Annotated in this window: 54 protein-coding genes and 2 riboswitches (1 of these 56 running past the window's edge); of the genes, 30 read left to right on the forward strand and 24 right to left on the reverse strand. The window is 76.4% G+C overall.

Features of this window, described 5'->3' with window-relative positions:
* From ACRYR8_RS07555 to mgrA, 6 genes are all read left to right on the forward strand, one after another.
* Positions 1-376 (forward strand): cupredoxin domain-containing protein (locus tag ACRYR8_RS07555; RefSeq protein WP_432483727.1); only part of this gene is annotated, 376 nt, incomplete at its 5' end.
* Positions 377-454: 78 nt separating this feature from the next.
* The gene (locus ACRYR8_RS07560; RefSeq protein ID WP_432483793.1) at positions 455-868 is read left to right on the forward strand and encodes an NUDIX hydrolase; all 414 of its coding nucleotides are present in this window, start codon (positions 455-457) and stop codon (positions 866-868) included.
* 127 nt (positions 869-995) lie between these two features.
* Positions 996-1,427 (forward strand): GNAT family N-acetyltransferase, encoded by a 432-nt coding sequence (locus ACRYR8_RS07565; RefSeq protein WP_432483729.1) that lies wholly within the window; start codon positions 996-998, stop codon positions 1,425-1,427.
* Positions 1,424-2,518, forward strand: a complete 1,095-nt coding sequence (locus ACRYR8_RS07570) for a DUF4037 domain-containing protein (RefSeq protein ID WP_432483730.1) — start codon at positions 1,424-1,426, stop codon at positions 2,516-2,518. The genes ACRYR8_RS07565 and ACRYR8_RS07570 overlap by 4 nt, the downstream gene beginning before the upstream one ends.
* Positions 2,519-2,584: 66 nt before the next feature.
* Positions 2,585-2,664: riboswitch (cyclic di-GMP riboswitch) on the forward strand.
* Positions 2,665-2,677: 13 nt separating this feature from the next.
* A complete protein-coding gene (locus ACRYR8_RS07575) occupies positions 2,678-3,316 on the forward strand; it encodes a hypothetical protein (RefSeq protein WP_432483732.1) in 639 nt (212 codons plus the stop codon).
* A gap of 27 nt (positions 3,317-3,343) precedes the next feature.
* Complete coding sequence (gene mgrA, locus ACRYR8_RS07580; protein WP_432483734.1) at positions 3,344-4,384, forward strand: L-glyceraldehyde 3-phosphate reductase; 1,041 nt, start codon at positions 3,344-3,346, stop codon at positions 4,382-4,384.
* Positions 4,385-4,450: 66 nt separating this feature from the next.
* On the opposite strand, the gene ACRYR8_RS07585 is transcribed toward mgrA, so the two are convergent.
* The 4 genes from ACRYR8_RS07585 to ACRYR8_RS07600 all read right to left on the reverse strand — a co-directional run bounded on the left by ACRYR8_RS07585 (position 4,451) and on the right by ACRYR8_RS07600 (position 10,793).
* Positions 4,451-4,897: a DUF4383 domain-containing protein gene (locus tag ACRYR8_RS07585; protein WP_432483736.1), complete on the reverse strand. Its 447-nt coding sequence runs from the start codon at positions 4,895-4,897 to the stop codon at positions 4,451-4,453.
* A gap of 46 nt (positions 4,898-4,943) precedes the next feature.
* Complete coding sequence (locus ACRYR8_RS07590; protein ID WP_432483738.1) at positions 4,944-7,421, reverse strand: sensor histidine kinase; 2,478 nt, start codon at positions 7,419-7,421, stop codon at positions 4,944-4,946.
* Between the two features lie 118 nt (positions 7,422-7,539).
* Positions 7,540-10,410 (reverse strand): hybrid sensor histidine kinase/response regulator, encoded by a 2,871-nt coding sequence (locus tag ACRYR8_RS07595; protein ID WP_432483740.1) that lies wholly within the window; start codon positions 10,408-10,410, stop codon positions 7,540-7,542.
* Positions 10,407-10,793, reverse strand: a complete 387-nt coding sequence (locus tag ACRYR8_RS07600; protein ID WP_432483741.1) for a response regulator — start codon at positions 10,791-10,793, stop codon at positions 10,407-10,409. Before ACRYR8_RS07600 ends, ACRYR8_RS07595 begins: the two co-directional genes overlap by 4 nt.
* A 342-nt stretch (positions 10,794-11,135) precedes the next feature.
* On the opposite strand from ACRYR8_RS07600, the gene ACRYR8_RS07605 reads away from it, so the two are divergent.
* From ACRYR8_RS07605 to ACRYR8_RS07650, 10 genes are all read left to right on the forward strand, one after another.
* Positions 11,136-13,124 (forward strand): GGDEF domain-containing protein, encoded by a 1,989-nt coding sequence (locus ACRYR8_RS07605; protein ID WP_432483742.1) that lies wholly within the window; start codon positions 11,136-11,138, stop codon positions 13,122-13,124.
* 71 nt (positions 13,125-13,195) lie between these two features.
* Positions 13,196-13,289: riboswitch (TPP riboswitch) on the forward strand.
* Positions 13,282-14,109, forward strand: a complete 828-nt coding sequence (thiM, locus tag ACRYR8_RS07610; RefSeq protein ID WP_432483743.1) for a hydroxyethylthiazole kinase — start codon at positions 13,282-13,284, stop codon at positions 14,107-14,109. (Overlaps the previous riboswitch by 8 nt.)
* On the forward strand, positions 14,106-14,771 hold the full coding sequence (thiE, locus tag ACRYR8_RS07615) for a thiamine phosphate synthase (protein WP_432483744.1): 666 nt from the start codon (positions 14,106-14,108) through the stop codon (positions 14,769-14,771). Before thiM ends, thiE begins: the two co-directional genes overlap by 4 nt.
* On the forward strand, positions 14,768-15,592 hold the full coding sequence (gene thiD / locus ACRYR8_RS07620) for a bifunctional hydroxymethylpyrimidine kinase/phosphomethylpyrimidine kinase (protein WP_432483745.1): 825 nt from the start codon (positions 14,768-14,770) through the stop codon (positions 15,590-15,592). The genes thiE and thiD overlap by 4 nt, the downstream gene beginning before the upstream one ends.
* On the forward strand, positions 15,589-16,284 hold the full coding sequence (locus ACRYR8_RS07625) for a TenA family protein (protein WP_432483746.1): 696 nt from the start codon (positions 15,589-15,591) through the stop codon (positions 16,282-16,284). The genes thiD and ACRYR8_RS07625 overlap by 4 nt, the downstream gene beginning before the upstream one ends.
* 80 nt (positions 16,285-16,364) lie before the next feature.
* Entirely contained in the window at positions 16,365-18,680 is a 2,316-nt protein-coding gene (locus ACRYR8_RS07630; RefSeq protein ID WP_432483794.1) for a serine hydrolase, read from the forward strand.
* Positions 18,681-18,807: 127 nt separating this feature from the next.
* Complete coding sequence (locus ACRYR8_RS07635) at positions 18,808-20,037, forward strand: acetate/propionate family kinase (protein ID WP_432483747.1); 1,230 nt, start codon at positions 18,808-18,810, stop codon at positions 20,035-20,037.
* 35 nt (positions 20,038-20,072) lie between these two features.
* Positions 20,073-22,172 carry a phosphate acetyltransferase gene (gene pta / locus ACRYR8_RS07640; protein ID WP_432483748.1) on the forward strand — a complete coding sequence of 700 codons (2,100 nt, stop codon included), beginning with the start codon at positions 20,073-20,075 and terminating at the stop codon, positions 22,170-22,172.
* Between the two features lie 192 nt (positions 22,173-22,364).
* A complete protein-coding gene (locus ACRYR8_RS07645) occupies positions 22,365-24,008 on the forward strand; it encodes a DEAD/DEAH box helicase (RefSeq protein ID WP_432483749.1) in 1,644 nt (547 codons plus the stop codon).
* Positions 24,009-24,269: 261 nt separating this feature from the next.
* On the forward strand, positions 24,270-24,707 hold the full coding sequence (locus ACRYR8_RS07650) for an OsmC family peroxiredoxin (protein ID WP_432483750.1): 438 nt from the start codon (positions 24,270-24,272) through the stop codon (positions 24,705-24,707).
* Between the two features lie 63 nt (positions 24,708-24,770).
* Here ACRYR8_RS07650 and ACRYR8_RS07655 read toward each other — a convergent pair whose 3' ends face one another.
* From ACRYR8_RS07655 to ACRYR8_RS07680, 6 genes are all read right to left on the reverse strand, one after another.
* On the reverse strand, positions 24,771-25,844 hold the full coding sequence (locus tag ACRYR8_RS07655) for a sugar ABC transporter substrate-binding protein (RefSeq protein ID WP_432483751.1): 1,074 nt from the start codon (positions 25,842-25,844) through the stop codon (positions 24,771-24,773).
* 103 nt (positions 25,845-25,947) lie between these two features.
* A complete protein-coding gene (locus ACRYR8_RS07660; RefSeq protein WP_432483752.1) occupies positions 25,948-27,585 on the reverse strand; it encodes a methyl-accepting chemotaxis protein in 1,638 nt (545 codons plus the stop codon).
* Positions 27,586-27,688: 103 nt separating this feature from the next.
* Positions 27,689-28,561 (reverse strand): oxygenase MpaB family protein, encoded by an 873-nt coding sequence (locus ACRYR8_RS07665; protein ID WP_432483753.1) that lies wholly within the window; start codon positions 28,559-28,561, stop codon positions 27,689-27,691.
* Between the two features lie 65 nt (positions 28,562-28,626).
* Positions 28,627-30,285, reverse strand: a complete 1,659-nt coding sequence (locus ACRYR8_RS07670; protein WP_432483754.1) for a catalase — start codon at positions 30,283-30,285, stop codon at positions 28,627-28,629.
* The gene (locus tag ACRYR8_RS07675; RefSeq protein ID WP_432483755.1) at positions 30,282-30,803 is read right to left on the reverse strand and encodes a Fur family transcriptional regulator; all 522 of its coding nucleotides are present in this window, start codon (positions 30,801-30,803) and stop codon (positions 30,282-30,284) included. The genes ACRYR8_RS07670 and ACRYR8_RS07675 overlap by 4 nt, the downstream gene beginning before the upstream one ends.
* A gap of 127 nt (positions 30,804-30,930) precedes the next feature.
* A complete protein-coding gene (locus ACRYR8_RS07680; RefSeq protein ID WP_432483756.1) occupies positions 30,931-31,809 on the reverse strand; it encodes an SDR family oxidoreductase in 879 nt (292 codons plus the stop codon).
* Between the two features lie 80 nt (positions 31,810-31,889).
* Between ACRYR8_RS07680 and ACRYR8_RS07685 the strand changes: the two genes are divergently transcribed.
* The 4 genes from ACRYR8_RS07685 (at position 31,890) to ACRYR8_RS07700 (ending at position 35,553) form a co-directional block, all read left to right on the forward strand.
* Positions 31,890-33,569 (forward strand): metallophosphoesterase family protein, encoded by a 1,680-nt coding sequence (locus ACRYR8_RS07685; RefSeq protein WP_432483757.1) that lies wholly within the window; start codon positions 31,890-31,892, stop codon positions 33,567-33,569.
* Positions 33,570-33,618: 49 nt separating this feature from the next.
* Positions 33,619-33,861, forward strand: coding sequence for a hypothetical protein (locus ACRYR8_RS07690; protein ID WP_432483758.1), 243 nt, complete (start codon positions 33,619-33,621; stop codon positions 33,859-33,861).
* Between the two features lie 62 nt (positions 33,862-33,923).
* Positions 33,924-34,544, forward strand: a complete 621-nt coding sequence (locus ACRYR8_RS07695) for a DUF47 domain-containing protein (protein ID WP_432483759.1) — start codon at positions 33,924-33,926, stop codon at positions 34,542-34,544.
* Between the two features lie 4 nt (positions 34,545-34,548).
* The gene (locus tag ACRYR8_RS07700) at positions 34,549-35,553 is read left to right on the forward strand and encodes an inorganic phosphate transporter (RefSeq protein WP_432483760.1); all 1,005 of its coding nucleotides are present in this window, start codon (positions 34,549-34,551) and stop codon (positions 35,551-35,553) included.
* Positions 35,554-35,629: 76 nt separating this feature from the next.
* Here ACRYR8_RS07700 and pstB read toward each other — a convergent pair whose 3' ends face one another.
* From pstB to ACRYR8_RS07740, 8 genes are all read right to left on the reverse strand, one after another.
* Positions 35,630-36,409: a phosphate ABC transporter ATP-binding protein PstB gene (gene pstB / locus ACRYR8_RS07705; RefSeq protein WP_432483761.1), complete on the reverse strand. Its 780-nt coding sequence runs from the start codon at positions 36,407-36,409 to the stop codon at positions 35,630-35,632.
* 47 nt (positions 36,410-36,456) lie between these two features.
* Complete coding sequence (pstA, locus tag ACRYR8_RS07710; RefSeq protein WP_432483763.1) at positions 36,457-37,539, reverse strand: phosphate ABC transporter permease PstA; 1,083 nt, start codon at positions 37,537-37,539, stop codon at positions 36,457-36,459.
* Positions 37,536-38,501: a phosphate ABC transporter permease subunit PstC gene (pstC, locus tag ACRYR8_RS07715; protein ID WP_432483764.1), complete on the reverse strand. Its 966-nt coding sequence runs from the start codon at positions 38,499-38,501 to the stop codon at positions 37,536-37,538. Before pstC ends, pstA begins: the two co-directional genes overlap by 4 nt.
* Before the next feature lie 109 nt (positions 38,502-38,610).
* Positions 38,611-39,717 (reverse strand): phosphate ABC transporter substrate-binding protein PstS, encoded by a 1,107-nt coding sequence (gene pstS / locus ACRYR8_RS07720; RefSeq protein ID WP_432483765.1) that lies wholly within the window; start codon positions 39,715-39,717, stop codon positions 38,611-38,613.
* 274 nt (positions 39,718-39,991) lie between these two features.
* A complete protein-coding gene (locus tag ACRYR8_RS07725; protein ID WP_432483767.1) occupies positions 39,992-40,960 on the reverse strand; it encodes an NUDIX hydrolase in 969 nt (322 codons plus the stop codon).
* The gene (locus tag ACRYR8_RS07730; protein WP_432483768.1) at positions 40,957-43,125 is read right to left on the reverse strand and encodes an RNA degradosome polyphosphate kinase; all 2,169 of its coding nucleotides are present in this window, start codon (positions 43,123-43,125) and stop codon (positions 40,957-40,959) included. The genes ACRYR8_RS07725 and ACRYR8_RS07730 overlap by 4 nt, the downstream gene beginning before the upstream one ends.
* Before the next feature lie 120 nt (positions 43,126-43,245).
* Positions 43,246-44,139, reverse strand: a complete 894-nt coding sequence (mshD, locus tag ACRYR8_RS07735) for a mycothiol synthase (RefSeq protein ID WP_432483769.1) — start codon at positions 44,137-44,139, stop codon at positions 43,246-43,248.
* A 5-nt stretch (positions 44,140-44,144) separates the two neighbouring features.
* Entirely contained in the window at positions 44,145-44,972 is an 828-nt protein-coding gene (locus ACRYR8_RS07740; protein ID WP_432483770.1) for a winged helix-turn-helix transcriptional regulator, read from the reverse strand.
* Positions 44,973-45,108: 136 nt separating this feature from the next.
* On the opposite strand from ACRYR8_RS07740, the gene ACRYR8_RS07745 reads away from it, so the two are divergent.
* From ACRYR8_RS07745 to ACRYR8_RS07765, 5 genes are all read left to right on the forward strand, one after another.
* Entirely contained in the window at positions 45,109-45,894 is a 786-nt protein-coding gene (locus tag ACRYR8_RS07745; protein WP_432483771.1) for a hypothetical protein, read from the forward strand.
* 183 nt (positions 45,895-46,077) lie between these two features.
* Entirely contained in the window at positions 46,078-46,626 is a 549-nt protein-coding gene (locus ACRYR8_RS07750) for a heme-binding beta-barrel domain-containing protein (protein WP_432483772.1), read from the forward strand.
* A 29-nt stretch (positions 46,627-46,655) separates the two neighbouring features.
* Positions 46,656-47,084 (forward strand): Fur family transcriptional regulator, encoded by a 429-nt coding sequence (locus ACRYR8_RS07755; protein WP_432483773.1) that lies wholly within the window; start codon positions 46,656-46,658, stop codon positions 47,082-47,084.
* Positions 47,081-48,208 carry a CAF17-like 4Fe-4S cluster assembly/insertion protein YgfZ gene (gene ygfZ, locus ACRYR8_RS07760; RefSeq protein WP_432483774.1) on the forward strand — a complete coding sequence of 376 codons (1,128 nt, stop codon included), beginning with the start codon at positions 47,081-47,083 and terminating at the stop codon, positions 48,206-48,208. The genes ACRYR8_RS07755 and ygfZ overlap by 4 nt, the downstream gene beginning before the upstream one ends.
* A gap of 92 nt (positions 48,209-48,300) precedes the next feature.
* A complete protein-coding gene (locus ACRYR8_RS07765) occupies positions 48,301-48,894 on the forward strand; it encodes an RsiG family protein (RefSeq protein ID WP_432483775.1) in 594 nt (197 codons plus the stop codon).
* 41 nt (positions 48,895-48,935) lie between these two features.
* Here the strand turns inward: ACRYR8_RS07765 and ACRYR8_RS07770 are convergent, their stop codons facing one another.
* On the reverse strand, positions 48,936-49,439 hold the full coding sequence (locus ACRYR8_RS07770; RefSeq protein WP_432483776.1) for a MarR family winged helix-turn-helix transcriptional regulator: 504 nt from the start codon (positions 49,437-49,439) through the stop codon (positions 48,936-48,938).
* Positions 49,440-49,501: 62 nt separating this feature from the next.
* Between ACRYR8_RS07770 and ACRYR8_RS07775 the strand changes: the two genes are divergently transcribed.
* On the forward strand, positions 49,502-51,136 hold the full coding sequence (locus tag ACRYR8_RS07775; protein ID WP_432483777.1) for an FUSC family protein: 1,635 nt from the start codon (positions 49,502-49,504) through the stop codon (positions 51,134-51,136).
* Positions 51,137-51,187: 51 nt separating this feature from the next.
* The gene (locus tag ACRYR8_RS07780; RefSeq protein ID WP_432483778.1) at positions 51,188-51,544 is read left to right on the forward strand and encodes a DUF2516 family protein; all 357 of its coding nucleotides are present in this window, start codon (positions 51,188-51,190) and stop codon (positions 51,542-51,544) included.
* On the opposite strand, the gene ACRYR8_RS07785 is transcribed toward ACRYR8_RS07780, so the two are convergent.
* Positions 51,529-51,882, reverse strand: coding sequence for a hypothetical protein (locus tag ACRYR8_RS07785; protein WP_432483779.1), 354 nt, complete (start codon positions 51,880-51,882; stop codon positions 51,529-51,531). The genes ACRYR8_RS07780 and ACRYR8_RS07785 overlap by 16 nt on opposite strands.
* Positions 51,883-51,976: 94 nt before the next feature.
* Between ACRYR8_RS07785 and dtd the strand changes: the two genes are divergently transcribed.
* Positions 51,977-52,402, forward strand: coding sequence for a D-aminoacyl-tRNA deacylase (dtd, locus tag ACRYR8_RS07790; RefSeq protein WP_432483780.1), 426 nt, complete (start codon positions 51,977-51,979; stop codon positions 52,400-52,402).
* Here dtd and ACRYR8_RS07795 read toward each other — a convergent pair.
* Together ACRYR8_RS07795 and ACRYR8_RS07800 are read right to left on the reverse strand one after the other, a co-directional pair.
* Positions 52,365-53,453 carry a LacI family DNA-binding transcriptional regulator gene (locus ACRYR8_RS07795; RefSeq protein WP_432483782.1) on the reverse strand — a complete coding sequence of 363 codons (1,089 nt, stop codon included), beginning with the start codon at positions 53,451-53,453 and terminating at the stop codon, positions 52,365-52,367. The genes dtd and ACRYR8_RS07795 overlap by 38 nt on opposite strands.
* A gap of 2 nt (positions 53,454-53,455) precedes the next feature.
* Positions 53,456-54,349 (reverse strand): class I SAM-dependent methyltransferase, encoded by an 894-nt coding sequence (locus ACRYR8_RS07800; protein WP_432483783.1) that lies wholly within the window; start codon positions 54,347-54,349, stop codon positions 53,456-53,458.
* Positions 54,350-54,506: 157 nt separating this feature from the next.
* Here ACRYR8_RS07800 and mshA point away from each other — a divergent pair, with 157 nt between their 5' ends.
* Positions 54,507-55,733 (forward strand): D-inositol-3-phosphate glycosyltransferase, encoded by a 1,227-nt coding sequence (gene mshA / locus ACRYR8_RS07805; protein ID WP_432483795.1) that lies wholly within the window; start codon positions 54,507-54,509, stop codon positions 55,731-55,733.
* A gap of 68 nt (positions 55,734-55,801) precedes the next feature.
* Positions 55,802-56,554 (forward strand): phosphoglyceromutase, encoded by a 753-nt coding sequence (locus tag ACRYR8_RS07810; RefSeq protein ID WP_432483784.1) that lies wholly within the window; start codon positions 55,802-55,804, stop codon positions 56,552-56,554.
* Positions 56,555-56,566: 12 nt separating this feature from the next.
* Here the strand turns inward: ACRYR8_RS07810 and ACRYR8_RS07815 are convergent, their stop codons facing one another.
* The gene (locus ACRYR8_RS07815; RefSeq protein ID WP_432483785.1) at positions 56,567-57,256 is read right to left on the reverse strand and encodes a hypothetical protein; all 690 of its coding nucleotides are present in this window, start codon (positions 57,254-57,256) and stop codon (positions 56,567-56,569) included.
* Positions 57,257-57,339: 83 nt separating this feature from the next.
* A protein-coding gene (gene phoU, locus ACRYR8_RS07820; RefSeq protein ID WP_432483786.1) for a phosphate signaling complex protein PhoU crosses the window boundary here: on the reverse strand, positions 57,340-57,671 show its 3' portion. The gene runs 343 nt beyond the window's last position; only the last 332 of its 675 coding nucleotides appear in the window; the start codon falls outside the window, past its right edge; its stop codon occupies positions 57,340-57,342.

A 57,671-nucleotide genomic window follows, 5' to 3' on the forward strand; every position in this document is an offset into this window, starting at 1 on the left:
ACATGAGCGGCAGGGACACCGGGGTGGTGTGAGGCGCGGGCGGCTCGTGGTACGGCTGCTGCGGGGCCGGGGTGCGCCGGCCGCCGCGTCCGCCGGGCGGGGCAGCGCGGCGGCGCCGGCGCCGCCGGCGGTCAGCGTCGTGGTGCGGAACATCGCCTTCGACCCCGCCGAGGTCGAGGTCCGCCGCGGCGACGCGGTCGAGTGGGTCTTCGACGACGGGGGGATCCTGCACCAGGTGCGGGGCGACGGCTTCGACAGCGGCGTCGTCGGGGCCGGCACCTTCCGCCACACCTTCACCGCGGCCGGTGAGCACCCCTACGTCTGCAGCGTGCACCCGCACATGACCGGGGTGGTGCGCGTCGTCGACGGGGGGTGACGCACGCCGGGAGCGGGCGGGAGCGGTGCACGCGCGGCGGGGGCCCTCCGTCGAGCCGACTACGCTCCCGTCGTGATCATGCGAGTGGTGGCGGCTGCGGTGGTCGTCGACGGGCACCTCCTGACGGTGAGCAAGCAGGCCGCGCCGGACGTCTTCTACCTGCCCGGTGGCAAGCCCGACGGCGACGAGCCGGAGATCGACACCCTCCTGCGCGAGCTGACCGAGGAGCTGCAGGTGCAGCCGGTGGGCGCCGAGCCGTACCTGGTGGTGGAGGCGCCGGCGGCGCTGGAGGCGGTGCCGATGCGGATGTCGGTGTACCGCTGCGACCTCTCCGCGCCCCCGCAGCGGGCCGCGGAGATCGCGGCGGTGCACTGGTGCACCGGTGAGGAACCGGCCGGGGGGCGCCTGGCGCCGGCTGTGCGCGACGCGGTGGTGCCGCGGCTGCGCGAGGACGGGTTGCTCGTGGGGGCGACCACGAGCGCCGTCCCCTGACGGGGAGCCCGCGGCGGCGCCGTGATCACCGGCCCCCTCTCCCGTCGACGCCCCCGCTCACCCGCGGGATCGGTGGAACCGGGAAACCCGCTTGCCGCCACGGGTGCGGGACCGCCACGCTCCCGCCGTGACCGGCCCGGAGCTCACCGCCGACCTCGCCCGCGTCGACTTCCACGCGCTCGACGCGGCGCTGCGCGAGGACGGCTTCCACAACGGCCGCACCCCCGCCGAGCTGCGGCGCTCGTGCGAGAACTCCCGCGCGGCGGTGTTCGCCCTCGACGGCGAGCGCGTCGTCGCGATGGGCCGCCTGCTCAGCGACGGGGTCTGCAACGCCTACCTCGTGGACGTGTGGACCGCAGCCGCGCACCGGCACCGCGGGATCGGCTCGGAGGTGGTGCGGCGGCTGGTGCAGGCCGTGCCCGGGCAGCACGTCGCCCTGTTCACCGACGACGCGGGGGAGTTCTACGGGGGTCTGGGGTTCTCCCCGCAGGAGGGCGGGATGAGCCGGGTGGTGGGCCGCTGGCTGGGCCGCTTCGACCCGCCGCCGCGCCCGGCGTGACCGCCGCGAACGGCGCCGACCTCGCCCGCGCCTACTGGGAGCGGGTCGTCGGCCCCCTGCTGCACCGCGGGTTCCCCGGTCTGCCGCACGCCGCGGGCCGCCTCGGCACCGGTTCCGACGTCCTCGGCCTGGACGACGCCACCTCCCGCGACCACGACTGGGGGCTGCGCCTGACGCTGCTGGTGCCCGCCGACCGCGTCGCCGAGGTGGGGGAGTTCCTCGCGGCGGAGCTCCCCGGCGGGTTCGCCGGCCTGCCCACCCGGTTCCCCGCCACCGGCGACCCGCGCCCCTCGTACCGCGTGGAGGTCGCCGACCCCGACGCGTTCGCCACCGCCCGCCTCGGCGTGGACGTCACCCGGCCGTGGACCGCCGCCGACTGGCTGGTGCCCACCGGCCAGGCCGTGCTCGAGCTCACCGCCGGCCCGCTGTTCACCGACACCGACGGGCGCACCGCGCGCCTGCGTGAACGCCTCACCTGGTACCCCCGCGACGTGTGGCACCACGTCGTCGCCTGCGACTGGCAGCGCATCGACCAGGAACTGCCCTTCGTGGGCCGCACCGGCCAGGTCGGCGACGACCTCGGCTCCCGCGTGGTCACGGCGCGGCTGGTGCGTGCCGCCGTCCACCTGGGGTTCCTGCTCGAGCAGCGCTGGGTGCCCTACCCGAAGTGGGAGGGCACCGCGTTCGCCGCGCTGCCCCGCGCGTCCGCCGCCGCGCCCGCGCTCACCGCAGCTCTAGCGGCCGGTGCGTGGCCGCAGCGGCAGGCGGCGCTGTGCGAGGCGCTGGAGCACCTGCTGCGCGTGCAGCGCACCGCCGGGCTGCCCGCCACACCCACCGCCACGACCCCCTTCCACGACCGCCCGTTCCGCTGCGTCGCCCCCGCCCTCGTGCCCGCCGTGCTGGCCGGGGCGCAGGACCCGGCCGTGCGGGCCCTGCCGCCCGGCGCCGGGGCGGTGGAGCAGTGGGTGGACGCCGTGGACGTCCTCGTCGACGGCCGCCGCCGCGCTGCCGTCGGCGCGGCTGTCGGCGCAGCCGTCACCGGTGCCGCCGGCCGGGTGGACCAGGCGCCGGGCGTTGCGCCGGGCGGGTGAGCCGGCTCGCCCGCCCGCTCGGGCGCCCTGCACGGTGGACGGTGGGGCACCCTCCCGGTCGCCCCACCCGGACAAGGGCAAACCCGTCGTGAGGCGGGGACGCGAAGCACAGGGACCTCACCAGCTGAGGCAGCCCGGCCACCCAGGAGGAGACCCCCGTTGCGCCGCACCACCACCCTCGCCCTGACCGCGGCCCTCGCCGCGGCGCTCGCGCTGCCCACCACGGGCGCGGCGCTGGCGGCCCCGCGCGCGAAGCCGACCGCGGCCCCCACCGCGACGGCCGAGCCCACCGCTGAGCCCACGGCCACGCCCACCGCCACGCCCACGGCCACGCCCACGGCCACGCCCACCGCCACGCCCACCGCGTCGCCCACCGCGACGAGCACCGGGGTGACCGTCCGCCGCGGCTCGCGCGGCGCGAAGAACGTCCTCGTCGTCAACGGCACCGTGAGCGCGGTGGACACCGCCGCGGGCACGCTGGAGATCACCGTGCGCGGCGGGCGGGACAAGGAGCTGCGCGGCACCCGGTTCACCGTCGCCGTGGCGGAGACCGCGAGGATCGTCCGCGACGACGCGCCCGCCGAGCTGGCCGACCTGGCCGTCGGCGACCGCGTCAACGTCAAGGGCACCCGCGGCAGCACCCCCACGGCCACCCGGATCAGCGCCGACAGCGGCGAGGACGCCGGCGAGCCCACGGCGGCCCCCACCCCCGGCCCGACCGCAGAGCCGACCGCCGGCCCGACCACCGAGCCCCCGGCGACCCCGACCGCCGAGCCGACCGCCACGACCACGGCCTGACGGGCCGCTGCCCTAGAGTCGCCGGGCGTGACCTACACCGCAGACGCTGCGCGTTACGACTCCATGCCCTACCGCCGCTGCGGCCGCAGCGGCCTGGAACTGCCCGCGGTCTCGCTGGGCTTCTGGCACAACTTCGGCGACGACAAGCCGTTCCAGACGCAGCGCGACATCGTGCGCCGGGCGTTCGACCTGGGCATCACGCACATGGACCTGGCGAACAACTACGGACCGCCCTACGGCGCGGCGGAGACGAACTTCGGCCGGCTGGTCAAGGAGGACCTCGCCCCCTACCGGGACGAGCTCGTGATCTCCTCCAAGGCCGGGTGGGACATGTGGCCCGGGCCCTACGGCGACCACGGCTCCCGCAAGTACCTCACGGCGTCCCTGGACGCCTCGCTGAAGCGGATGAACCTCGACTACGTCGACATCTTCTACCACCACCGGCCCGACCCCGGGACGCCGCTGGAGGAGACGATGGGGGCGCTGGACGCCATCGTGCGCTCCGGCCGGGCCCTGTACGTGGGGATCTCCTCCTACGGCCCCGAGCGCACCCTGGAGGCGGCGCGGATCCTGCGCGAGCTGGGCACGCCGCTGCTGATCCACCAGCCCTCCTACTCGATGTTCAACCGCTGGATCGAGTCCGGGCTGCTGGACGTCCTGGAGGCCGAGGGCGTGGGCTGCATCCCGTTCACCGCGCTCGCGCAGGGCCTGCTCACCGACCGCTACCTGGACGGCGTGCCGGCCGGCTCGCGCGCCGCGCAGGGCAAGTCGCTGGACCCGGGGATCCTCACCGAGGAGAACCTGCGCCGCATCCGCGGCCTGAACGAGATCGCCGCCGGCCGCGGGCAGACCCTGGCGCAGCTGGCGCTGTCGTGGGTGCTGCGCGACCGCCGGGTCACCACCACCCTCATCGGGGCCAGCAGCGTGCAGCAGGTGGAGGACAACGTCGCCGCCGTCGCGAAGCTCGACTTCACCGACGAGGAGCTGCGCGCGATCGACGAGTTCGCCGTGGACTCCGGCGTCGACCTGTGGGCGCAGGTGCGCGAGGCGGGCGACACGGCGTCCTGACGGCGCACGCTCCCGGCCGGGCGCCCCGCGCGGGCACCCGGCCGGGACGGGCCGGGGCCGCCCGGGTCAGCGCAGCTCCGCGGTGTCGGGGCGCTTGCCCGCCCGCACCGGCACGAACGCGATCACCAGGCCGGCGAACGCCAGCACCAGGTGCAGCGCGCTCGTGGGCCAGTTCGCGTTCAGCACGTTCACGTCGGCGTTGTTGGAGTACGCGAACAGCCCGGCCCCGGCGGCGACCAGCAGGACCCCGTACCAGCGCGCCCGGCGCGCACCGGTGCGCGCCAGGAGCCCCAGCGCCCCCAGCACCAGGTGCAGCACGTTCGCCAGCGGGTTCACCGCGAAGCCGATCACCTGCTGCTCGTGCGTGCCGCCGGTGAAGTCGTCGAAACCGGTCACCACGAAACCCGCCAAGCCCAGCACGATCAGCAGGACGCCCACCAGGAGCGACAGGTGCTGCCCCGCGGTGGTGCGCGGCCGCTCCACCGACACCTTCCCCGCCATGTTCAGGCTCATGGGGGAGAGGTGCCCCGCAGGCACCGACCTGAAACAGCCGGGGGGCTCAGCCCCGCCCCGCCGCCGGCAGCTCCACGGTGAACACCGAGCCGCCGCCGGGGCGCGGTGCGTGGCGCACGTCCCCGCCGTTGGCGAGCAGGAGCTCGCGCACGATGTACAGCCCCAGCCCGGTGCCGCGCACCGTGCCGGCGGTCGCGTCGGCGCGGGCCAGGCGCTCGAACAGCCGGCCGCGGAACTCCTCCGGGACGCCGGGGCCGGCGTCCTCCACGCGCACGAGCACCCGGTCCCCGGCCGCCTCGGCGCGCACCGCGGTGGCGCCACCGCCGTACTTGGCCGCGTTGGACAGCAGGTTGACGAGCACCTGCTCCAGGTGGCCCGGCTGCACGGACGCCGCGAGGTCCGGCGGGCAGTGCACGGCCGGGGCCGCGCCCGGCACGCTGGCCAGGGCGGCGTCGGCGACGGCGCGCACGAGCACCCGTTCCGGGGTGGCGCTCAGCTGCCCGGCGTCCACGCTGACCATCGCCAGCACCTCGCGCAGGATGGTGTCCAGCCGCTGGGCGCCGCGGTGCACGGCCTCGACGCTGCGGCGCCGGTCGGCCTCCTCCAGCTGGTCCCAGCACTGCGCGGCCAGCTCCGAGTACCCCTGGATCGAGGCGAGCGGGTTCGCGATCTCGTGCCCGAGCATGCCGATGAGGTCCAGCTTGAGCTGGTTGGCCTCCTCCAGCTCCCGGTTGCGCTCGGCCAGCTGCGCCTGCTCGGCGAGCCGCTGCGTGACGTCCTCCACCTGCGCGACCAGGTACAGCGGGGCGTCGTGCTCGTCACGGACCACGGCGCTGCGCAGGCGCACCCACAGCGTGCGCCCGTCGGCGTGCACGAAGCGGGTCTCGGTCGTGGCGGTGTCCAGCTCGCCGGCGACGAGGCGGGCGGTGAGCTCGCTGCTGTCGGCGGCGTCCCAGGGGTGCTGCAGGTCGCGCAGGCCCATGCCCGACAGCCGGTGGAGGGAGTAGCCGGTGATCTCGGACATGGCCGTGTTGGCCTGCAGGAAGTCGCCCGCGTCGGCCGCGTCCAGGCTGGTCAGCACCATTCCCAGCGGGGAACCGTCGAACATCATGCGGAAGCGCTGCTCGCTCATCTCCAGCGCCTCCAGCGCGGCGGTGCACTCGGCGAGCAGGGTGGCGTTGCGGGTCGCGTCGTCGGCGTGGCGCAGCCCGGCGGCCAGGCTCCCGGCGAGCAGCTGCAGCAGTTGCGCGTCCTCCGCGGTGAAGGCGCCGGCCCTGCTGCTGGAGACCTTCAGCACGCCCACCGTCCGGTGGCCGCTGACCAGCGGGGCGGTGCACGCGGAGCGGACGCCGGTGCGCTCGCACGTCCGCGGGTCCACCCGCGGGTCGGTCGCGGTGTCGCCGCACAGCAGGGACACCCCCTCCTCGATCGCGGTGCCCGACAGCGACCCCGCGGCGGGCAGGCGCAGCCCCGCGTGCGCGGCCAGCGCGCCGGCGGTGGCGGCGTAGCGCAACTGGGTGCCCTCGAGCAGCTCCACGACGGCCCCGTCGGCGGCCTCGAACGCCGACACCGCACCGTCGGCGACGGCCTGCAGCACCGCTGCGCGGTCGGTGCCGGCGGCGGCGACCGCCTGCTGCACCCGCACCGTCGTCAGCAGCACGCGGCTGCGGCGGCGCGTCCGCTCCTGCTCGGCGCGCCGGTCGGTGATGTCCTCCATCTGCACCACGCGGCGCTGCGCCCCGGCGGGCGTCAGGACCGTGGTGACGTGGGAGCGCACCAGCACGTGCCCGGCGTCGGCGCGCCGCAGCCGGTGCTCGACCGCCACCGCGTGACCGGGCGCGGCGTCGGCCTGCGAGCCGGCGGCCCGGCAGGCCTCCAGGTCGTCGGGGTGCACGAGGTCCGCGGTGGTCAGGCCCAGCAGCCCACCCGAGCCACGACCCAGCAGGGCGACCAGTGCCGGGTTGACCTGCACGATCGTCCCGTCCGCCTCGAGGACGGCGATCCCCGAGGGGCTGGCGTCGAACGTGGTGCGCGCCAGTTCCTCGCGGCGGGCCAGCGCCTGCTCGGCGGTGCGGCGGGGCCGCAGGTCGCGCAGGAACGCGTGGAAGCGGCGCTCGCCGGCCACCCACGTCGGCCAGATGGTGATCTCCACCGGCACGCGGGTCCCGTCGCGGTGCAGCGCCTCGACCTCCACGGGGCGCCCGGACACCGTGCGCTCGCCGGTGGTGCGGTAGCGCTCCAGGCCCGCCCGGTGCGCCTCGCGCAGCTCCGGCGGGACGACGACCTCCGTCATCGGCAGGCCCAGCACCTCGGTGCGCTCCCGGCCCAGCAGGTCGGCGGCCGCCTGGTTCCAGTCGGTGAGCACCCCGTCGTCGTCGATGGAGACGAACGCGTCCGGGGCGCTGGCCAGCGCCTGGCGCAGCGCCTCCAGCTCCGCCCGCTCGGTGCCGGCCAGCGCCCGCTCCGGTCCGGCAGCGGTGCGCGGGCCGACCGCGGAACCCTCCTGCACGTCCGCTCCAACCACCTTCCCGTGTCCTGTCGGCGCGAGCTGAGCGCTCACCCGTCCGTCCATCGGCGCCCTGCGCCGGTGGTTGAGCCCGGCACCGCCTCGCCGCGCCCGTCCGCGGGCCGGGACCACCGGCTCACCACCCCGCCGGCTCCCCGGCCGCCACCGCCCCGGCGGAGCCCCGCACGCCGGCGGTGAGCTCCTCCGCGATCGCGCTGAACGTGCGGCAGGTGCTCCCCAGCTCCTCGCGCAGCCCGCCCAGGGACCGGCCGACCGGCGCCTCGCCGGCGCGCGCCTGCGCCTCCAGGTCAGCGCACAGCTGCGCCAGGACCTCGGCACCCAGGTTGGCCGCGGACCCCTTCAGGCTGTGCGCGCGGGTCTCCAGCTCGCGCACGTCCCCGGACGCCAGGGCGACCTCCAGGTCGGCGACGGCACCGGGGGCGCGCTCGACGAACGAGGTGAGCAGCTGCGCGAACAGCGCACGGTCGGCGTCGGTGTCCGCGCCGCCGAGGTCGGCGATGCGGGCGCGCACGGCCATCTCCAGCGGGATCGTCACGGGCACGCCGGCCGACGGGGCCGGTGCCCGGGCGACCGGCGGTCCCTCGGCGGCCGGTGCCCGCCACGCGTCGGCGGGGGCGTCGCCCACCGCCCTGAGCACCTTGGCGAGCGCGCTCTCCAGTTCGCGGGCGCGCACCGGCTTCGTGAGGTGGTCGTCCATGCCGGCCGCGCGGCACGCCTCGCGGTCGTCGGACAGGACGCTGGCGGTGAGGGCGATGATGCGAGGTTGCAGCTCCCCGGGGACCTCGGCGCGGATGAGCCGGGTGGCCTCCAGGCCGTCCATCTCGGGCATGTGCAGGTCCATCAGGACGACGTCGTAGCGCGAGGCGCGCGCCGCCTCGAGGGCTTGCAGCCCGTTGTCGACGGTGTCCACCTCGTGGCCGAACTTCGCGAGCAGGAGCTGGGCGACCTTCTGGTTGACCGCGTTGTCCTCGGCGAGCAGCACCCGCAGCGCGGTGGGGCGAGCGGCGGGGTGAGCGGCGGGCTCCGCGGTGGTGGAGCCCGCGCCGCCGGGCCGCGCGGCGGGTCCGGCGGCGCCGAGCAGGTCGCGCAGCGCCCCCTCCAGCAGGGCCGCGCGCACCGGCTTGCTGAGGACGGCGTCGACGACACCGGCCGCCGTGGGCGAGGGGTGGCGCTGGCCGCTGGTCAGCAGCACCAGGGGCAGGTCGCGGCCGGTGGGCAGCGCCCGCAGCGCGTTCGCCAGCTGCTCACCGTCGGTGCCGGGCATGTGCATGTCCACCAGCGCGGCGTCGAAGGCCCGGCCGCCGGCGACCAGGGCGAGCGCCTCGCCGGCGGAGGCCACACCCGTGCAGGTGGCGCCCCAGCCCTGCAGCTGCAGCTGCAGCACGCGGCGGTTGGTGGCGTTGTCGTCGACGACGAGGACGTCGCGCCCGGTCAGGTCGTCGACGGGGCGGGCCGGTGCGGCGACCGCGCCGGCGGCCTCGGCCAGCGGGACGTCCAGGGTGAACGTGGAACCGATGCCGGGGGTGCTGTCGACCCGCAGGTCGCCGCCCATGGCGCCCGCCAGGCCCGAGCAGATCGCCAGGCCCAGGCCCACGCCGCCCTGCGGGCGGGCGAAGGGGTCCATCGGCGCGAACGAGCGGAACAGCTCGCCGATGCGCTCGGGGGCGATGCCGGTGCCCGTGTCGCGCACCGCGAAGCGCACCCGCGGTGCGGTCCCGGGTTCGCCCGGGGCGATGACGGCGGTCAGCACCACCTCGCCGCGGGAGGTGAACGTCACGGCGTTGCGCACCAGGTGCGCCAGCACCTGGTGCAGGCGGTGCGCGTCGCCGCGCAGCGTCGCGGGGACGGCGGGGGAGACCTCGACGACCAGCTCCAGGCCCTTGGCGCCCGCCTCGTGGCGCACGAGCGCCGCGACACCCGCGACGCAGGTGCGCACGTCGAACGGCTCGTCGGCCAGGCGCAGGCTGCCGGCCTGCAGCTGGGAGAAGTCCAGGACCTCGTCGATGACGACGAGCAGGCTCTCGCCGCTGTCGCGGACCGTCTCGGCCAGCTCGCGCTGGTGGGGTTCCAGGGGCGTGTCCAGCAGCAGGTCCGTCATGCCGATCACGGCGTTCATCGGCGTGCGGATCTCGTGGCTCATCGTCGCCAGGAACGCCGACTTGGCCCGGTCGGCCTCCACGGCCTTGTCGCGGGAGCCCACCAGGACCGCCAGCGCGGTGTTCACGGCCTCGCCCACGGCGACGACCTCGGCCGGGCCGGTGACGGCGGCCGGCTCGGTGGTCTCCCCGGCGGCGAGCTGCTGGGCGGCGGCGGCCACGCGCTGCACGGGCCGCACGATGCGCCGGTCCACCCACAGGGCCCCGGCGACCAGCAGCAGGACGAGGCAGGTGGTGCCGGCCAGGATCAGGGCGCGGGTGCGGGCGGCGTTCAGCGTGGCGGCGCGCTGCTGCTCCGCGAGCAGCACGCGCTCCTCGGCCTCCAGGACGTCCAGGGCGGCGGTGATGCGCTGCATCGCCCGGCGCCCGTCGTCGGTGCTGACCAGGGCCTGCGCGGCGGGGAAGCCCGCGGTGCGGCGCAGCGAGATGGTGTTCTGCATCTCCGACAGCTTGGCGGCCACGGCGCTGCGCAGCTCGGCCCGCGCACCGTCGGCCGCGGCGCTCGTGCCGCTCTCGCCCACCAGCACGTCCACGAGGTCGTCGACGTCGCCGACCGCCTGCTCGTACGGTTCCAGGTAGTACTCGCGCCCGGTGATGACGTACCCGCGCTGACCGCGCTCGGCGTCGCGGACCAGCACGCGCAGGGCCCCGATGTCGTCCAGCACCGCGTGCGTGGCGTCGACGTCGGCGCGCTCGGCCAGCAGCGTCTCGATGCGCGCGTGGGAGCTGCCGCCCAGGACGAGGATCGTCGTGACCGCCACCAGCAGGCCGGCGGTGAGCATCCGCGCGATCGAGGAGCGGGCGCGCGGTCCACCCGGGGTGGTGGTCACCAGGTGGCGCCGGCGCCGGCCCTGGCCAGCACCTGCTCGATGGCGCTGCACAGGGCGGTCAGCACGACGGGCTTGGTCAGGTACACCGCGCCCAGGGCCCGGCCCGCCTCGATGTCCGCCGGCTGCACCCGGCCGCTCAGGAAGATCACCGGAAGGTGCTCGTAGCCCTCCTGCGTGCGCAGGCCCGCGACCATCTCCAGGCCCGTCGTGCCCGGCAGCGACACGTCGCTGACCAGGACGTCCGGAGCGCCGCGCTCGGCCATGACCGCCAGGGCCGCCGCTGCCGACTCCGCCCCGATCACGCGGTGCCCGGCGGCGCGCAGCCGCAGGTCGAGCAGGGTGCGGATGTCCGCGTCGTCCTCGACCACCAGCACCTTGGCCATGTCCGGGTCCCTCCTGGGTCGTCGCCGCGCAGCGGGGCACCGTGCCGCGGTCGTGGCGGGTGCCGCGTGCCCCGCCTCCGGGGTCATCGGCACGCACGGCGCCCGGGTGAAGCCCGCACCCACCCGTCCGGCGCAGCGACCCGCGGACCCGGTCCGGGTACCCGTCCCGCCGTCGCCGCGCCGTCGCCCCGCTGCGCCCGGACGGGTGAGCGGTGCGGGTGAGCGCCGGGCACGCAGCGGTCTCAAGGGACCGCCGGTGGCGCCCGATGACTCCCGTGGCGCGGTTCGGCAGCGAGCCGCCTCCCGCGCCGCTGCCCCGCACCCGGCGAGAGGACGACCGACGTGCACCACCCCGACGTCGCTCGGCGACCTCCCCGGCCCCCCCTGGTCCCCGCTGCGCGGTCCCTGCTGCGCTCGGCCGCCTTCACCGCCCTGTTCACCGCCGGGTTGCTTCTGGGCCGCTGGACCGTCCCGGACGGCGGCGCGCTGTCCCTGGTCTCCCCGGGTTCCGGTGTCGCCGCCGTGTGGTTCGCCGTGCAGCGCGGCGCCGGCACGCGCCCGCTGGACACCGCGCTGCTCGCGGTCACCGGCGTGCTGGTGCACGCGCTCACCGGTGCCGGCGCCCTGCTCGCCCTCACCACGGCCACCGCCACCGTGCTGCAGACGCTCCTGTTCGACGCCCTGCTGCACCGCTGGTGCCCCGGTGCCGGCCCGGGCCGGCCGCTGCGCGGCGTGCGGGCCCTGCTGCGGCTGCTGGCCGCCACCGGTGCGGCCGTCGCCGCCGGCGCGCTCGTCGGGCCGCCGGCCGCCTGGTGGCAGGCCGGGCACGTCACCTGGGTCGACCTGCCGGTGTGGGCCGCCCGCAACGGCCTCAGCGTGCTGCTGCTGGCGTGCGTCGGGCTGCGGCTCGTCGCCACCAGCGCACGGGACGGGTCCGCCCCGGTGCCGTGCGCTCCGGTGGCCCGCCGCCGCTGGGCCGAGGGCGTCACCGCGTTCGCCGTCACCGCCGTCGCGTACGCGGTGCAGTTCACCGTCCCCGGGGTGCCCGACCTGGTGTTCCTGCTGCCCGTGCTCACCGTCTGGGCGGCGCTGCGCTTCTGCACCCGCACCGTGGTGTGGCACAGCCTCTTCACCGGCCTGGCCGCGCTCGTGCCCACCCTGCTGGGGCACGGCCCGTTCGCCGCCGAGCCCGACCCGGCCCTCCGTGCGCTCGCGGGGCAGGCCTTCGCCGTGCTCACCACCGTCATCGGGCTCGTGCTCGCCCTGGGCCGCGACGAGCGCGACGAGCTGCTCGCGGAGGTGCGCCGGCAGGCCGACGACTCGCAGCGGCAGGCCGAGGCCGCCGCGATGCTCACCGACGCCCTGCGGTCCCTGAACTCCGCCGCCGACACCCGCCAGGCCCTGTGCGAGGCGACGGCTCGCATCACCGGCGCCGACGGGGTGTACCTCGCCGAGCCCGACGGGCGGGGGGACCTCGTCACCCGGGCGGTCTGGGGCGAGGGGATGGTCCCGGTGAGCACCCCCGCCGACGAGCCCACCGTGCTCGCCGACGCGTTCCGGCGCGGTGCGCCCGTCTTCGTCAGCGACCTGTCCGGGCACACCGGCGCCTCGGGGCGGCTGCGCGACGCGCTCGGCGCCGTCTCGGTCGCCTACCAGCCGATCACCGCCACCGACGGGCGGACCGCCGGCCTGCTCGCCAGCGTCTGGCGCACCCGGGTCCAGGAACTGCCCGCGCAGACCCGGGTCGTCCTGGCGACCCTGGCCCAGGAGGCCGCCCACGGCGTGGAACGCGCCGACCTGCTGGCCCAGCTGGCCGTGGCCGCCGAGCGCGACCCCCTCACCGGCCTGGCCAACCGCCGCCGCTGGGACGAGACCACCACCAAGGAGATCGCCCGCGCGGTCCGCAGCGGGCTGCCGCTGTCCTTCTGCCTCATCGACCTGGACCACTTCAAGCGCTACAACGACACGCAGGGGCACCTGGCCGGCGACGACCTGCTGCAGGAGTTCGCCGCGGCCGCCGCCGGCTGCCTGCGCGAGGTCGACACCCTCGCCCGCTGGGGCGGGGAGGAGTTCGTGCTCGCGCTGCCCGGGTGCAGCGCCGCCGGCGCGCGCGCCGTCGCCGACCGCATCCGCGCCGCCGTGCCGCACGGGCAGACCTGCACGATCGGCGTCGCCCAGTGGCAGCCCGGCCTCAGCGCCGCCGAGGTCGTCGCGCTGGCCGACATCGCCCTGTACGAGGGCAAGGAGGCGGGGCGCAACACCACCGTCGTCAGCGACACCCCCGCCGTCACCCCCGCCGTCACCCCCGCGGCCCCCGCTCCCGTCGCCTGACGGGGCCGGACCCGGCCGGGTCAGGCCGGGTCGGGGCGGGTCGGGGCGGGTCGGGGGGCGGTGTTAGGTTCGCCCGCGACACGGGGTGCCCCGCGAGGGGCTGAGATCACACCCGTCGAACCTGACGCAGGTAGTGCTGACGAAGGGATGTCACGGCGTGGAAGCCGGAAACCCCGCGCGCCCGAGCGCGCAGCAGGTCGCGGACGTCCGCGACGCCCTGGCCCGCGAGCACCCGCTGGTGCAGTGCCTGACGAACTCGGTCGTCACCACGATCACCGCCAACGCGCTGCTCGCCGCCGGCGCCGCACCCGCGATGGTGGACAACCCCCGCGAGGCCGCCGAGTTCGCGCAGGTCGCCTCCGCCGTGCTCGTGAACGTCGGCACCCTCGACGACGAGCGGGCCCGCGCCATGGCGCTCGCCGCCGCCTCCGCCCGCGCCGCGGGGAACCCGTGGGTGCTGGACCCCGTCGCGGTCGGCGCGCTGGGGTTCCGCACCCGCACCGCCCGGGAACTGCTGCAGCACGCACCGGACGTCGTGCGCGGCAACGCCTCCGAGGTCATGGGCCTGGAGGGTTCCGGTGCCGGCGGGCGCGGCGTGGACTCCACCTCCCTGGCCGAGGACGCCCTGGCCGCGGCGCACCGGCTCTCGGAGCGCACCGGCGGCGTCGTCGCGGTCTCCGGCGAGGTGGACGTCCTCGTCCACGGGGACCGCGTCGTGCGGGTGCGCGGCGGATCACCGCTGCTGACGCGCACCACCGGCGCCGGCTGCTCCCTGGGCGCCCTCGTCGCCGCCTGCACCGCCGTCACCGGCGACCCGCTGCTGGGGGCCGTCACCGCGCACGCGCACGTCGCGCTGGCCGCCGAGCGGGCCGCCGCCCGCTGCCCGCGGCCCGGGAGCTTCGCGATCGCGTGGATCGACGAGCTGGACGCCGTGGACGCCGCCGCCCTGCGCGCGGACCTGGCCGGCACCGGGCGGCTGGCGTGAGTGCCCGGCCCTTCGACCCCTCGCTGTACCTGGTCACCGACACCGCGATGTGCGGGCCGCGGGGGGTTCCCGCCGTGGTGGGCGAGGCGGTCGCCGGCGGCGTGAGCGCCGTGCAGGTGCGCGGCAAGGGCGCGAGCGACCGGGACCTGCTCGCGCTCGTGCGCGCCGTGCAGGACGTGCTGCGCGGCACCGGTGTCCCGCTGGTCGTGAACGACGCCGTGGACGTCGCGCTGATCGCCGGCGCGGACGGCGTGCACCTGGGCCAGTCGGACCTGCCCGCGCAGGAGGTCCGCCGCCTGGTGGGGCCCGACGTCCTCGTGGGGCTGTCGGTCTCCAGCGTGGAGGAGGTGCGTGCCGTCCCCGCCGGGGTCGTCGACCACCTCGGGGTGGGGCCCGTGCACGCCACCGGCACCAAGACCGACGCGGCCGCCCCGCTGGGACCGGACGGTGTGCGCGCCGTCGTGCGGGCCGCCGCCGGGACCCCGTGCGTGGCGATCGGCGGTCTCCACGCCGGGAACCTGCACGAGCTGCGCGGCACCGGCGTCGCCGGGTTCTGCGTCGTGTCCGCGGTGTGCGCCGCCCCCGACCCGCGCGCCGCCGCCGCCGGGCTGCGGGCGCGCTGGGACGGCCGCCCCGCGGCGGGATCCCCGGTGGACCGGTGAGCGCGCGCGTCGCCCTCACGATCGCCGGCAGCGACCCCAGCGGGGGAGCGGGGATCCAGGCGGACCTGAAGACGTTCGCCGCCCTGGACGCGTTCGGCACCGCCGTGCTCACCGCGCTCACCGCGCAGAGCACCCGCGGCGTCGCCGGGGTGCACGTCGTCCCGGCGGACTTCGTGCGCCGCCAGCTGGAGGTGCTGCTCGACGACGTCACCGTCCACGCCACCAAGACCGGCATGCTCGCCGACGCCGCCGTCACCCGCGCCGTGGCGCTGGTGCTGCGCGAGCGCCGGCCCGGCCCCGTCGTGGTCGACCCCGTCATGGTCGCCACCAGCGGCGACCGGCTGCTGGACGCCTCCGCCGTCGCCGCCGTGCGCGACGAGCTCGTGCCGGTGGCGGACCTGGTGACGCCCAACGTCCCCGAGGCGGCGGTGCTGCTGGGCGCGAGGGCCGCCCGCGACCCCGACGAGGTCGCCGCCCAGGCCGAGGAGCTGCTGCGGCGCACCGGCACCGCGGTGCTGCTCAAGGGCGGGCACCTCGACGGCGCCGAGAGCGTCGACGTGCTCGCCGAACCCGCCGGAACCCACCTGGTGCGGCGACCGCGGCTGGCCACCGTGAACACCCACGGCACCGGGTGCACGCTGTCCGCGGCGATCGCGGCGATCGCCGCACGCGGTACCGGGGCGCCGGTGAGCTGGCTGCCCGTCGTGGAGGAGGCCCGCGACCACCTGCAGTGCGCGCTCGCCGGCGCCGACGCGCTGCACGTCGGTTCGGGCAACGGCCCGCTGGACCACTCCCGCACCCACCACCGGAGGACCTCGTGAGCTTCACCGACGAGGCGTGGGAGCGCACCGCGCACCTGCGCGCCGCCATCGACGACTGCCGGTTCCTGCGCGAGCTGGGCGACGGGACCCTCGACCCGGGGGTGTTCCGCCACTACCTCGAGCAGGACGAGATCTACCTCGCCGGGTACGGGCGGGCGCTGTCCCTGCTCGCCTCGCGCGCCCCCGACGTGGCGAGCGCCGCGTTCTGGGCGTCGTCCGCGCACGGCGCCGCGGTGGTGGAGACGGCCCTGCACGGCGACCTGCTGGGTTCCGGTGCGCTGCCGCCCGCCGACGGCCCGGCGCACGCCTCGCCCACGACGCTGGGGTACGTCTCGTACCTGGTGGCGACGGCGGCGACCGCCCCGTACCCGGTCGCGGCGGCGGCGGTGCTGCCGTGCTTCTGGGTGTACGCCGACGTGGCCCGTCGCCTGGCGCGCTCGGCGACCGCCGTGCTGGACGCCGGCGCCGACCACCCGTACGCCCGCTGGGTCGCCGCCTACGACGCGGAGGAGTTCCACACCTCGGTGGCCACGGCGCGCCGGCTGGTCGACGAGGCCGCCGAGGGGCTCGGCGACGTGCGAGCGCTGCACGAGGCGTTCGCGACGGCGACCCGCTACGAGTTCCTCTTCTGGGAGACCGCCCTGCACCGCGAGGACTGGCCGTCGCCGCTGGCGGCCCCGGCGCCCGCCTGACCCGCTCGCCCTGGACCGATCCACCCGTGCGGGTGCGGGCGACCGCCGCCGACCCCGCCCGGGATGGGATCGTGGGAGCGATGCAGCACGCCGACGCCACCGCCCCCGCCCCGGCGAGGACCGCCCGCGGCGCCGCCCGCGACCCCTCGCTGGACGTGCTGCGCTCCGTCGCCCTCGTGCGGGTGCTGCTGTGGCACGCGCTGGCGTGGGCGTGGCTGAGCTGGGTCTTCCCGGCGATGCCGGTGATGTTCTTCCTGGCCGGCTCGCTGCTCACCGCCGGCACCGCGCGCCGCCCGTGGTGGCGCACCGCGCTGCGCCGCGCGCGCCGGCTGCTGGTGCCGTTCTGGGCGTTCGGCGCCGTCGTGCTCGCCACCACCGCGCTCACCGCCTGGCGCAGCGGTGGGGCCCCGGCGGTGGGCGAGGCGCTGCCCGACGGCGTGCGGCTGCTCGGCTGGCTCGTGCCCCTCGCCCCGCCGGAGGGCGCCGAGGGGCAGCAGGGCTGGCTGACCTCCCACCTGTGGTACGTCTCCGACTACCTGTGGCTGCTGGTGCTCGCCCCGCTGGTGCTGCGCGCCGCGCGCCGTCCCGCCGCCGTCCTCGCCGTCGCCCTCACCGGCCTCGCCGTCCTGGAACTGGGCCCGCTGGTGGGCCTGCCCACCCCGGAGGGGGCGCTGCGCACCGCGCTGGGCGACCTGCTCTGCTACGGCGGCTTCGCGGTGCTGGGCGCCGCGTGGGCCCGGCGCGGCGGCGCGGCGGGCGAGCCTCGCACCCCGCGCGGACGGGCCGCCGCGGCCGTGCTCGGCGTCGCGGCGCTCGCGGCCGCCGCCGCGCTGACCCGCCTCGTGCCGCTGGACCGCGGCTCCCTGAACTCGTCCTGGCTGCTGCTGGCCCTCGCCGCCCTCGGCTGGCTCGCCCTGCTCGCCGCCGTCGCCGGCCCGCTGCGGCGCTCCTCGGCGCGCCCCCGCGTCGCGGGCGCCGCCCGCGCCGTCACCGCCCGCGCCGTCACCGTCTACCTGTGGCACCCCGCGGCGATCGTGCTGGCCCGCACCGGCGTCGACGCCCTCGCCCCGGCCGCCGCTCCGGTCGTCGCGGTGCCCGCCGTGCTGCTGCTGTCGGTGGCCGGCACGGCCGCGGCGGTGCTCTGCGCGGGCTGGCTGGAGGACGTGGCCGCCGGCCGCCCACCGCGCTGGTGGCCCACCGCCGCGCGCCCCCTGCGGCGGCGCGACGCCCCGGTGGTCGCCGGCGGTGTCCCGCTCGCCGCGGTCGCGGCGTGCGCGGCGCTGGCCGTGGCGTTCACCGGCGGCCCCAGCCCCTCGCTGCTGGCGATCCCCGGGCCCTCCGACCGCAGCGCGCTGACGCGCTCGGCGTTCGGGCGCGTGGACGACCCCGCCGAGGTCCTGGCGGTGCGCGCCGAGCCGCTGGCCGAGCTGCCCGCCGAGGACCTGCAGCGCAGCCTCGACGACTGGGTCGCCGCCACCGACGGGATCGACGCCGCCAGCGTCGGCGTCGCCTCCGGCGCCGCCGCGTGGGACGTCGTGTGGGAGGGCACCAGCAGCGCCGCGCTCGGCGAGGGGCTGGTGGCCGGGCTGCCGGTGCGGGCGGCGTCCCTGACCAAGAGCGTCACCGCCGCCCTGCTGCTGCAGGAGGCCGCCACCGGCACCGTCGACCTCGACGCGCCCGTGCCCGACGTGCCCGGCGTCGCCCCGCCCGCGGACCCGGCCCACGCCGCCGCGATCACGCCGCGCCTGCTGCTGCAGCACGCCTCCGGCCTGGCCGACTACGCCGGCGCCCCCGGCCACGACCCCGCGCAGCTGTACGGCCCCGCCGAGCTGGCCTCCCTGGCCACGAGCCGGCCGCTGCTGTTCGCCCCCGGCACCGACGTGGCCTACTCCAACGCCGGTTACCTGTGGCTGGGGCAGCTGCTGGAGCACGTCACCGGCCGCCCGTACGCCGATCTCGTCGCCGAGCGGATCGCCGAGCCCCTCGGCCTGGCCACCCTGCACGTCGACGACACGCCCCTGCCCGGCTGGGTCGGGTCCTCCTCCGGCGGCGTCGTCGCCTCCCCGGGCGACCTGGCGCGCTGGCAGGGGGCGCTGCTGGCGTCCGACCTGGTGCTCGACGCCGACGGCCGACGGCAGCTGACCGACCTGGCCGAGCGGGGCGTCGGGCTGGGCACCTGGCCGTTCTGCCCCTGCGGCACGGACGGGGACGGCCGCCGGTGGGCTGCCGCGTGGGGCCAGACGATCGCCGCCGGGGGTGCGTTCACCCGCCCCGCGGAGCGGGTGGCCGTCATGGTGCACCTGCAGCCGGAGGGCGAGCGCGCGCTGGAGGTGGCGCCCTCGCTCGGCGGGGTCCTCATGGACGCGCTGCCGGGCCTGGAGGCGCCCGGGCCCTGAGCCGGGCGCGCAGGGCGTGAGGGTGATCACGGCCGGACCCGTCAGCGGGTGCGGGGCCCTGGACCGTGCGAGGCTCGGACCGGGCCGGTGACCACCCGGGTCGCCGGCGCGGTGGGGGGAGCGCTCAGTGTCCAGCGGCAACGGGTCCGTCGTGGTCGTCAACTGCGGCAGCTCCTCGGTGAAGCTCGCGCTGGTCGACCCGGCCACGGGGGAGCGGGCGCTGTCCTGCCTGGGTGAGCGGCTGGGCACCCCCGACGCCGTCGTGCACTTCAAGACCGCCGAGGGCACCCGGACCATCACCCCCGCCGCCACCACCCACCGCGGCGCCCTCGCGCACGTCCTGCAGCGCCTGCTGGACATGGACCTGCCGCCGCTGCTGGGCGTGGGCCACCGCGTCGTGCAGGGCGGCAAGCGGTTCCGTTCCTCGGTGCGCATCGACGACCACGTCCTGGCCGACATCTCCGACCTGTCCTCGCTGGCGCCCCTGCACAACCCCGCGAACGTCGCGGGCATCGAGGCGGCCCGGGCCGTGCTGCCCGAGCTGGACCACGTCGCCGTCTTCGACACCGCGTTCCACCAGACGATGCCCGAGCACGCCCACCGCTACGCCGTGCCCGCGCAGTGGTACGAGGAGTTCGGGGTGCGCCGCTACGGCATGCACGGCACCAGCCACCGCTTCGTCAGCGCCCGCGCCGCCGAGGTGCTCCAGCGCGAGACCGGCGCCGACCCGCGCTCGCTGAAGCTCGTCGTGGCCCACCTGGGCAACGGGTGCAGCGCCACCGCCGTCCTGGGCGGGCGCTCGGTGGACACCACGATGGGGCTGACGCCGCTGGAGGGACTGGTCATGGGCACCCGTTCCGGGGACCTGGACCCGGCTGTGCTGGAGCTGGTGGCCGAGCGCACCGGCGCGAGCGTGTCGCAGATCGTCGGGCAGCTGAACAAGGAGTCCGGCCTGCTGGCCCTGTCGGGGCTGTCCAACGACGTGCGCACCCTGCAGGAGAAGGCCGGGCAGGGGCACCCCGGCGCCCGGCTCGCCCTGGAGGTGTTCACGTACCGCGCCGCCAAGCACGTCGCCGCCCTCACCGTCGCCCTCGGCGGCCTGGACGCCCTCGTCCTCACCGGCGGCATCGGCGAGAACGGCGCCGCCACCCGCTCGGCGCTGCTGGCCCGGCTGAACCACCTCGGCCTCGTGGAGGACCCCGCCGCGAACGCCGAGCACGGCCGCTCCGCCACGCCCACCGGGCGCATCACCCGCGAGCACCCCGGTGGCGCCGGCGGGCCGCTGGCCATGGTCGTGCCCACCGACGAGGAACTGCTCATCGCCCGCGACACCGCCGCGCTCGTCGAGCACCGCTGAGGAACCCGGCCACCACCACCCGAGAGGAGCCCGCGGTGCCCCGCACCCTGCTCGTCGTCCCCACCGGCCACGGCGCCGGCCTCACCTCGACCTGCCTGGGCCTGCTGCGGGCGCTGGACGCCCGCGGCGTGCGCGTCGGATTCCACAAACCCCTCTCGCAACCCGCCCGCGACGGCGGCGTCGACCGCTCCGTGGCGCTGGCGCGGCTGACGACCGACCTGGTCGTCGCCGAGCCCATCCCCGCCGCGCGCGTGGTCGAGCGCCTCAGCCGCGGCGAGGTCGACGACCTCATGGAGGAGGTGGTCGCCGCCGCCGAGGGCGTGCTGGCCACCCACGACGTCGTCGTCGTCGAGGGCCTGGCGCCCTCGGCCGACCAGGTGTTCTCCGGTCGCGTGAACCAGGCCCTGGCCACCGCGCTGGACGCCGACGTGCTGCTCGTGGGCTCCGCCGGCGCCGACGGCTCCGACCCCGGCGCGCCCGAGCGCATCGCCGAGGACATGGCCGTCACCGCCGGCACCTACCGGGCGGGGGAGGCGCTGCGCGTGGTCGGCGGCGTCGTCTCGCGCTGGCCCGTGCCCGAGGACCCCGAGGTGGCCGTCGCCCGCGTCGCGGCGCTGCGCGGGGCGCTGGACCACCACGGCATCCCGCTCGTGGCGGCCGTGCCCTACCGCGCGCACCTGACGTGGGGACGCGTGCGCGACCTCGTGCGCGCCCTCGACGTGGACGTCGTCACCCACGGCGACCAGCAGCGGCGCGTGAAGGAGGTCGTCGTCGCCGCCCAGGCCGTGCCCGGGATGCTGCCGCTGCTGCGCGAGGGCCGCCTCATCCTCGTGCCCGGCGACCGCCACGACGTCGTCATGGCGGCCTGCCTGGCGGCGCTGAACGGCGTCCGCCTGGCCGGGCTGCTGCTGACCGCCGGCGTCGGCATGGACGAGCGGGTGGCCCAGCTCACCCACGCCGCCGCCGCCACCGGCCTGCCCATCCTGCGCACCGACCGCAGCACCTACGCCACCGCCACCGCCGTCAACCGCCTCGACCCGGACGTGCCCGCCGACGACGCCGAGCGCGCGCACGCCGTCACCGCCGTCGTCGCCGACGCGCTGGACCCGGCGTGGCTGGCCGGGCTGCCCACCGCCGCGCACGCCCCGCGCCTGTCGCCGGCCGCGTTCCGCCGGCGGCTGACCACCCTGGCCGCCGAGCGCCGCCAGCGCATCGTGCTGCCCGAGGGCGCCGAGCCGCGCACCGTGCAGGCCGCGGCGATCTGCGCGCAGCGGGGCATCGCCCGCCCCGTGCTGCTGGCCCACCCGGACGAGGTGGCGTCCGTGGCCGCGGGCCTGGGCCTGACGGTCCCCGAGGGCGTGGAGGTCCTGGACCCCGCCGGCCTGGTGGACCGCTACGTCGACGTGCTCGTGGAGGCCCGCAAGCACAAGGGCATGCAGCCGGACGTGGCGCGCGACTCCCTGGCCGACCCCGTCTGGCTGGGCACCACGATGCTCAAGGCCGGCGACGTCGACGGCCTCGTCGCCGGCGCGGTGCACACCACCGCCGCCACCGTCCGCCCGGCGCTGCAGATCATCCGCACCAAGCCGGGCGCGAAGCTGGTCTCCAGCGTGTTCTTCATGTGCCTGCCCGACGACGTCGTCATCTACGGCGACTGCGCCGTCAACCCGGACCCGAACGCCGAGGAGCTGGCGGACATCGCCCTGCAGTCGGCCGCGTCGGCGCGCGCGTTCGGCATCGAGCCGCGGGTGGCGATGATCAGCTTCTCCACGGGCTCGTCCGGGTCCGGCTCCTCGGTGGACAAGGTCGCCGAGGCCACCCGGATCGCGAAGGAGCGCGAACCGGACCTGGTCGTCGACGGCCCGCTGCAGTACGACGCCGCCGCGGTGGCGTCGGTGGCCAGGGCCAAGGCTCCGGGCTCGCCGGTCGCGGGACGGGCCACGGTGTTCGTCTTCCCCGACCTGAACACCGGCAACACCACGTACAAGGCGGTGCAGCGCAACGCGGGCGTCATCTCGGTGGGCCCGATGCTGCAGGGCCTGGCCAAGCCCGTGAACGACCTCTCGCGCGGGGCGCTGGTGGACGACATCGTCTACACGATCGCCCTGACGGCGATCCAGGCGTCACGCGGGTGAGCGCGGGAATCACCCGGGGCGGGGGCCTGTTAGTCTGGGTGTGACGGTGTCGATGCCGTCCACTCAGCGGGCGAGCCGCCCGCGAGGTCGCTTGAGTCTCATCCCTCAGCTTCTGCGCGCAGCACCGTGCGCGCCCGCGCCGGGGGCGGACCGCCTTAGCGGCCGCCGATCCACCGTGGAGTCCACTCCCGCATGCCTGAGTACGACCGTTCGTACCGTTCCCCCCGCAACGACTCCTCCCGCGACTCCTGGGGCGACCGCCCCCGTCGCTCCGACCGCGACGGGTTCCGCCCCGAGTCCCGCGGCGACTCGCGCGGGTTCCGCTCCGACGACCGCGGCCCCCGCTCCGGCGGTTCCCGCGGCGCCTACGGCGGCCCCAGCGGCTACCGCGGCCGCCGCTCCGGCGGCCCCGCCCGCAGTCCCCGCTCGTTCGCGCCCAGCGCCACCGAGCAGGCCCTGACGGCCGCCGAGCAGATCGAGGTCGCGGACCTCACCTTCGCCGAGCTGGGCCTGCCGGCCGAGCTCGTCGCCGCCCTGGAGCGGCGCGGCATGTCCAAGCCGTTCGCCATCCAGTCGCGCACCCTGCCCGACGGCATCGCCGGCCGGGACATCCTGGGCCGCGCGCGCACCGGCTCGGGCAAGACGCTGGGCTTCGGCCTGCCGATGCTCGCCCGCCTGGCCACCGGCCCGCGCACCCGCATCACCGGCGCCCCCCGCGGCCTGGTGCTCGTGCCGACCCGCGAGCTGGCCATGCAGGTCGCCGACGCGCTGCGCCCGCTGGGCGACGCGCTGGACCTGCGCCTGTCCGTCGTCGTCGGCGGCGTGCCGTACGGCCGCCAGATGGCGGCGCTCTCGCGCGGCATCGACGTGCTCATCGCCACGCCGGGTCGCCTGGTGGACCTCATCGAGCGCGACGCCGTCTCGCTCGGCGAGGTGAGCGTCACCGTCCTGGACGAGGCCGACCACATGGCCGACCTCGGTTTCCTGCCGAGCGTGCGCTCCATCCTGGAGGGCACCAAGCCCGGCGGGCAGCGGATGTTCTTCTCCGCCACGCTGGACCGCGGCGTGGAGGCCCTGGTGACGGACTTCCTCACCGAGCCGGTGTTCCACGCCGTGCCGGCCGAGCCGGAGTCCGCCGGGAACATGGAGCACCGCGTGTTCGCGGTGCGCCCGCACGACAAGCTGTCGATCCTCACGGAGATCAGCCGGCGCCCCGCGCGCAGCATCTTCTTCGTGCGCACGAAGCTGGGCGCGCAGCGCCTGGCCGACCAGCTGCGCGAGGCCGGCGCCCCCGCCGAGGCGATCCACGGCGACCTGCGCCAGGCGCAGCGGTCCAAGGCGATCGACGCGTTCTCCGCCGGTGAGACCCGGGTCCTGGTGGCCACGGACGTCGCCGCGCGCGGCATCCACGTCGACGACGTGGACCTCGTCGTGCACGTCGACCCGCCGAACGACCACAAGGACTACCTGCACCGCTCCGGGCGCACCGCCCGCGCGGGCGCCAAGGGCACCGTCCTGGCGATCGCCCTGCCCGACCAGGTCCGCCGCTACGGCTGGCTGCACCGGGACGCCGGCGTGAACCCCGGCGCCGTCGAGAACGTCTCGGCCGGCGACGACACCGTCCGCGCCGTCGCCGAGTCCGGCGAGCCGGTCGTGGTCAAGCCGCGCACCCGCCCCGAGCGGGAGAGCCGTGGTCCCCGCCGCGGCGGCTTCCGTGGGGGCCCGCGCCGCGAGGGCGGTCCCCGCAGCGGGCCCCGCCGCGAGGGCGGCTTCAGCGGCCCCCGCCGCGAGGGCGGCTTCAGCGGCCCCCGCCGCGAGGGCGCCGCGCGCGACTGACGCGCACCCGGTGACGGGCCGCCCGCCGGCGCCCGTCCCGCAGGTCCTCAGGGCCCCGTCCCCCCGCGCGGGGGGCGGGGCCCTGCCGCGTCCCCACCCGTCCCGGCCCCGGAGCCGGTGAGGGGGCCCTGCGCGATCGCGCGGAGGGGGCGGGTGGTGCCCCGCCGGCCGGGGGGGTGAGGATGGGGTCCGCCGGCGCGGCGCGACCTCGCACCGCACCGGCGGAGTCGACCGCGAACAGCCCCGACCCGAGGAGGCCCCGTGCCCACCCGCACCGCCCGCACCGCCTGGAACGGCACCCTGGAGGAGGGCGCCGGCCAGGTCGAGCTCACCAGCTCGAAGGTCGGCACCTACGACGTGTCGTTCCCCAAGCGCGCCGCCGACGAGGCCGGCGGCACCACGAGCCCCGAGGAGCTCATCGCCGCGGCCCACTCGTCCTGCTTCGCCATGCAGTTCTCCGCGCTGCTCGGCGAGGCCGGCGGCACCCCGGAGAACGTCGAGGTCACCGCCGACGTCTCCCTCGGCCCGGACCCGGCGGGCGGTTTCCGCCTCACCGGCATCAAGCTCACCGTCACCGGTGAGGTCAGCGGCGTCGACGCCGACACGTTCGCGCGCACCGCGCAGGCCGCGAAGGAGACCTGCCCGGTCTCCAAGGCGCTGACCGGCGTCGAGATCACCCTCGACGCGAAGATGGACTGACCACCGCTCAGCACGCCGCCGGCGGGCGCACCCGCGTTCCCGCCGGCGGTCCGCCCGGCCCGGTCAGCCGGTGATCCCGGCTTCCTGGCACAGCGCGCTCGCGGAGCCCGCGCACAGCGCCTCGGCCGTGGTGTACCCCGACTCCAGGACCTTCGAGCGGATCTCGGCCTTTCCGACGGCCTCCGGCTGCAGCAGCACCGTCGGCACCGAACCGGCGCCGTTGTCCGTGGTCGTCGTCGTCCCCGGCTCCGCACCGGACAGGACGTCGGCGACCAGGTCCGCCGTGGCGCGAGCCTGCGCCGGCAGGTCCTTGAACACCGTCATCGTCTGCGTGCCGGCCAGGATGCGCTGCAGCGCACCCACTTCCGCGTCCTGCCCGGTGATCGGAACCCCGCTGTAGCCGGCGTCGGTCAGCGCCTCCAGCGCTCCGGCGGCCAGGCCGTCGTAGGCGGTGTACACGCCCAGCAGCGGTCGCCCGCCCAGTTCCCGCAGCGCCGCGGCCATCTCCACCTCGGCCTGGTCGGCGCTCCAGCCGGCCACCGAGCGCTCGGCGGCGATCGTCACCCGTCCGTCCAGCACCGAGTGCGCCCCGGCGGCGAAGAGGCCGGCGTTGTTGTCGCCCGGGTCGCCCTGCAGCATCACCACGACACCCTCGCCGGCGCGCTCGCCGACCGCGTCCAGGATCGCCCGCCCGCCCAGCTCGCCGACCGCGCCGCCGTCGAAGGAGACGTAGTAGTCCAGCGGCACGTCCCTGATGAGCCGGTCGTACGCCACGACCGGCACCCCGGCCGAACCGGCCCGCGTCACCAGTTCCGAGGCCTGCGCACCGTCGGCGGCCACGACCACGAGGGCCTCGGCGCCGTCGGCGACGGCCTGCGCGGCCTGGCGGTTCTGCTCGGCCTGGTCGGCGGCGGTGTGCAGGTCCACCACGCACTCCGGGCAGCGCTCCTGCAGCTGCACCGCGAAGTTCGGGTAGTCGTAGGCCAGCGCGCGCATCGACGTGGACGGGGCCAGGAACGCCACGCGACGCTCACCGGTCGCCGCCGCGGTCGTCGTGTCGCCCCCGCCGCAGCCGGCGAGGGACAGGGCGCCGAGGGCGGCGAGGAGCGCTGCGGCGCTCCGGCGGGTGCGGTTCACGGGGGTCCTCCCGGACGTGGGGGCGGAGTGCGGGGCGGAGTGCGGGGCGGGCTGGGGGTGCTCGGTGGCCTGGCCGGTGGCTGCGCGCACGGTCGTGACCCCGTCAGTACCGGAACGTGGCGACGGTGGCGCGCATCCGGTCGGCCATCCCGGCCAGCTCGCGCACCGCGCGGTCGGAGTCGGCGGCGCTCTCGCCGCTGACCTGCGCGGCGCTGGCCACGGTGCCGATCGTGCCCGCGATGGCGGTGGCCCCGTTGGCGGCGTCGCCCACCAGGCGGCTCATCTCCTGCGTCGTGGCGGCCTGCTCCTCGACGGCGGCGGCGATCGTGCCCTGGTAGTCGCTGATCTCGGCGATGACGGAGGAGATGCTGGAGATCGCCGAGACGGCGCGGTCCACGTCGCCCTGGATCGCCTGGATGCGGGTGGCGATGTCCTCCGTGGCGCGGGCCGTCTGCGAGCTGAGCTCCTTGACCTCCCCGGCCACCACCGCGAAGCCCTTGCCGGCGTCGCCGGCACGGGCGGCCTCGATGGTGGCGTTCAGCGCCAGCAGGTTCGTCTGCTCGGCGATGGAGGTGATGGTCTTGACCACGTCGCCGATCTCGGCGGAGGAGCGGCCCAGCGCGGCCATCGTCTCGCCCGTCTCGGTGGCGATGCCCACGGCGCGGCCCGCGACGTCCGCGGCGCGCGAGGCGTTGGTGGAGATCTCGGTGATGGACACGCCCATCTCCTCCGCACCGGCGGCGGCGCCGGCGATGTGCCCGCTGACGTCGTGCGCCGAGCGGGCCACCGTCCCGGCGCGCTCGGAGACGTCGCCGACGCTGCCGGAGATCGCCGAGGTGGTGGCCTGCAGCTCACCGGCGGCGCGGGCCAGGGTGCTCGCGTCGGCGTCCAGGCCGGCCACGGTGCGGCGCATGCTCCCGGTGGCGGCGCTCAGGGCCTGCGCCATGCGGCCCACCTCGTCGCGGCGGTCGACGTCGGCGGTGGCGGTCAGGTCGCCGTCGGCGACGCGGCCGAGCACGTCCACGACCTGCCGCAGCGGGCGCACCACCAGGTTCGTCGTCCAGCGCGCCAGCAGCGCGGTGACGAGCAGGCCGGCGACGACGACGGCGACCATCGTGGTGCGCGCGGTGGAGTAGGTGTCGGCGGCGGCTGCCACGGACGCCTGCGCCTGCTGCTCGCTGAGCTCGTCCAGCTCCGCCAGGGCCTGCTCGGCGTTGTCGGCCAGGATCGCCACGTTGCCCAGGTACAGCTGCTGGAACTTGGCCCGGTCACCGGGCTCGCCGGAGGTGGCCAGCGGCGCGAGGAACCCGTCGCGGGTGCCGCGGTAGGACTCCCACCAGGTGGAGAACTCCCGCAGCACGGCCCGCTGCTCACCGCTGGTCAGCGAGGCCCCGTAGGAGGCGACGAGCTCGTCGACGCGCTCGTCGTCGGCGTGCACGCGCGCGGCGAGGTCGGCGCGGGCGACGTCGTCGTCGGCCAGGGCCAGGTTCGCCAGGTCGCGCTGGGACTGCAGGACGTCGGCGCGCAGCTCCGCCAGGTCGGCGGCGGGCAGCAGGTCCCGCTCGTACACCTCGCCGGTGCGCGCGTTGACGTCCGCCAGGCCGCCCAGGCCGACCCCCAGCAGGGCGGCGGAGACCGTGCACGACAGCACCACGATCGCGCCGATCTTCGTGGCGACCGAGCGGTCGGCGAAGCGCCGGCGCGCGGGCGCGACGGCGGTGGGCGGGGTCGTGGTGGTCAAGGGGGGCCTCCTCGCTCGGGCGCACCCCGGCCGAAGGGGTGACCGCCCCCCCATCGGCAGCCCGTCGGCCGTCTTGAGGTGCCCCCGCGGGGGACGCGCGCCCTCAGCGCCCCTCGCCGGCCGCCAGGCGCCGCTCGGCCACGGCCCGGTGCGGCCAGGTGGCGACCCGCCCCGGCAGCAGCGGGCGGGTCGCGGCGACGAGCGCCCGCGTGGCCCCGGCGGCGCCCCGCCGGGCGGCGGTGCGCTCCAGCCCGTAGGCGTCGGCCACGGCGGGCGGCAGCAGGTCGGCGGTGACGGCGCGGGCCAGGGCCGCCACGCCCGGCAGCGGCGGCCGCGTGCGCACCGTCAGCACGTCGCGGGCCACGCGGCGGGCCGCGTCGGTCACGACGAGGCCCGCCACGCTCTCGCGCCAGTAGGCCTCGAACGCGGCGTGGGTGGGGGGCCACACGGCGTCGGTCACCCCGAACAGGGCGGCGAAGGAGCGCGACCGGGCCCAGTACCGCTCCAGCGCGGCAGCGGGCAGGGGGCGCCGCAGGTAGCGCACGCCCAGGTCCAGGGCGGTGTGCACCAGGGTGGCGTGCACCCACAGCGCCAGGTGCGGGTCGTTCGCCCGGTACGGCGTGCCGGCGGGCGTGCCGGCGGCCGCGGTGCGGGTGGTGCCGCGCACGCGGGCGTGCTGCCGGCCGACCGCGCGCGCCGCCTCCCGGGCCTGCTCGGTGTCGCCGAAGGTGATGGTCAGGAACGCCTGGAGTGTGGCCAGCAACCGGTGCGAGGGGCCGGCCGCGTAGTCGCTGTGCACGGCCACCCCCTCGGCCACCAGCGGGTGCGCCACCTGCAGCAGGATCGCCGCCGGGCCGCCCAGCAGCACCGCCCGCTCCCCGGTGAGCTCCCAGAACTCGCTGAACGGCTCCACCACCCCCCGGTCGCCGGGCCGGCCGGGGCCGGGCGGCGGCGGGAACAGCGCGCGCAGCGGCACCGCCGGGACGCGGACGGGCGCCGCCCCCGGAGGGTGCGGCGCCCGTCGGTTCACGAGTGGTCCCGTCAGCCGGCGACGACGACGTGCTCGTTCGGCACGCAGTGCGTCATGACGTGGCCGGAGACGTCGCGCGGGCCGTTCTTGCCCAGGTTGGCCAGGCGCTCCAGCTCGGCCTCGTCGAGGGTCTGGCTCGCCAGCGGCGGCAGGTGCCGCACGTCGTCCGGCGTGATGCCCAGGCCCTCGCCCACGCGCAGGCCCAGCTCGTCCTCGCACATGAGGAAGTGCCACACCATGCGCTCCTGGATCGGGCGGTCGCACTGCTGCAGCGCGTCCACCAGGTTCTTCACCAGGTCGTCCTTCTCCCACTGCTCCGACAGCAGGTAGCGCTCGCCGGCCTGCGCGTAGTCGTTGGTGCGGGAGATGCGCTTGCGGGTGAGGCGGCCGCTGACGACCGGGCCCTGCTCGTCGTGCGTCGGGTAGGTGGCCTCCTTCAGCCCCCCCGTGATCGACGGCTCGTAGTTCACGTGCGGGTTGGCGCCCACGTTGTCGCGGCCGTAGGACATCGGGCCGCCCTGCTGGTTGGTGGCGACCGGGGCCTTGGGGCGGTTCACCGGCAGCTGCAGGTAGTTCGGGCCCACGCGGTAGCGCTGGGTGTCGGAGTACGAGAACGTCCGGCCGACGAGCATCTTGTCGTCGGAGAAGTCCAGGCCGTCCACCAGCACGCCGGTGCCGAAGGCGATCTGCTCGTTCTCGGCGAAGTTGTCCGTCACGTTGCGGTTGAGGACCATGCGGCCGACCGGGCGCAGCGGGAAGAGCTCCTCCGGCCACACCTTGGTGTCGTCGAGCGGGTCGAAGTCCAGCTCGGGGTGGTCGTGGTCCTCCATGATCTGCACGTTGAGCTCCCACTCGGGGAAGTCGCCGCGCTCGATCGCGTCGTAGAGGTCCTTGGTGTGTGCGCCGAGGGTCTGCGCCTGCACGGCGGCGGCGTCAGCGGCGGTCCACGACTTCACGCCCTGCTTGGGCAGCCAGTGGTACTTCACGAGCACGGTCTCGCCGTCCGCGTTCACCCACTTGTAGGTGTTCACGCCGAAGCCCTGCATGGTGCGGTAGGACGCCGGGGTGCCGCGGGGGCTGAAGACCAGCGTGACCATGTGCATGGCCTCGGGGGTCTGGCTGAAGAAGTCGAACGCGCGGTTGGCGACGGACGCCTCGAAGGTCACCGGGTCCGGCTTCTGCGAGTGGATGAAGTCCGGGAACTTGATCGCGTCGCGGATGAAGAAGACGCCGAGGTTGTTGCCGACGAGGTCCCAGTTGCCGTCCTCGGTGTAGAACTTCACCGCGAAGCCGCGCGGGTCGCGCGCGGACTCGGAGGAGTCCCGGCCGCCGGCGACGGTGGAGAAGCGGATCGCCAGGTCGGTGCGCTTGCCCTTCTCCTGGAACAGCTTCGCGCGGGTGTACCGGGAGATCGGCTCGTCACCGAGGGAGCCGTACGCCTCGAAGTAGCCGTAGGCGGTGGTGCCGCGGGCGTGCACGACGCGCTCGGGGATCCGCTCGCGGTCGAAGTGGCTGATCTTCTCGAGGAACTGGTAGTTCTCGAGCGTGGCGGGGCCGCGCTCGCCGATGGTGCGCTGGTTCTGGTTGTCGAAGACCGGGTGGCCCTGACGGTTGGTCAGGGTCGGGCGGTCGTCTCCCGGGGCGGACTGCTGGCTGGCGACGTCGGTCATCGCGCTTCCTCTCGTGGGGTCTTCCGCTGGAGGGCGGTGGATCGGGTCGGTCCGGGGTCCGCCGCCTGGGCGGCCCGGCAGTCGGGGCACCTGCCCCAGAACACCACCTCGGCCTCGTCCACCGCGAAACCAGCGGTGTCGGAGGGGGCGAGGCAGGGGGAGGGGCCGACGGTGCAGTCCACGTCGACGGTGCAGCCGCACTCGCGGCACACCAGGTGGTGGTGGTTGTCGCCCACCCTCGCCTCGTAGCGGGCCGGGTGCCCGGCGGGCTCGATGCGCCGGGCCAGGCCGGCGCGCGTGAGGGCGTCGAGGCAGTCGTAGACGGCCTGGGTGGACACCGCCGGCAGCGCCGTGCGGGCCCGGTCGACGACCTGGGCGACCGCGAGGTGCTCGGCGCCGGCCGCGGCCGCGTCGAGCACCTGCAGCACGACCGTGCGGGGGCGGGTGGCCCGCAGGCCGCGATCGCGCAGGCGGTCCTCGGCGCCGGCGGCCGTCGCGGGGCTGTGGGGGTGTGGCACACCCCGATCTCACCAGGCCAGTCTGGAACGAGTCAAGAAAGGGTCACCTACCTCGCCCAGTCCCCTCCCCGTCGCCCCGCGGTGGTCGAGGACGTGGCGACTCCCGCCGATCACCGCGGGGGAGGGGTCAGGGGCGGCGCCAGTCGTCGGACGTCAGGTGCGAGCCGGCCATCGGGCCCATCTGCAGCATCCCGCCGTCCACGGCGTAGGAGGCGCCCGTGACGTACGAGCCCTCCGGCGAGCACAGCAGCGCCACCACCGCCGCGACCTCCCGCGCGTCGCCCGGCCGGCGCAGCGGCACCCCCGGGCGCTCCTCGGTGTGCGGGTCCTGGTCCTCCTGGCCCGTCATCGGCGTGGCGATCTCGCCCGGCGCCACCGCGTTGACCGTGATGCCGTGCTCGGCCAGCTCGATCGCCGCCGTGCGGGTCAGCAGCCCCAGGCCCCCCTTGGCCGCGCAGTACGGGGCCGCACCCACCCGGGGCTGGTGCTCGTGCACGCTGGTGACGTTGACGATGCGCCCGCCGCGCCCCGCGGCGACCATCCGCCGCGCCGCGCGCTGCAGGCACAGGAACGCCCCGTCGAGGTCGGTGGCCAGCACCTCGCGCCAGTCCTCGAAGGACAGCTCCAGCAGGGGCGTCGCGGTGCCGGTGCCCGCGTCGTTGACGAGGACCTCCACCCCGCCCAGGGCCTCCGCCAGCTCGTCGACGACGTCCGCCGCGGCCGGCAGGTCGCGCAGGTCCAGGTGGCGCAGCTCCGCGCGCCGGCCCAGCGCCCCGACCTCCGCGACGGTGCGGCGTCCCTGCTCCTCGTCGCGGAACCACGTCACCCCGATGTCGTGGCCGCGCCGGGCCAGCTCGACGGCGACCGCCCGCCCGATGCCGGACTCCGAGCCGGTGACGATCGCCGGTCCCGGCCGGCCGTCGGGCTCCCGGCCGCGCAGGTCGCGGAACCCCCCGCTCACCTGCCGGCTCACCTGGCTGCTCACCCGGCTGCTGCGTGTGCTCATGCCCTCCCCGTACCCGCGCGTCGGCGACGGACACGCCCTGCACCCGGCGGGACGGGCCCGACTGCGCGAGGATCCTCCCGATGGCTCCCGACGAGACCGCGCGCGACGCCCCGGCCGCTGTGCCCGCCCGCCCGCCCTGGTGGCGGCGCGGAGCCCTCGTGCGCCGCCTGCCGCCGCGCCTGGCGCGGGCCCTGGGCCGCGTCGTGGGCTGGGTCGGCGTGCTGGTGGTCGCGGCGGTCGGGGCCGGCGTCGGCTTCTCCCTGGCCCCCGGCCACGAGACATGGGTGGGCCCGCTGCAGACGGAGGTGCGGGTGCACCCCAGCCTGGAGCCGGGCGTGGCGGTCGACCTGCCGCCCGTCGGCCAGATCACCTTCGACACCCACCGCGCCCCGGTCGAGGTGACCGCGGGCATCGAGGCCGTCGACCTGGACGCCGCGTCCCGCCTCGTGCGCTCCCCGCAGCAGCTGCTCGCCCTCGAGCTCACCGCCGCCGACACCGTCCGCGCCGCCACGGTCCGCGCCGCCGCGTACAGCGCCGCCTGCGGCGTCGGCGGCGCCGTCCTCGCCGGGACCGTCGTCTACCGGGCCCGTCACCGGGCCCTGCAGACCGGCGCGGCCTGCCTGGCGGCCCTGCTGGGCACCGGCGCCGCCACCGCCGCCACCTTCGACGTCACGGCCCTGCAGCAGCCCCGCTTCACGGGCCTGCTCTCGCGGGCGCCCTACCTCGTCACCAGCACCCAGGACGCGATGGAGCGGCTGGAGTCCTACCGCAGCGGGCTCTCCGACGTCGTGCGCAGCGTCAGCACCCTCTACGCCGTCAGCGCCAGCCTGCCCGTCCTCGGCGACGGGCAGCCCGGCGCCGGGGCCGGCGAGGACGTCACGACCGTCCTGCACATCTCCGACCTGCACCTGAACCCCCTCGGCTTCGACCTCGTCGAGGACCTCGTCGAGCAGTTCGGCGTGCAGGCCGTCGTCGACACCGGCGACATCACCACGCTGGGCAGCGCGGTCGAGTCCTCGTTCCTGAACCGCATCGGCGGCCTGGACGTGCCGTACGTGTTCGTCCGGGGCAACCACGACTCCGCACAGACCCAGGAGGCCGTCGCGGCCCAGGAGGGCGCGGTCGTGCTCGACGAGGGGGAGACCGCCGAGGTGGCCGGTCTGCGCTTCGCCGGCAAGGGCGACCCCGTGTTCACCCCCGAGGGGGAGGGCAGCACCGCCGAGGGCAGCGCCGAGGACGTGCAGCGCAGGTCCAACGAGGTCCTCGCCGCCGGCGTCGAGCGGTGGGGGTCGGCCCACCCCGAGGACCCCGTGGACGTGGCGCTGATCCACGACCCCAGCGGCCTGGAGCCCCTGATGGGCCGGGTGCCGCTCGTCCTGGCCGGGCACCTGCACAAGCGCAGCGTCACGCTCGACGACTCCGGCACCCGGGTCATGGTCGAGGGGACCACGGGCGGGGCGGGCATCACCTCCGCGGGGCTGGACCGCCTCGCCGACGGCACCCCGCTGCCGCTGTCCGCCACGCTGCTCTACTTCGGCGAGGAGGACGACGAGCTGCTGGCCTACGACGAGGTCACCGTCGGCGGCCTCGGCCTGGCGGAGGTCAGCCTGCAGCGCACCGTCCTCAGCGACACCGACCGCCCGGCGCTGGTCGAGCCGACGTCCACGCCCACCGTCACCGCCACGCCGAGCGTCCCCGCCACGCCCACCGGGACCGCCACGCCCACCGGGACCGGCGTCACCCGGCCGGCCGCGCCGTGAGGCCGTTCCCGCTCGCGCCGGCCCCGGCGCGCGTACCGTGGTCGGCACCATGAGCCCGCACCCCGACCCGCGCAGCGCCGTGCCGGGCCCCGTCGCCGGTCCCCTCGCCGACGACGCGCTCGCCGAGGAGATCGAGCTGTACGCCGACGTCGTCGTGGCCGCCTCCGAGAGCGACGGTCCGCTCGCGGAGAGCGACCTCGATCGCGTGCTGGGCGTGGACGACGCCTCGGGCGGTGCGGCACCGGCGCCGCGCCGCGGGCTCGGTGTCGGGGACGGCGCCCCCACGGCCTAGAGTCCGCCCCGGGCCGGGCGTCCCCGGCCCGGACCGAGCACCGAACCGTCTGCGGAGCCCCAGTGCGTTTTCGACTCACCCCCCGGGACGACGGCTTCTTCGAGCTGTTCGCCCGCACCGGCGAGATCCTCGTCGAGGCCACGACCGTCCTGACCGAGTTCCTCGGCAGCGACCAGGTGCGCCGCGTGGACCTCGCCCGGCACGTGGAGGAGATCGAGCACGCCGGGGACGAGGCCGCGCACGCGGTGCTGCGCCGCCTCACCTCCTCCTTCGTGACCCCCTTCGACCGCGAGGACATCCACCGGCTGACGTCCCGCCTCGACGACTGCCTCGACCTCGTGCAGAAGGCCGTGGACCTCATCGTGCTGTACCGCCTGGAGGAGCTCCCGGCGGCGGTGAGCGACCTGGTGCAGGTGATCACCCGGCAGGCCGAGCTGACCTGCGAGGCCCTGCCCCGGCTGCGCTCGCCCGGAGCGCTCTCCGACTACTGGGTGGAGGTCAACCGGCTGGAGAACCAGGCCGGCCAGATCCACCACGGTCTCCTGGGCACCATCTTCGGCGGCGACCACGACGCCGTATCGATCATGAAGCTCAAGGACGTCGTGGACACCCTGGACGGGGTCGCGGACGCCTTCGAGCAGGTCGCCCACGCCGTGGAGACCATCGCGGTCAAGGAGTCCTGAGCCCGTGGAGCTCGTCCTCGTCCTCGTCGTGGTCGTCGTCGTGGTGGCGCTCGTCTTCGACTTCACCAACGGCTTCCACGACGCCTCCAACGCCATCGCCACCTCCGTCTCGACCCGCGCGCTGACCCCGGGCGTGGCCGTGGCCCTGGCGGCCGTGTGCAACCTCGCCGGCGCCTTCCTGGGGACCGGGGTCGCCGAGACCATCGGCGACGGGATCATCGACGTCGGGATGGGGGCCGACGCCCTCCAGCTGATCCTCGTCGCCCTCGTCGGTGCCGTGTCCTGGCAGCTGATCACCTGGTGGCGCGGGCTGCCCTCGTCCAGCTCGCACGCCCTCATCGGCGCCCTCGCCGGCGTCGGCCTCGTCGCCGAGGCCACCGTGCACTGGGGCGTCGTCCTCGACAAGGTCGTCGTCCCCATGCTCGTCTCACCCGTGGCCGGCTTCCTCGTCGCCTACCTGGCGATGCTGGGGGTGCTGTGGGCGTTCCGCCGCTCCGACCCCGCGCCCACCCACCGGCGCTTCCGGCTCGCCCAGACCGTGTCGGCGTCCGCGATGGCGCTGGGCCACGGGCTGCAGGACGCGCAGAAGACGATGGGCGTCATCGTCCTGGCCCTCGTCGCCGGCGGCTACCACGACGGCGACGACTTCTCGATCCCGTGGTGGGTGAAGGTCAGCGCGGCCGTGACCATCAGCGCCGGCACCTACGCCGGCGGCTGGCGGATCATGCGCACCCTGGGGCGGCGGATCATCCACCTCGACCCCGCCCGCGGCTTCACCGCCGAGGCGGTCTCCTCCGCGGTGCTCTACGTGGCCGCGCTCGGCTTCCACGCCCCCGTCTCCACCACCCAGACCATCTCCGCGGCCATCACGGGCGTGGGGGCCACGAAGCGGGCCTCGGCGGTGCGCTGGGGCGTGGCCCGCTCGATGGTCCTGGCGTGGGTGCTCACGCCGCCCGCCGCCGCCTGCCTCGCCGTCGGCCTGCACCTGCTGGTGAGCCGGCTCGCCTGACCCGCCCCGCACGCGGGAGCGCCCGGCCACGTCCGGGGACGTGACCGGGCGCTCCCGCGCGCACGGGTGTGCCGGCTCAGCCGAAGCGGCCGGAGATGTAGTCCTCGGTCGCCTTCTGCGAGGGGTTGGAGAAGATCGTCGAGGTGCTGTCGAGCTCCACCAGCTTGCCCGGCTTGCCGATGCCGGCCAGGTTGAAGAAGCCGGTCTGGTCCGACACGCGGGCCGCCTGCTGCATGTTGTGGGTCACGATCACGATCGTGTACTCGTTCTTCAGCTCCCCGATGAGGTCCTCCACCGCGAGGGTGGAGATCGGGTCCAGGGCCGAGCAGGGCTCGTCCATGAGCAGCACCGAGGGGCGGATCGCGATGGCCCGGGCGATGCACAGGCGCTGCTGCTGGCCGCCGGACAGGCCCATGCCGGGCTTGTCGAGGCGGTCCTTGACCTCGGTCCACAGGTTCGCGCCGCGCAGCGAGGACTCCACGAGGTCGTCCAGGTCGCTCTTCTTCATGCGCTTGGCGTTCAGGCGCACCCCGGCGGCGACGTTCTCGTAGATCGACATCGTCGGGAACGGGTTCGGCCGCTGGAACACCATGCCGATGTGCTGGCGCACCGAGACGGGGTCGACGTCCTTGGCGTAGAGGTCCTGGCCGTCCATGACGACCTTGCCCTCGACGCGGGCGCCGGGGATGACCTCGTGCATGCGGTTCAGCGAGCGCAGGAAGGTGGACTTGCCGCAGCCGGAGGGACCGATGAGCGCGGTCACGGCCCGCGGCTCGATGGTCATGTTGACTGCTTCCACGGCGAGGAAGTCGCCGTAGTAGATGTTCAGGTCGCTCACGTCGATGAGCTTGGCCACGTCGGCTCCTTGGTCGATCTCGGTCTGGGTGCGCCGGCGGGAGCCGCTCAGCGACCGGCCTTGGGGGAGAAGAAGCGGGAGATCAGCCGGGCGACGAGGTTCAGCGCCATCACCAGGATGATCAGGACCAGCGCCGCCGTCCAGGCGCGGTCGATGCCCGGCTGCGGGGGGACGCCGGGCTGGGTGTAGCTGTAGTACGCGTACACCGGCAGGGTCGCCATGCGGCCCTCGAACGGGTTGAAGTTCGTCGCCACCGTCGTGCCCACCGTCACCAGCAGCGGGGCGGTCTCGCCGGCCACGCGGGCCACGGCCAGGGTGATGCCGGTGGCGATGCCGGAGACGCTGGTGCGCAGCACGACCTTGATGATCGTGCGCCACTTGGGCACGCCCAGGGCGTAGGCCGCCTCGCGCAGGTCGTTGGGGACCAGCTTGAGCATCTCCTCGGTGGATCGCACCACCACGGGGATCATGAGCACGGACAGCGCGATGGACCCCATGATGCCCAGCTTCGTGCCCGGGCCCACGAGGATCACGAACAGGGCCGCGACGAACAGGCCGGCGACGATCGACGGGATGCCCGTCATGACGTCGACGAGGAACGTGATGGCACGCGCCAGGGGGGACTTGCCGCCGTACTCCACCAGGTAGACGGCCGTCATCAGGCCGACCGGCACGGAGATCAGCGTCGCGACGGCGGTGACGATGATCGTGCCCCAGATGGCGTGCAGCGCCCCGCCGCCCTCGCCGATGACGCCCTGCATCGACCACGTGAAGAACTGCGCGTCGAAGCGGGCGGCGCCGTTGGACACGACCGTCCACACGACGGAGACCAGCGGGACCATCGCCAGCAGGAAGGCGATGGTCACCAGGGCGGTGACCACGCGGTCCTTGGCCTTGCGGGGCCCCTCCTTGGCGTGCGAGACGGTGCCGGTGAGCACCAGGTGCACGAGCGCGGCCAGGACGGCGACGGCGGCGATCGAGGTGCCGCCGGGCAGCAGCACCGCCACGGCGATGCCGATGGAGCCGGCGAGCAGCGCCCACGGCGCCCAGTTCGGCAGGCCGGCCTTCGTCAGCGGCTGGTCGATGGACCCCAGCGTCTCGCGGGGGGACTTGCCGGTCGTGGTGGTCATGCCTTGGCTCCGGAGCGCGAGACGATCCAGCGGGCGACGAAGTTCACCAGGAAGGTGATGACGAACAGGGCCAGGCCGCTGGCGATGAGGGTGTTGGTGGTCAGGCCCGAGGACTCGGGGAAGGCCAGCGCGATGTTCGCGGCGATCGTCAGCGGGTTCGCGGCGCCGATGAGGTCGAACGTGATGATGCGGGCGCCGGAGAGCACCAGCGCCACCGCCATCGTCTCGCCGAGCGCGCGGCCCAGGCCGAGCATCGCGGCGCTGACCACGCCGGAGCGGCCGTAGGGGATGACGGCGTACCGGATCATCTCCCAGCGGGTGGCGCCCAGGGCGAGGGCGGCCTCCTCGTGCAACCGCGGGGTCTGCAGGAAGACGTCGCGCGAGAGGGCGGTGATGATCGGCAGGATCATCACGGCCAGCACGAGGCCGGCGGTGAGCATGGTGCGGCCCGAGGGCACTGCGGGCCCCTCGAAGAAGGGCAGGAAGCCGAGGTTGCGCTCCAGCCACCGGTAGATCGGGACCAGCCAGGCGGACAGGACCACGGCGCCCCAGATGCCGTAGACGATGCTGGGCACGGCGGCCAGCAGGTCGACGAGGTACCCCAGGGTCTGCGCGGCGCGGCGCGGCGCGAAGTGGGAGATGAACAGTCCGATCCCCACGGCGATCGGCGTGGCCACCAGCAGCGCGATGACGGCGGCCAGGACGGTGCCGAACAGCAGCGGCCACACGTAGGCGGTGACGGTCTCACCCTCCGGCAGGTCCTCCGGGGAGGCCGTCAGGGCGGGGATGGACTGCCCGACGAGGAAGGCCGCGACGCCCGCCAGGACGAGCAGGATCAGGACGCCCGCCCCCGTGGAGGTGCCCTTGAAGACGGCGTCGCCCTTGCGGGTGGTCCCGGTGGCGATGGTGCCTCTGCCGTCCGGTCCGGGGTCTCGAGTCGGCTGCTGGGTCGGGGTGCTCACCCGGGGGTCCTCCTGGTCGGGGGCGGTGCGCGGTGCGGGCCGCGCCTGCTGCGGGAAGGGGCGGGCGGCCGTGTCGGCCACCCGCCCCTGTGCGGATCGAGGATCGGGCTCAGGCGCCGATCATGTCGAGCGAGGTCGTGATGTCCTCACGCAGAGTGTCGGAGATGGGGGCGGACCCGGCGTTGTCGGCCGCGGCCTGCTGGCCCTCCTCGCTGGTGACGTAGGTCAGGTAGGCCTTCACGAGCTCGCCCTGGGTGGCGTCCTCGTAGGCGGTGCAGGCGATCGCGTAGGACACGATGAACAGCGGGTAGGCGCCGTCCGCGGTGGTGGTGCGGTCGATCTCGATGGCGATGTCGCCCTCGGGGCGGCCCTCGACGCGGCTGGAGGAGTCCAGCGCGGTGGCGGCGGCCTCGGCGCTGGGGGCGACCCAGTTCTCGCCGACCTTCAGCGCGGCGGACTGCAGGTCGCTGGCGGCGACCTGGCTCTCGTCGGCGTAGCCGATGGAGCCCTCGCCGGCGCCGATGGCCTGGACCACGCCGGAGGTGCCCTGGGCGGCCTCACCGGTCTGCAGCGGCCACTCGCCGTCGGGCTCGGCCGTCCACACGTCGGGAGCGGTGGCGTGCAGGTAGTCGGTGAAGTTCTCGGTGGTGCCCGAGTCGTCGGAGCGGTGCACCGGGTTGACGCGGGTGTCCGGCAGCTGCACGCCGGGGTTGTCCGCGGCGATCGCCGGGTCGTTCCAGGTGGTGATGGTGCCGTTGAAGATGTTCGCCAGGGTGGTGGGCGACAGCTGCAGGCCGTCCACGCCGGGCAGGTTGTAGGCCACGGCGATGGGGGAGACGTAGACCGGCAGGTCGATGGCGTTGCCACCGGCGCAGCGCTCCTCGGAGGCGGCCAGCTCCTCCTCGTCGAGGTAGGCGTCGGAACCGGCGAACGGGACGCCGCCGTTGAGGAACTGCTCGCGGCCCGCCCCGGAGCCGACCGGGTCGTAGTTCACCGTGACGTCGGGGTTCGTCGCGTTGAACTCGGCGGCCCACGCCTGCTGGGCGGCGGTCTGGGTGCTGGCGCCGGCGCCGGCGATGCTGCCGCTGAGGTCCGAGGCGCTCGCTCCCTCGCCGCCCGGCGTGGTGGTCGGCTCGTTCTCGCCGCTGCACGCGACGAGGCCCAGGGTGAGGGCGAGGGCGGCCGGGACGGCGGCGCGGAAGGTCCTGCGGTTCACGGATGAGGCTCGCTTTCGCTCGACGGGCAGGCGCGGGGCAGCGCCGGCCGGGGTCTGACGTGCGAGGACGGTAAGCAGTTGAGGTGACGTGATACCCCGGCGACAGTGAACGCAGGGTTAACCGGAGTGGTCCGGTTCGGGGCGGGCGCGGGACGCGGCGCTGACCGCCAGGTGAACGAGTGAAGGGTGTCACAGGGTGTCACGGTCGCGCCACCCGTGGTCCTACCGGGTGGCCGGAGCGCCGGTACGGCCCCGCCGCGCGGTCAGCGGCCGGTCAGCGCCCGGCGACCGGCTGGTGCCGCTCCACCGCCACCACGCGCGCCTCCGCGCCCCGGCCGCTCACGTGCGCCACGGCGAACTCGCCCTTGGCGAGCTTGCCCAGCAGCCGCGCCCGGTCGTCCGCGTCCTGCGCCAGGCCCGCGAGCCGCTCCTGCAGCACCGGCAGCACCGGGCGGTGCGAGCACAGCACCGCCCCGCGGCCGGCGGCCAGCAGCCCGTCCAGGACCGCGCCCGTCCCGGCCGGGTCCTCGTCGAAGCCGTCCTCGCTGAGCGCCTCCTCGCCGCGCACCCGCCACGAGGCCGCGTCGGCGGCCGGCAGGAGCGTCTGCACGCAGCGCGCCCACGGCGACGTCACCGCGTCGCGCACGTCGAAGCAGCCCAGCAGCGGCGCCAGCGCGTGCGCCTGCTCGTGCCCGCGGTCCAGCAGCGGCCGGTCGGCGTCACGCCCGCCGTCCCAGCGGTCGCGCGACACGGCCTTGGCGTGCCGCAGCACCACCAGCGGCCACGTGCGCACCCGGGCCGCGGCCAGCGCGGCGTCCAGCACCCGCACGTCGTGCGGGTACGTCAGCAGCTCGCGGGCCTCCTCGCCGCTGCACCAGCGGACCTCGTCCACCTCGTCCGGCGAGGGCGTGTGCGCCGTCTCGCCGGGAGCGGTGAACGCCAGCCAGTACCGCACCCGCTTGCGGCGGCCGTCCGCGGTCCGGTACCGCAGGTGCGGCAGCGGCCGCGCCAGGCGCACCCGGCAGCCGGTCTCCTCCAGCGTCTCGCGCACGGCCGCGACCGGGTGCGGCTCGCCCTCCTCCAGCTTCCCCTTGGGCCAGGACCAGTCCCGGCCGTGGCGGGCCGTGGCGGGGCGGTGCACCAGCAGCACCTGCGGCTGCCCGCCGCGGGAGCGGCGCACCACCACGCACCCCGCCGCCTCCACGACGGCCGGTGCGGTGGTCCCGGCGGCGGGCGGGGTCACCGGCGCCGCGGGGACGGCCGGCGCCCGGGGCGGGTCGCGATGATGTGCTCCTGCAGGTCCCTCAGCGGGCGGCCGTCGGCGTCCAGGTGGTGGCGCGTCCACTCGCCCTCGGCGTCCAGGTGCCACGAGGCCGTGCCGTCGTCCATGCACTCGTCCAGCAGCGCCGAGACCTCGCGCACGTGCCGCGGGTCGGTCAGCCGCACCACCGCCTCCACCCGCCGGTCCAGGTTGCGGTGCATCATGTCCGCGCTGCCGATCATCACCACCGGGTCGCCGCCGGAGGCGAACCAGAAGATGCGGCTGTGCTCCAGGAAGCGGCCCAGGATGCTGCGCACCCGGATGTTCTCGCTCAGGCCCGGCACCCCCGGCTTCAGCGCGCAGATGCCGCGCACCACCACGTCCACCGGCACCCCCGCCTGCGAGGCGCGGTACAGCGAGTCGATGAGGGCCTCGTCGACGATGGAGTTCACCTTGATCCGCACGCCGGACGGCAGGCCCTGGCGGTGGTTGTCGATCTCCCGGTCCACCCGGTCCACCAGCCCGGTGCGCAGCGAGCGCGGTGCCACCAGCAGCCGCTTGTAGGCGGTCTTCGGCGCGTACCCCGACAGCTGGTTGAACAGCCGGGTGAGGTCCTCGCCGACCTGCGGGTCGTCGGTCAGCAGGCCCAGGTCCTCGTACAGGCGCGCCGTCTTGGGGTTGTAGTTGCCCGTGCCCACGTGGCAGTAGCGGCGCAGGCCGCCGGGTTCCTGGCGCACCACCAGGCTCAGCTTCGCGTGCGTCTTCAGGCCCACCAGGCCGTACACGACGTGCACCCCGGCCTGCTCCAGCTTGCGCGCCCAGGAGATGTTCGCCTGCTCGTCGAAGCGCGCCTTGATCTCCACCAGCGCCAGGACCTGCTTGCCGGCCTCCGCGGCGTCGATGAGCGCGTCGACGATGGGGGAGTCGCCCGAGGTGCGGTACAGCGTCTGCTTGATGGCCAGGACCCGCGGGTCGGCCGCCGCCTGCTCCAGGAACGCCTGCACGCTCGTGGAGAACGAGTCGTACGGGTGGTGCAGCAGCACGTCGCGGTTGCGGATCGCGCCGAACACGTCGGAGGGCTTGGCGGTCTCCGCGCCGTCCGTCAGGTCCCGGTGGGTGCGTGCGACGAACTTCGGGTACTTCAGCTCCGGGCGCTCGATGTCGGCGATGTCCCCCAGCCCGCGCAGGTCCAGCGGCTCGGGCAGCTCGTACACCTCCTGCTCCGACACGCCCAGCTCGCGCACCAGCAGGTCGCGCACCGTGGGGTCGATGTCCGAGGCGACCTCCAGGCGCACCGGCGGGCCGAACCGGCGGCGCAGCAGCTCCTTCTCGAGCGCCTGCAGCAGGTTCTCCGCGTCGTCCTCCTCGACCTCGAGGTCCTCGTTGCGGGTGACGCGGAACGTGTGGTGCTGCACCACCTCCATCCCCGGGAACAGCTGGTCCAGGTGCACGGAGATGACGTCCTCCAGCGGGACGAACCGCGCCGAGCGCGCGTCCTCGCCGTCCGCCTGGTCCACCGCCACGAAGCGCGGCAGCAGCGGCGGCACCTTCACCCGCGCGAAGTGCTCCTTGTCGGTGGTGGGGTTGCGCACCACCACCGCCAGGTTCAGCGACAGCCCCGAGATGTACGGGAACGGGTGCGCCGGGTCCACCGCCAGCGGCGTCAGCACCGGGAACACCTGGTCGCGGAAGAAGCCGTGCAGGCGCACCTGCTCGTTGGCGGACAGGGCGTCCCAGTGCACGATCGTGATGCCGGCCTCGGCCAGCGCCGGGCGCACGCCCTGCAGGAAGGCGTTCGCGTGCCGCTCGGTCAGCTCGTGGGCGCGCACGGAGATCGCGTCCAGCACCTCCCGCGGCTCCAGGCCGCTGGCGGCGGTGACGGCCAGGCCGGTGGCGATGCGGCGCTTCAGCCCCGCCACCCGGACCATGAAGAACTCGTCGAGGTTGTTGGCGAAGATCGACAGGAACCGGGCCCGCTCCAGCAGGTGGGTCCGCGGGTCCTCCGCCATCTCCAGCACCCGCTCGTTGAACGCCAGCCAGGAGATCTCGCGGTCGGCGAAGCGGTCCTGGGGGAGCTCCACCGGTTCGTCGGTGCGGGGGATCGCAGGGAGCGGGGCGGCAGAACCGGCCCGGGTCGTCGCCGTCATGGGCCCCATCCTGCCACCGCGACGCACTCCGCCCGCCGCGCGGGACGGCTGCGCGCACGGGTGGTGACGCACGGTCGACGCGCCGGTGGACGGCCGGTGGACGGGCCGCGGAGCGGGCGGTCAGCGCGCCGGCGCGCTCGCGTACTGGACGTCCACGGCGGCGCGGGTGAAGCCCAGGCCCTCGTACAGCCGCACGGCGGGGACGTTGTCGCCGTCCACGTACAGCTCCACCTCCGCGGGCGCCCCCGGGCCCGCCACCGCGCGCAGCCCGCGCACCAGCAGCGCCCGGCCCAGCCCCCGCCCGGCCGCTGCCGGGTGCACGCCCAGCACGTACAGCTCCGAGGCGTGCGCCTGCACCTTCATCCAGCAGAACCCTAGCAGCCCCTCACCGCCCTGCGCCACCAGGAGCACCGACGGGTCGAACCACGGCTCCGCCTCGCGCAGCCGCAGGTCGGCCACCGTCCAGCGGCCCTGCTCGGGGTGGCCGGCGAACGCGGCGGAGTTCACGGCCACCCACGCCTCCTCGTCGGCGCCCGGTGCGAACGGGCGCACCACCACGCCCGCCGGCAGCGCGGGCTCGTCCAGGTCCGCCAGGCCCGCGCTCGAGCGGTGCAGGCGCAGCAGCTCGCGGGTGCGCACCCAGCCGGCACCCGCCGCCAGCGCGGCCGCGGCGGGCACGTCGCCGTGCGACCACAGCAGCACCCGGCGCCCGCCGGCCAGCTCCTCCACCCGGCGCAGCAGCGCCCGCCCGTGGCCCCTCCCGCGCGCACCCGGGTGCACCAGCAGCTCACCCGCCAGCTCCACCCCGGCGTCGGCCAACTGGGCGTAGCCCGCGGCGCCGGCCCCCTCGCGCAGCAGGACGTGGCGCACCCCGTCGGCGCCCGTGCGCAGGCGCAGCAGGGCGTCCTCGCTCAGGGCGTCCGCGCCGTCCGCCGCGGAGACCGCGGCGGCCAGCCGCTCCACCTCCTCGCGCGCCGCGGGCGCCAGCGCACCCCGCTCGACCGAGGTGCCCACCGCGCTCACCGCTCGAGCGGTCCGGCGCGCAGCGGCCGCGGCACCTCGACGCCGGCGGGCCGCCCGTCGGGACCCCCGGCGTCCGCCGCCCCGTCGGCGTCCTGCGGGTCCCCGGCGCCCGGGTCCCCGTCCAGCGCCCCCTCGACCTCGCGGCCGCTCGTCACGAACCGGTACCCCACGTTGCGGACCGTCCCGATGGCGCCCTCGTGCTCCGCGCCCAGCTTGGCCCGCAACCGCCGGACGTGGACGTCCACGGTGCGGGTGCCGCCGAAGTAGTCGTACCCCCACACCTCCTGCAGGAGCTGGGCGCGCGTGAACACCCGGCCGGGGTGCTGCGCCAGGTGCTTCAGCAGCTCGAACTCCTTGTAGGTCAGGTCCAGCTGCCGCCCGCGCACCCGCGCGGAGTAGGCGTTCTCGTCGATGACGACGTCCCCGGCGCGGATCTCGCCGGGGTCCGCCCCGGGCGCGTCCTCCACCGCGCGGCGCCCGCGCCCCGCCGCCAGGCGCAGGCGCGCGTCCAGCTCCGCCGGCCCGCAGGTGTCCAGCAGCACGTCGTCGGCGCCCCAGTCCGCGGCCACCGCGGCCATCCCGCCCTCGGTCAGCACCAGCAGCAGCGGCTGCGACAGCCCGGTGGTGCGCAGCAGCCGGCACAGCGAGCGGGCGGCGGCCAGCTCCCGGCGGCCGTCGACCAGGACCGCGTCCGCGGGGGGGCCGTCCACCAGCACCGAGGCCTCGGCGGGCAGGACGCGCACGCTGTGGGGCAGCAGCCCGAGGGCCGGCAGCACGTCGGTCGACGGGGTCAGCGCGTTGGTCAGCACGAGGATCTGGGCCACCTGCGTGTCTCGCCCTCCGTCCGTGCGATCGGGCCGCTCCGGGCGCCCCGCCGAGCGGTCAGTTTAACGGCCGACCACCCCCGCCCCCGTCCGCGCCGCGCGGCCGCCCCGGTGGCGCGTGCGGGAGGATCGCGACGTGACTCCCTCCGCGACGGCTACGACCACCGCGGCCCTGGCCGCCCTCGTCGCGCTGGCCGCCTTCGCCGGGCCGGTCGTGCTCGCCCTCGCCGCGGCGCTGGTGGCGCTGCTGGTGGCGGCCGGCTGGCCCGCCCTGCTGGCCCTGCCCTCCCCGCGCGGCACCACCGCGATCGTCGCGCTCGCCGGCCTGGGGGCCGTCGCCGCGGGTGCCGCGGTGGTGCTGGCGGGGCGGGACGCGCTGGGCGCGGGCCCGCTCGCCGGGCTGCCCGCCGTGGCGGCGCTGGCGCTGCTGGCCGCCTTCGTGCACCAGCTGGCCCGCCGCGACGGCCGTCCGCGGCTGGTGGAGTCCGTCAGCGGCACCGTCACCGGCCAGGCGCTCACCGTCCTGGCCGCCTGCTGGGTCGCCGTGCCCACCACCTACGCCGGCGCCCCGCTCGCACCCGTCGTGCTGTCCGCGGTGGTCGCAGCCACCGCGGTGTGCGCCACCAGCTGGCCGCTGCGCGTGGCCGGGCCCCTCGCCGTGGGGGCGGGGGTCCTCGCGGGCTGGCTGGCCGGCTCGGCGACGGTCGCGCTGCACGGCGCCGGGATCGTCCCGCCCGCCCGCTGGGCCGTGGCGGGCGTCGTCGCCGGCGCGGGGGCGGGGCTGGTGGTCGCGGCCTGGCGGGCCCTCTCCGCCCGCCTGCCCACCGCCGGCGGGCTCCCGGCGGCGTTCGCGGTGGCCGCCGCGCCGGTCGCCCTCGCCGGGGGCGGCGCCTACCTCGTCGGGCGCCTGCTGCTGCTGTGAGCCGCGCCGCGCAGGCGTGAGGCCGCCCACGTCCGGGGCCGCGGGGCGGCGCTCGCGGGTTAGGCTCACCGCGTGCACGCGCTCGAAGTGTTCTTCCTCGTCCTGCTGATCGTGGTCAGCATCGTGATCGCGTGGTTCGCCGGCTTCGTGGTGTACCGCCTCTACAAGGGACAGCGCTGACCCGTGGCCGGCGCTCCCGTCCCCCTGCGCACCGACACCCCGCTGCCCCTGGTGCCGCTGTCCTGGCTGCTGGGCCGCTGGGAGGGCGCCGGCGTGCTCGGTCACCCCGCCCGCGGTGCCGACACCCGCTTCGGGCAGGTCGTGGAGTTCGGCCACGACGGCCGCGACTTCCTGAGCTACACCTCCACCACGTGGGCGCTGGACGAGGAGGGGAACACCACCGACCCCCTCGACGTCGAGACCGGCTACTGGCGCCCGCAGCCGCTGGACCCGGCGGCCCCCGCACCCGCCGACGGTCCGCGCCCCGTGTCGCTGGAGGTGCTGCTGGCGCACCCGACCGGGGTCGTCGAGGTCCTCGTCGGCACGGCCACCGGTCCGCGCATCGACCTGTCCACCGACGTCGTCGCGCGCACCACCACCGCGCACGAGTACACCGCCGCCACGCGCGTGTACGGGCTGGTGGAGGGTGACCTGCTGTGGGCGCTGGACGTCGCGCTCGAGGGCCACCCGATGCGCAGCTACGCCTCGGCCCGGCTCAAGCGGGTGTCCTGACGACCGCTCCGTCCAGCGCCCTGGGCGAGGTGCTGCACGCGCGTGGACTGCGCCTGACGCCCCAGCGCGAGCGCGTCCTGGCCGCCGTGCGCCGGCTGGGCCACGCCACGCCCGAGGACGTCCTGGCCGAGCTGCGCACCGACCCCGGCGCCGGCGCCGTGGACTCCTCCACCGTGTACCGCGCCCTCGCGCTGCTGGAGGAGGTGGGCCTGGTGGCCCGCACGCCGCTGGAGCGGCGCGCGGACTCCTTCCGGCCCGTCGAGCACGGCGGCCACCTGCACCTCGTCTGCGACGGCTGCGGCGGCGTCGCCGAGGCGCCCGCCGACGCGGCCGCCGAGTTGGCGGCCGACCTGCACCGCCGCACCGGCTTCACCGCGGACGTGACGCACCTGGCGCTGCGCGGGCGCTGCGCCGCCTGCTCCGCCGACCGCACCACCGACCCCACGGAGGCGCAGTGAGCACCGAGACCCCCGAGCACACCGCACCCGCCCCGTCGTGGCGCTCACCCCTGCTCGGCCTGCCCGGGGCCGTGGCGGCCGAGGGCCCCGACGCCGGAGTCGCCTGGCACTACGGCGACCCGGTGGCCGAGCAGCGCGCCCTCCTGCGCGGCGAGGCCGTCGTGGACCTCTCGCACCGCGGTGTCGTGCGCGTGTCCGGCCCCGACCGGCTCAGCTGGCTGCACAGCACCACGAGCCAGGCCCTGAACGGCCTGGCGCCCGGCACCAGCACCGAGAGCCTGGTGCTGAGCCCCACCGGCCGCATCGAGCACGACCTGCACCTGCTCGACGACGGCGAGGCCGCCTGGATCACCGTCGAGCCCGGTGAGCGCGAGCCGCTGGTCGCCTGGCTGCGGAAGATGCGCTTCGCGCTGCGCGTGGAGGTGGAGGACGTCACGGGGGAGTGGGCGGTGCTGGGCGAGCCCAGCCGCGAGCCCGGTGACGGCGCCGGGCCCGTCTGGGTGGACCCGTGGCCCGGTCCGGTGCCCGCGAACGAGGGCGGCAGCGCCGACACCGCCAGCTACGCGGCCGTGCCCACGCCCCTGCACCCCGGCACCGAGCGGCCGTGGCGCGAGGTGCTCGTGCCGCGCGCCGAGCTGGCCGCACGGGTGGCGGGGCGCCGCCCGGCGGGCACCTGGGCGAGCGAGGCGCTGCGCGTGGAGGCGTGGCGGCCGCGGTTGGGCCTGGAGACCGACGAGCGCTCCATCCCGCACGAGCTGGACTGGCTGCGCACCGCGGTGCACCTGCACAAGGGCTGCTACCGGGGGCAGGAGACCGTCGCCAAGGTGCACAACCTCGGCCGTCCGCCGCGTCGGCTGGCCCTGCTGCACCTGGACGGCTCCTCGCACGACCTGCCCGCCCACGGCGACGACGTCGTGCTCGCCGAGGCGCCCGGCCGGGCGGTGGGGCGCGTGACCACCGCCGCGCGCCACCACGAGCTGGGGCCGGTGGCGCTGGCCGTGCTCAAGCGCTCGGTCCCCGTGGACGCGCCGCTGTTCGCCGTGGCGGGCTCGGCCTCCGGAGCGGGCGCGGCCGAGCAGCCGCGCCGGCTGGCCGCCGCGCAGGAGGTCGTCGTCGCCCCTTGACGGTGGTGCGGGGCCTATCCTCAGGGGTGCGCACGCAGAGTCGCGCGCCGATCGCCCAGCGCGATGAGATGGATCGGGGAGCGGAGGCCGGCATGAGCGAGGAGCACGTCAGCGGGTACCAGCGGGGCGGACGGCGGGCGCTCGACCGGGTGCTCGCACCCGGGTTCACCGCCGACCTGGGCACCATCGAGCTGGCCGAGCTGCGCGAGCGGCGCGCCCTCGCCGAGCAGGAGGAGGCCGACCTCTCCTACGCCCGCCGCCTGCTGCAGGGCCGGCTGGACCTGCTGGGCGCCGAGCTGCAGCAGCGCTCCGGCGCCGACGGCGGCACGGACGTCTCCTCGGCCCGCACCGACGCCGAGCTGGTGGCCCGGCTCACCGACGTGCTGGCCGACCCGCGCCGCACCGACCACGGCATGGGCCGGCACAGCACCGTGCAGCCCAGCCGCGTCGGCGAGCACCGTCGCCGGGCCGAGGCCGCCGTGGCCGACCCGCGCCTGTCGGACCTGGCCGCCATGGACGACGAGCAGCTCGCCGCCGCCCGCGAGCGACTGCTGGAGCTGGAGCGGGAGCTGTCGGCCGACCGCCACCGCGTCCAGGAGGCCATGGACGCCTGCACCGACGAGATCACCCGCCGCTACCGCGACGGGGTCGCCACCGTGGAGGACGCGCTGCCCCGCGCGCGCTGAGGCTGCGCCCCCGAACTCCCCGACCCCCTCGCGCGGCGGTGTCAGCCGAGCGCGCCGAGCAGCGTGCGCAGGTGGTCCGCCAGGGCCGCTCGCGCGTCCGCGCCGAGGGCCGCGGTGGCGCGCCCCTCGGCCGCCAGCACCCGCGGCAGGACGCGGTCGACGAGGGCGGTGCCCTCGGGGGTGAGGGCCAGGCGGCTGACGCGGCCGTCGCGGGGGTCCGGCGTGCGCGCCAGCAGTCCGCGGGCCGTGAGGTGCTCCAGCCGCTTGGTGGTGGCCGCGCCCGAGGCCAGGGTGGCGGCGCTGACCCCCGTCGGTGTCAGCGCCCTGCGGCTGCGTCGCAGGGCGCACAGCACGTCGAACTCCGCCCGGGTCAGCTCCTCCTCGCGCACCACCTCTTCGGCGAGGCGGTCCACGGCGGCGGCCACCAGGCGCAGTCGGCCGCTGACGGCGATGGGGCTCGTGTCCAGCCCGGGGTGGACCGCGGCCCACTCCGCGCGGGCGCGGTCGACGGGGTCGGCGGGGACGTCGGTGGCGGGGTCGTGCACTCGTGGAGGGTAGCCGCTGCCGGAAAGTGCTTCACGGGTGAAACACCCGCTAAGGTCATGCCGTGCTCGCCGCCCACCTCGCCCGCTCCGCACGCGGCTGGCGGCGCGTGGCGCCCGGTCCCGTCCCGTGGGGGGACGCCTGCGCCGCCGCGGTGTGGACCGCGGTGCCGCTGGGCGTCGTGCTGGCCGCCGGCGGCGCGCTGCTGGCCGCGCCGGCGACCTTCGGTGCCGTGGCGGGGCTGTACGGGCGCACCGAGGCGTACGCCCCGCGACGGCGCACCCAGGCCGCCGCCGGCGTCGTCATGGCCGCGGCCGTGCTCGCCGGCGCCCTCGCCGGGATCGCCGCGCGCGCCCTGCCGGTCGACGGCTGGGCCGGGGAGGTCGTGCCCGCGCTCGTCGTCGCCGTGGTGGCGCTGCTGGCCAAGCTGCTCAGCGACGCCGTGCGCACCGGGCCCCCCGGCGGGCTGATGCCCGTCTTCGCCGCCGGCACCCTGGCCCACACCCCCGTGACGGCCGCCGACCTGCCAGCCGTCGTCCTGGTCGCCCTCGCCTCGGCCGCCTTCGCGGTGGCCGTCTCGGCCGCGCCCGGGCTGCGTCGGCCCGACGGCCCCGAGCGCGACGCCGTGGCCCGCGCCCTGGGTGCCGTGATCACCGCCGTGCGCGAGCCCGCCGCGCACGGCCCGGCCGCCCTCGCCGTGCACCGCGCCTGGGACGTCCTCGCCCCCGGTGCCGACCGCGCGGCCGGCGACCCGGCCAGCCCCGCGCGCTGGCTTGCGCACGCCGAGCGCCTCCTGCACGCCGCCGCGGGTCCCGGGACGGCGGCCGGTCCCGTCCCGGCGCCCCGCGCCCGGGTCCTGGCCGCCGACGTCGACGCCGCCCGGGTCGCGGTGGCCGCCCTGCGCGGGCGCGCGCCCCTGCCGCCGGTCCCCGCCCGTCCGGGGGCGCGGGCCGAGGTGCTCGGCCACGGCCTGCCCGCCGGAGGGCGGTCGCGCGCCGTCGCGGCCGCGCTGCGGCCCGCCTCCGTCCTGCACGCACCCGCCCTGCGGGTGGGCCTGGCCTGCGCCCTCAGCGCCGTGCTGGCCGCCGCGGCCGGGCTGGGGCACACCTACTGGGCCGCGGTCGCCGCGGCGGCCGCGCTGCAGGCGCCCTCGCTGGGGGTCACCACCCGGCGCGCGGTCCAGCGCGCCCTGGGCACCCTCGCCGGGCTGGTGCTCGCCGCGCTGCTCGTTCCGGTCGCCGGCGGTGGCGTGCCGCTGTGGGCGGCGACCGTCGCCTGCATGTTCCTCGTCGAGCTGCTCATGCCGCGCAACCTCGCCCTCGGCACCGTGCCCATCACGGCCCTCTCGCTGCTGCTGACGCGGCTGGGCGCGGGCGCCGTCCCGCTGGACCGCCTCCTCGGCGACCGCGCCCTGGACACCCTCCTGGGGGTCGCCGTCGGCGTGCTCGCCGCCGTGGCCGTGCGCAACCGCCACGCCCGCCCGCACCTCGAGCGCGCCCTGCGCGACGTCGCGCGCTCGGCCGCCGCCGGGGACGCCGCGGCGCTGCGCCGCGACCTGATCGTCCTGCGCGACGCCCACGACGCGCTCGAGGACGACTCCTGGGACCGGCGCGCCGCCGCCGCCGCGGCCGACCGCGTCCGGCGGGCCGAGCGGGACGGCTACCGCCGCCTGGGTGAACTGCTCGGCGCGAACGCCTGAGCCGGTCGCGGAGGGGGAACCGCGCAGGGCCCTCGACCGTAGGATCGGGGTGTGACCTCCCTCGTCGGCACCGTCCAGTACGGCGTGCTCCTCGTGATCGCCTTCGCGGCGTTCGCCTTCACGGCGTGGGCCCTGGTCGACGCCCTGCGCCGGCCGGCGGGCGCCTTCACGGCGGCGGGCAAGCGCACCAAGACCTTCTGGGGCGCGGTCCTCGCGGTCGCCGCGGCCATCGCGTTCGTGTCCCTGCCACCCATCTCCGCGGCGGGGCTGCCCGGTCTGCTGGGCATCGTCGCGGTGGTCGCCGCCGCCGTGTACATGGCCGACGTGCGCCCGGCCGTGCGGCAGTTCGGCGGCCGGCGCGGCCCGCGCCGCGACGACGGCCGGCAGGGGCCCTACGGCCCCTGGTGAGCCCCCGGCGTCCAGGGGGCCGGGCGGGTCCCGGCGGGTGCCCCCGGGCGCCCGCGCCCACCGGTGGAGCGCCGCACGGCCCGCACCGCGCAGCGCAGCAGCGCCGACGCCACGACCAGCAGTGCGAGCACGGACAGGACGTCGGCCTCGGTGAAGCCGCGGCCCTCGGTCCAGGTGTGCAGGACGCGCCCCTCCACCGGGTTGTTGACGCGCGTCCACACCGCGCTCAGCAGCCCCGTCAGCACCGCCACGTCCCAGCGCGGGCGCACCAGGCAGCCCAGCACGCCGACGCCCAGCGCCAGCAGGGTCAGCGGGATCACCACGGGGACGTCGAGCACCGCCCGATCGTAGACTCGCAACCGTGACGAGGCGCCGGGTTCACCCCGCGCACCCCGTCCGTTCACCCGGGTGGCGGTGCGCGAGGCTGGACCGGTGAGAGCGGTCGTGCAGCGCGTCAGCCGGGCCCGGGTCAGCGTCGCCGGCGAGGAGGTCGGTGCCCTGGACGCGCCGGGCCTGCTCGTCCTGCTGGGCGTCACCCACGGCGACGGCCCCGAGCAGGCCGAGCGCGCCGCCCGCAAGCTCGCCCACCTGCGCGTGCTGCGCGGGGAACGCTCCGTGCTCGACGCCGGTGCCGGCGTCCTGCTCGTCAGCCAGTTCACCCTCTACGGCGACACGCGCGGGGGCCGGCGCCCCAGCTGGGCCGCAGCGGCCCCGGGACCCGTCGCCGAACCCCTCGTCGAGGCCGTGGCCACCGGGCTGCGCGCCCTGGGCGTCAGCGTGGCCACGGGCCGCTTCGGCGCCGACATGGCCGTCGAGCTCGTCAACGACGGGCCGGTGACGCTCCTGCTGGAGGTGTGAGGCCGGTCCCCGAGCTTCCCCGCAGCACCAGCTCGCGCGGGGCGAGCAGCAGCGGCCGCGGCGACCGGCCCGCCAGCAGGTCCAGCAGCAGCCGGGCGCTGGCGGCCCCGTCGGCCACCACGTCCCGCCGCAGCGCGGTGATCGACGGGTCCGCCAGCCGGCACAGGATCGAGTCCTCCCCGGCCACCACCGCCAGGTCCTGCGGCACCCGAACGCCCAGCAGGCGCCGCTCGGCGACCACCGTGGCGGCCATGACGTCGTTGTCGTACAGCACCGCCGTGGGCGGCTGCGCGCGCGCCAGCAGCGCCCGGGTGGCCTCCAGGCCCCCCCGCGCGCTGTAGTCGGCGACCACGACCTCCTGCTCGGCACCCAGCGCCGCGGTCGTCACCTCCCGCCACGCGCGGTCGCGGCGGCGGGTGTGCTGGAACTGCGAGGGGCCGCTGACGCGCGCCAGCTGCCGGTGGCCGCGCTCGAGCAGGTGCTCGACCACCTCGGCGAACGGCTCGCGCTCCTCCTCCACCGACACCGCCACGGTCGGCACCCCTGCGCCACCGGGCAGCGCCTCGTCGGCGCCGCCGCGCACCACGGCGGGCACCCCCAGCTCGGCGACCAGCGCCAGGCGGGGGTCGTCCACCAGCAGGTCCGTGAGCACCACGCCGTCCACACGACGCTCCGCCCACCAGCGGCGCAGCACGTCCACCGCGGTCGCCGCGTCCGGCACCACCGTCATCAGCAGCGAGACCGACTCCGTGGCCAGCACGCCCTCCATGCCGGCCACCAGGCGCATGTAGTAGGGCTCCTCGCCCAGCAGTTCCACGTCGCGCGCCACCGCCAGCCCCACGGCGTGCGCGCGGGCGTGCGAGAGGGAGCGGGCCGCCGCGCTGGGCCGCCAGCCCAGCTCCCGCGCGGCCAGCAGCACCCGCTCGCGGGTGGCCGCGGACACCCCCGGCAGGTCGTTGAGGGCGTAGGACACCGACGCCTTGGACACTCCCGCCACCCGCGCGATGTCGCGGATCGTCGGGCGGGCGCCGCCCGGCGCGGGTCGGCTCACGGTCACCTCCGGGGGCCTGGGCTGTGCGCAGGATCATGCCCCACCGCGCCCCGCGTGCGCGGCGCCACCGCCTCCCACGCCACCGTGAGCTCGCCGAGGCGCCAGCGCGCCGGGCCGTCCAGCACCGGCCAGTCCCGGCACAGCGCCCGGCAGGTCGCCAGCCAGCGCTGCCGCGCGCCGAAGGTGCCCTCCGGCGCCGCGCGCGCCCACGCGTCGTCCGCGGCGCGCAGCAGGTCGTGCACGCCCTCCCCGGGCACGTTGCGGTGGATCAGGGCCTTGGGCAGCCGCTCCGCGACGGCCGAGGGCTGCACCAGCCCCCCCAGGCGCAGCGAGACCGTCAGCGACACCGGCCCCACCGCCTCCAGAGCCACCCACGCGCTGCGCCGCCCCAGCTCGTCGCAGGTGCCCTCCACGGCCAGCCCGCCGGGCGCCAGGCGCGAGCGCAGCAGCTCCCACGCGGCCGCCACGTCGCCCTCGTCGTACTGGCGCAGCACGTTGAAGGCCCGCACCAGCACCGGGTCCCCGCCCCCGGGCACGGCCAGCTCGAAACCGCCCACGGCGAACTCCGGCGCACCGGGCACCCCGGCCAGCGCCGCGCGAGCCGCGGCCACCCGCTCCGGCGACACCTCCAGCCCCACCACCCGCACGTCCGGGCGCACCCGCCGCAGCCAGCGCTGCAGGTCCGTCACCGTCACCGGGCGCGCGCCGTAGCCCAGGTCGACGACCAGGGGATCGGCGGCCGCCCCCAGCCGGCGGGCCTGAGTGCCGGCCAGCCAGCGCTCCACGCGGCGCAGCCGGTCCGGCCCGGTGGTGCCGCGGGTGACGGTCCCCACGGGACGCCGGGCAGACTGCTCGCCGGACCGCGCGCCGGCGCGGCCGCCGCTCGAGGTGGGCACCGTCCGACGGTAGCCACCTCGGCGGCGGCCACCGGCACGCGGTGCGGACGGAGCGGGACCGGCGACGACCGGTGGGACCAGCGAGAGCGGGCGAGGGCGAACGGTGGGTGCGGCGGTGGGTGCCTCGGGGGACGCGGCAGGGGTGTCCCGGGTGGCGATGGTCTCGGTCCACACCTCACCGCTGGAGCAGCCCGGCACCGGCGACGCGGGCGGCATGAACGTCTACGTCCTGGAACTGGCCCGCCAGCTGGCGCTGCGCGGCGTCGAGGTGGAGGTGTTCACCCGCCGCACCTCCTCCGAGCAGCCGCCCACCGTGCGCGCCGCCGACGGCGTCACCGTGCGGCACGTGGCCGCGGGGCCCTACGAGGGGCTGCGAAAGGAGGACCTGCCCGGCCAGCTGTGCGCGTTCACCGCCGGCATGCTGCACACCGGCGCACGGCACACCGAGGGCCACTACGACGTCGTGCACTCGCACTACTGGCTGTCCGGGCAGGTGGGCTGGCTGGCCGCGGACCGGTGGGACGTGCCGCTGGTGCACTCCATGCACACGATGGCGAAGGTCAAGAACGCCCACCTCGCCGAGGGGGACGCGCCGGAGCCGTCGGGCCGCGTCATCGGCGAGGAGCAGGTCGTTGCGGCCGCCGCCCGGCTGGTCGCCAACACCACGGCCGAGCGGGACGAGCTGGTGCAGCTGTACGGCGCCGACCCCGCGCGGGTGGCGGTCGTGCCCCCCGGTGTGGACCTGGCGACCTTCACCCCCGGCGACGGGCGCGCGGCGGCACGGGCCCGCATGGGCCTGCCGCCGGACGCCGAGGTGCTGCTGTTCGTGGGGCGGCTGCAAGCGCTGAAGGCCCCCGACGTGCTCGTGGAGGCGGCGGCCCTGCTGCTGCGCGAGCGGCCCGAACGGCGCTCGCGGCTGCGCGTGCTCGTGCTCGGCGGCCCCAGCGGCTCGGGCACCGCGCACCCGCACGCGCTCACGGACCTGGTGCGTGCGCGCGGGCTGGAGGACGTGGTCCAGGTGCACCCGCCGGTGCCTCGCGACCTGCTCGCCGAGCACTACCGGGCCGCCGACGTCGTCGCGGTGCCCTCGCACAACGAGTCGTTCGGGCTGGTGGCGCTGGAGGCGCAGGCCTGCGCGACGCCCGTGGCGGCGGCGGCGGTGGGGGGCCTGCGCACCGCCGTGGCCGACGGGGAGTCCGGCGTCCTGGTGGGTTCGCACGACGCGGCCGCGTGGGCGCGGGCGCTGGGCGCACTGCTGGACGACCCCGCCCGGCGCGCCGCGCTGGGGACCCGCGCGGCGCAGCGGGCACGGGGCTTCGGGTGGGACCGCACCGCCGAGGCGACGCTGGAGGTGTACCGGCGGGCGCGCGCAGCGCGGCCCTGAGGGCCCGCGCCGGGCGGGCGCGCGTGCTGGGTGGGGCCGGCGCGCACGTGCTCGGTAGGGTTGCGGCCATGAGCGAAGCGGCGCACACCCTCGTCCTGTTGCGGCACGGCGAGAGCGAGTGGAACGCCAGGAACCTGTTCACCGGCTGGGTGGACGTGCCGCTGTCCGAGAAGGGGCGCGCCGAGGCCGCCCGCGGCGGCCGGCTGCTCGTGGAGTCCGGCGTGCTGCCCGACGTGGTGCACACCTCGCTGCTGCGTCGCGCCATCACCACCGCCCACCTGGCGCTGGACGCGGCCGACCGCCACTGGATCGACGTGCGCCGGTCCTGGCGGCTCAACGAGCGCCACTACGGCGCCCTCCAGGGCAAGGACAAGAAGCAGACCCTCGCCGAGTTCGGCGAGGAGCAGTTCATGACGTGGCGGCGCTCCTTCGACGTCCCGCCGCCGGAGATCGAGCTGGGCTCGGAGTTCTCCCAGGACGGCGACCCCCGCTACGCGGCGCTGGGCGGGGACATGCCCCGCACCGAGTGCCTGGCGGACGTCGTGCAGCGCATGCTGCCGTACTGGCAGGAAGCGGTCGTCCCCGACCTGCGGGCCGGGAAGGTCGTCCTGCTCGCCGCGCACGGCAACTCACTGCGCGCCCTGGTCAAGCAGCTGGACGGCATCTCCGACACCGACATCGCCGGGCTGAACATCCCCACCGGCATCCCGCTGCTGTACCGCCTGGACGCCGACCTGCAGCCGCTCGTGCGGGGCGGGGAGTACCTCGACCCCGAGGCCGCGGCCACCGCGGCGGCCGCGGTCGCCAACCAGGGCCGCTGAACCCCGGCGCGCTCAGGCGCCGGCCGTGACGCCCGTCGTCGCGGCCGGTGCCCGCGTCCTGGTGGGGGCGGCGGACGGCGAGCCCGAGGGGGCGCTCGCCGTCGCCGAGGTGGTGGGGTCCCCGCTGCAGGACCGCTCCAGCGCGGCCTGCAGCCGCTCCTGGGCCTGCACGACGGCGGTGCCGGCCGCGGGGTCGTCGACGGCCGCCGCGGCGTCGTCCAGCGCGGTCATCGCCGCGGTGAGGTCGGCGGCGGACCCGGTGCCCGGGTCGAGGTCGCCCGCGGCCCGCGCCAGTCGCTGGTAGTAGTCGAGCACCAGCTGCGCATCGTCGTCGAGCTCGGGCGGGGCTGCCGCCAGCACCGCGGCGTAGTACGCCGGGCCCTCCTCGGTGGTCACCAGGGCGTACACCGACTGCGCGCGGGGATCGCCGCGCGAGATGTCCAGCCGCTCCAGCTCCGTGCTGAACGCGCGGTCCAGCTCCTGCTGCGCGGTGTCCACCGTCGCGCAGTCGAAGCCCGGCTCGGGGGACGCGGGCGCGGTGGAGGTCACCACCGGCGAGGACGTCGGCTCCACGGTGGTGGTGGTGGGCGCCGGAACGGGCACCTCGTCCTCGGAGCAGCCCGCGACCAGGACGGCCGCCGCACACGCGGCGAGGGCCGCTCCCGCCGCGCGGGGCCGGCGCCGTCCCCGCCACGAGTCCACGTCCTCGACGCTACACCGGCGCCCGCCGTCCGGCCCCGCAGCGGCCGGACCCGCCCGGGTCCGGCCGCCGCGTCGGGCGCCGGTCAGCCGACGAGCGGCAGCCCGTGCGGCTCGGGGGCGTCGTGGGAACCGGTGACCAGGAACGTGACGTTCTTGGCCACGGACACGGCGTGGTCGGCGAAGCGCTCGTAGTAGCGGCTGCACAGGGTCAGGTCGACCGCGACCTCGGTCGGCTGGTCGCTGCTGCGCGACATCAGCAGCTCGAACACGCTGCGGTGCAGGCGGTCCATCTCGTCGTCGTCCGTCTCCAGCTCGGCGGCGAGCGCCACGTCGCGCGAGGCGATGACGCTGCCGGCCTTGGTGACGATGCGCTCGGCGACCTGCGCCATCTGCAGCACCGTGGAGCGGTACTCCG

This window comes from Kineococcus esterisolvens (genome assembly GCF_050871405.1).
GTDB lineage: Bacteria > Actinomycetota > Actinomycetes > Actinomycetales > Kineococcaceae > Kineococcus.

What these genes read in the sequence shown, in the direction of transcription:
- ACRYR8_RS07560 (WP_432483793.1), top strand. Translation starts at nt 455, where the DNA reads ATGCGAGTGGTGGCGGCTGCGGTGGTCGTCGACGGGCACCTCCTGACG.
- ACRYR8_RS07585 (WP_432483736.1), bottom strand. Translation starts at nt 4,897, where the DNA reads ATGAGCCTGAACATGGCGGGGAAGGTGTCGGTGGAGCGGCCGCGCACC.
- ACRYR8_RS07600 (WP_432483741.1), bottom strand. Translation starts at nt 10,793, where the DNA reads ATGGCCAAGGTGCTGGTGGTCGAGGACGACGCGGACATCCGCACCCTG.
- ACRYR8_RS07630 (WP_432483794.1), top strand. Translation starts at nt 16,365, where the DNA reads ATGCAGCACGCCGACGCCACCGCCCCCGCCCCGGCGAGGACCGCCCGC.
- ACRYR8_RS07645 (WP_432483749.1), top strand. Translation starts at nt 22,365, where the DNA reads ATGCCTGAGTACGACCGTTCGTACCGTTCCCCCCGCAACGACTCCTCC.
- ACRYR8_RS07670 (WP_432483754.1), bottom strand. Translation starts at nt 30,285, where the DNA reads ATGACCGACGTCGCCAGCCAGCAGTCCGCCCCGGGAGACGACCGCCCG.
- ACRYR8_RS07680 (WP_432483756.1), bottom strand. Translation starts at nt 31,809, where the DNA reads ATGAGCACACGCAGCAGCCGGGTGAGCAGCCAGGTGAGCCGGCAGGTG.
- ACRYR8_RS07685 (WP_432483757.1), top strand. Translation starts at nt 31,890, where the DNA reads ATGGCTCCCGACGAGACCGCGCGCGACGCCCCGGCCGCTGTGCCCGCC.
- ACRYR8_RS07690 (WP_432483758.1), top strand. Translation starts at nt 33,619, where the DNA reads ATGAGCCCGCACCCCGACCCGCGCAGCGCCGTGCCGGGCCCCGTCGCC.
- pstA (WP_432483763.1), bottom strand. Translation starts at nt 37,539, where the DNA reads ATGACCACCACGACCGGCAAGTCCCCCCGCGAGACGCTGGGGTCCATC.
- ACRYR8_RS07730 (WP_432483768.1), bottom strand. Translation starts at nt 43,125, where the DNA reads ATGACGGCGACGACCCGGGCCGGTTCTGCCGCCCCGCTCCCTGCGATC.
- ACRYR8_RS07765 (WP_432483775.1), top strand. Translation starts at nt 48,301, where the DNA reads ATGAGCGAGGAGCACGTCAGCGGGTACCAGCGGGGCGGACGGCGGGCG.
- mshA (WP_432483795.1), top strand. Translation starts at nt 54,507, where the DNA reads ATGGTCTCGGTCCACACCTCACCGCTGGAGCAGCCCGGCACCGGCGAC.
- ACRYR8_RS07810 (WP_432483784.1), top strand. Translation starts at nt 55,802, where the DNA reads ATGAGCGAAGCGGCGCACACCCTCGTCCTGTTGCGGCACGGCGAGAGC.